Genomic DNA, 56,749 nt, shown 5'->3' with positions numbered 1-56,749 from the left:
CGGTGACCGCGGAGTTCCCGTGCAGCGCGGGCACGCAGAGCAGCACTCCGTCGCCGATCAGCGCCGCCGTCACGAGCACCGGGCCGTGCCCGAGGCGCCTCGGCAGCTGCCCGGCGAGCAGTGCGCCCACCAGCGCTCCCGGGCCGGTCGCGGCGAGGGCCAGGCCGACGACGGCACCGGAGAGGTGGAGTTCGCGGGGCAGGAACAGCAGGTAGGAGGTCATCAGCGCGGCGAACGACAACTGGAACGCCGCCGAGGCGAGACAGACCGCGCGCAACAGCGGGTCACCGGCGACGAAACGCAGGCCCTCCCGCATCCGCCGGGCGCCCTTGACCCGCCGCGGCAGCACCTCGCGGTGCCGGATGCGGGCGATGGCCAGGAACGAACCCACGAACAGCACCGCATTGGCGGCGATTGCCAGGGGCGCCACCAGCAGCGACATCATCGTCCCGGCCAGCGCGGGGCCGCCCATCTGAGCGGCGGACCGGCTCGCCTCGATCGCGCTGTTGCCCTGCAACAGCTGGTCGCGGCGCACCATGCGGACCAGCGAGGTCTGGTAGGCCACGTCGAAGAACACCGACATCGCGCCGACGGCGACGGCCACCGCCAGCAGCGCCGGCAGACCGAGCCCACCGATGGCCGCGACCACCGCGACCAGGCCCAGGGCCGTCGCCCGTCCGGCATCCGACAACACCATGACCGTACGGGTACGCCACCTGTCCACCCACACACCGGCGAGCAGCGCGAGCAGCAGCTGCGGGGCCTGTCCCACCGCGCGCAGGACGCCCAGCTCGTCGGCGCCGACGTGCAGGGTCAGGACGGCGGTCAGCGAGAGGACCACCAGACTCGTGTGTTCGCCCAGCTGGGAAGCGGTCTGACCGGACCAGAGGCGACGGAAGTCGGATTCGCGCCACAGGCTGGGCGCGGAGGAGGAAGCGGAGGGCACAGTGATCCCCTTGGGTTGCTGTGCCACACCTTCCGGGGCAGCACGCGATGACGGTCTACGGTGTCAGCGCGTGCTCGAGATACCGGGCATGTCCTCAACTCCTCCGGGGCCGACCCGACTCTACGCCGGCGGCAGGTCGTGGGCGCGGGCGTCGATCCGCTTGGCCTCGCCGGTGACCTGGTCACCGAGGGAGTGCAGGCGGCGGGCGGTCGCCTCGTCGGGGGACCGCTCGGCGCACTCGTGCAGGATCGCCTCGCTGCGTTCGATCTCCACGGCGGTGTCGTGCATCGTCTCGGCGGTGGCGCGCCGGCTCTTCCCGTAGATGGTCATCGCCGCGCACTACCAGCGCCGTGGCCCCCGTACACCCTGTTGATCGTGGGTCCGGGGTTTCGTCCGGTTCTGGTGGGGCATCGCGGTGTGCGTATCCGGAACCGATGACGAAGGAGTTTGCGATGAGGGTTGTGACATTGGCGGCGGGCCTCGCGGTCGGTTACGTGCTCGGCACCCGGGCCGGCCGGGAGAAGTACGAGCAGATCCGGGAGAGCGTCCGCAAGGCGGGCAACCAGCCGAGCGTGGTCCAGGCCCAGGCCAAGGCGAAGAGCCTGGTCAGCACCGGCACCGACAAGGCCACCGCGAAGCTGGCGTCGGTGCGGGCCGCGCGGGAGGACACCACGCCCCGGTCCACGCGGGAGGACACCACGCCGGCCGACACCAGCCTGGCCGACTCCACGGTGAACAACACCGCGCTGGACGACACCGCCGTGGACAGCACCACCCTGGGCAGCACCACCCTGGGCAGCACCGAGCCGGTGCGGACCGACCCCGTGGTGCCGCGGCCCGCGCGCCGCAAGCCGGTCCCCGTCTCCCCGGACGCGGTCACCGAGCCGCTGCTCTGAGTCATCGCCCCGCGTCATGATCCGGGGTTCGCCGGCCGGTGAACCCCGGATGCGTGTCAGATGCCCGGTTCGCCGAGGTCCTGCCAGCCGCCCTCGCCGACCTCGACGTCGAACGTCACCCGGTGCCGCGCCGGTCAAGCCCGCCCCGCGCGATCTCGGGCCCGCGCGATAATGGTGGTCATGAGCGGCCGCCGATCCCCGAGCGTGCTGCACGTCGACCTCGACGCGATGTTCGCGGCCGTCGAGCAGCGTGACAAGGTCTCGCTGCGGGGCCGCCCGGTGGTGGTCGGCGGGGTCGCCGGCCGGGGCGTGGTCTCGACCGCGTCGTACGAGGCCCGGGCCTACGGCGTGCACTCCGCGATGCCGATGGCGCAGGCCCGCCGCCGCAGCCCGGCCGGTACCGCGTACCTGGCACCCCGGTTCGCCGCGTACCGGCGGACCAGCGAGGTGGTGATGGCGCTGCTGGCCGAGGTGACCCCGGTGGTCGAGCAGGTGTCGATCGACGAGGCGTACCTCGATCTCGCCGCCGGCGGTCACGACCTGTCGGTGGCCGGGGTGACCGCGGTCGGGCGGCGGCTCAAGCGGGACATCGCCCGGGCCACCGGCGGGGTCACCGGCTCGGTCGGGGTCGCGACGTCGAAGCTGATGGCGAAGATCGGCTCCGAGCTGCGCAAACCGGACGGGCTCACGGTCATCGCGCCCGGCGACGAACTCAGCGTGCTGCACCCGCTGCCGGTCAACCGGCTCGGCGGGGTCGGCCCGGCCACCGAGCAACGGCTGCACCGCTCCGGCGTGCGTACCGTCGGCGATCTGGCGACGGTGGCCCTGGACGATCTGGTCGACTGGTTCGGTCAGGCGCACGGGGCCGGCCTGCACCGGCTGGCCCGGGCCGACGACACCCGGCCGGTCGTCAGCGAGCGCGAGGCCAAGTCGGTGTCGGCGGAGGAGACCTACGACGTCGACCTGAACGACACCGCCCGGATCGGCCGGGAGGTCGATCTGCTCGCCGCCCGGGTGGCCGGCCGGCTGCGCACCGGCGGGGTGTCCGGGCGGACGGTCAGCATCAAGGTGCGCCACCACGACTTCGCCACGATCACCCGCTCGGTCACCCGCGACCAGCCCACCGACGACCCGCGCCTGGTGGCCCAGCTGGCCCGCCGGTTGCTGACCGAGGTGGACACGTCCGGCGGCGTCCGGCTGCTCGGCGTCGCGGTCACCACGCTGACGGCCTTCGCCCAGGACGAGCTGTTCGCCCTCGGCCCCGCCGAGCAGCCGGTGGAGCCGGAGCCGCAGCCCGTGGCCGCACCCACCGGATGGCGTCCCGGCCAGGACGTCCACCACGACGGGTACGGCCCGGGCTGGGTGTGGGGCAGCGGCCTCGGCCGGGTCACCGTTCGCTTCGAGGGCCCGGGCACCGCCCCGGGTCCGGTCCGGACGTTCGCGGTCACCGATCCCGGCCTGCGCCCGGCCGAGCCGCCGGACTGGACCTGAGGCGTCCGCGTCCCCCACCGGAAACTGTGCTCATCGGACGCCGGGTGGAAGAGTGAAGCTCTTCTATGCCACGGGGGGTCGTTGTGCGCCTGGGAAGACTGTTCGCGACGGCTGTGCTGCTCGTCGCCGTCGCGCCGCTGCCGGCCGGGACGCTGCACCGTGCCGGTCACGGCCGGCCCCGGCGCGACGGTGACCGGTGCGTACTCCGTGGACGACGGCCGGACCTGGCGGCGCGCCCCGGTGACCGGCACCGGTGACCGCCGCGCCCTGCGGGTCGTCAACCCGGCCACCGGCTTCGTGTCGCTGCGGGTGACCGGCACGGGTGCCACCGGCGACACCGCCACGATCACCGTTCTGCGGGCGTACGAGGTGGGCTGACACGTTACGGTCGCACCTATGGCGCATCCGCTGATGTTCGACGACGCAGATCCGGTGCTCGCGCGCGTACGCGACCTCGCCCTGGCCCTCCCGGACGCGGCCGAGAAGGTCTCGCACGGGCGCCCGGCGTTCTTCACCGTGAAGGTGTTCGCCTACTACGGCGGCTCGGTCAAGGTCGACGGCGAGTATCAGCAGCACGAGAGCTCGGTGATGGTGCTGCTCGACGACGACGAGCGCGCGGCGCTGCTGGACGACGGGCGCTGCTACGTCCCGGCCTACCTCGGCCCCGCCGGCTGGCTCGGTGTCGACCTGGACGCCGGCACCGACTGGGCCGAGATCGCCGAGCTGCTCGACGCGAGCTACCGGCGCACCGCGGGCCCGCGCCGCGTCGCCCGGCTGGACGCCGCGACCCGGTGACGGGTGGCCTGCTGCGGGCGGGCCGGCCGGGGCGGCGTCAGCGGGCGGGCCGGCCGGTCTTGCGGGCGTACATGGCCTCGTCGGCCTGCCGCAGCATGTCCTCGGCGTCGGCGCCGGGTGGTGCGGTCACCACGCCCACGCTGGCGCCGATGATGATCTCGGCCCCGGCGACCGGGAACGGGCGCCGGATCTCCTCGACCAGCCGCCGGGCCACCACCGCGGCCACGGCGTCGGTGGTGTCCGGGAGGATGACCGCGAACTCGTCGCCGCCGAGGCGCGCGACCACGTCCCCGGCGCGCACCACGGACCGTAGCCGCGCCCCGGCCTGGATCAGGACCTCGTCGCCGGCCTGGTGGCCGTACCGGTCGTTGACCGGTTTGAAGTCGTCGAGGTCGACGTAGAGCAGGGCGGTGGGGGTGCCGGCGTGGCCCAGCTGCCGCTGCCAGCGGTCGTGGAACTGCCGCCGGTTCGCCAGCCCGGTCAGCTGGTCGTGGTTGGCCTGCTGCTCGGCGTGCCGCAGGGTCACGGTCAGCACCGTCACCACGCCGTGCAGGCGGGCGATGACCAGCAGGAACAGGGTGATGCTGCCGGCCACGACGATCGGTACGTCGAGCGGGACGCCGCGCAGCCACTGCACCGCCAGCACGCCCGGTGCCATGAGCCCGGCGGTGGACAGCGCGACGATCCGGGCGAGCCCGATGGTGCCGTCGTTCCCGCCGCGGCCGGGCCGGCCCACCGAGGTGACCGACGGGTGCAGCGCCGCCGCGCCCATCAGTGCGCACCCGCCCAGCCAGGACAGGTCGAGGTAGTCGCCCGCCGAGTAGGTGCCGGTCACCTGTTGCAGGGCGTACACGATGTCCCCGGCCATGGTGATCGCCATGCCGGTGACCATGAGCAGGAACGCGGGCGAGCGCTCACCGCGGCCCATGCCCAGCCGGATCAGCACCCCGATGACGACGAGGTCGGCCACCGGGTAAGCGACCGACACGCCCCGTGCGAACACGCTCATGTCGCCGTTGTGCAGGTTCGGCACGATCAGGTACACCCAGGCCAGCATCGCGGCACCGGTGGACAGGATGAGCGCGTCCAGCAGCCCGGCCCGGTCCTGCCCGGGCTGCCGGGCGCGGACCAGGCCGTACAACGCCGCCACCAGGGGCACGTAGAAGCCCAGGTAGAAGACGTCGGAGACGGAGGGGAACACGTCGTGGCCGAGCGTGAAACTCTGCCACCAGTACGCGACGTCACCCAGCGTGAACATGATCCGCGCGAGGGCCAGCAGGTACCACGGCCACATCGGGGTCGTCCGGCCCCGGACCCCGGCCACCGTGACGACCGCGCAGCTCAGCCCGAGCAGCGTGGTGAGCACCGCCTGTGCCCGCGGCCACGGGAACAGGCAGTAACCGGCCATGACCGACCCACTGAACCCGAGGAACCACTTCCAGGGCGGCACACCCTTCTGTTCGGCCGTCGTGGCGCCGGACGAAGCGTTTATCCCAGCTGGTCGCGGCGGCGGGTCAGGTAGGCGGTCTCGGCGGTGTTGCCGGCCAGCTCGATGGCCCGGTCGTAGGCCTCGCGCGCGGCCCGGCCGTGACCCAGCCGGCGCAGCAGCTCGGCCCGGGTCGCGTGGTAGGCGTGGTAGCCGGCCAGCGCCTCGCCGAGCCGGTCGGTCTCGGCGAGCGCCACCTGCGGGCCGTCGAGCTCGGCGACCGCGACGGCCCGGTTGAGCGCGGTGACCGGCGCGGGGTCGACCCGGACGAGCTGGTCGTACAGCGCGACGACCTGCGACCAGTCGGTGTCGCGGATGTCGCGGGCGCTGGTGTGCACCGCGTTGACCGCGGCGAGGATCTGGTAGCGGCCCGGCGCCTCCCCGGCGGCCAGGCGCTCGCGCACCAGCCGGTGCCCCTCGGCGATCAGGGCGGTGTCCCAGGCCCCGCGGTCCTGCTCGGCGAGCGTCACCAGTTCCCCGCCGGCCGAGACCCGGGCGGCGCGGCGGGCCTCGGTGAGCAGCATCAGCGCGAGCAGCCCGGTGACCTCACCGTCGTCCGGCAGCAGCTCGCGCAGCACCCGGGTGAGCCGGATCGCCTCGGCGGTCAGCTCGTGGCGGACCGGTTCGGTGCCGGGGCCGGTCGCCAGGTAGCCCTCGTTGCAGACGAGGAAGAGCACGGCGAGCACGCCGGACACGCGGGCCGGGAGATCCTCGGCGTCCGGTACCCGGTACGGGATCCGCGCCGCGTGGATCTTGGCCTTGGCCCGGGTGATCCGCTGTCCCATGGCGCTCTCCCGGACCAGGAAGGCGCGGGCGATCTCGGGCACGGTCAGCCCGCCGACCATCCGCAGGGTCAGCGCCACCCGGCTCTCCGGGGCGAGGGCCGGATGGCAACAGGTGAAGATCAGCCGGAGCCGCTCGTCGTCGATGACCCCGGCCGGCTCGGGCGCGCTGTCGGCGTACACCATCCGGGCCTCTCTGTGCTTGTCGTCCCGTTTGCCCTCGCGCCGGATCCGGTCGATGGCCCGGCGGGCGGCGGTGGTGGTCAGCCAGGCGCCCGGGTTCGGGGGCACGCCGTCGGCCGGCCACCGCTCGACGGCGATCGCGAACGCCTCGGCGGCGGCCTCCTCGGCGATGTCCAGGTCCCCGAAGCGCCGGGCCAGGCCGGCGACCACCCGGGCCCACTGCTCGCGGTGGGCCGCGGTGACCGCCGCGCCGGCGTCGGGCCCGCTCACAGGAACGGCCGGACCTCGACCCTGCGGTGACAGGCCAGGGACGCCGCGCCGGCGAGTTCGAGCGCCACGTCGAGGTCGGCGGCCTCGACGACCCAGAAGCCGGCCATGTGCTCCTTCGTCTCCACGAACGGCCCGTCGGTGATCAGCCCCCGGCCGTCGCGGTTGTCGACGACGGTGGCCGCGCCGGGTGACGCCAGCCCGCCGGCGAAGACCCAGTTCCCGTCCGTCCGCAGCCGCTCGTTGAACACGTCGATGGCGGCCTGCTCCTGCTCGGTGCCGGAGTTGGTCCGGTGGTCGATCACGGTGAACAGATACTGCATCTCGAGATCATCTCCTGCGGTGTGGGTGGACGTTCACCCTGGCAACGTACGTCGCTGCCCCGATCCGACACCCGGCCGCACATTTTTTCGGCGCGGGCCCGCTGATGGTGCCGGCGGGCCTTGAGCTTGTTGCCGCACGTCGCCATCGAGCACCACCGGCCGTTGCCGGCCTTGCTGCGGTCCAGCAGGAACAGCGCGCACTCGTCGTTGGCGCAGGGCCGCAGCCGGCCGGGGCGCGAGCGCCGCAGTTCGCTCCAGGCGGTGACGGCATCGAGAAGTACGGCCTGAGCGCCCCCGGCGTCCACCGTCCAGGTCAGCCCGTCGTCGCCGACCGACGGCCGTGAGACGACGCCGGCCAGCAGCGGGGTCAGCGCGTGGGCGCTCTCCCCGGCCACCACCTGCGTGCTCTTCAGCAGCGCTCGCCGCGCTGACCGCGGGTCTGCTCGGGCAGCTCGGCGTCGAGCGGTACGCCATCTACGTGCAGGACTACGGGGCCCCGATCGGCTGGCGGCTGGCCCTGCGTGAGCCCGCCGCGATCACCGCGATCGTCACGCAGAACGGCAACGGGTACGACGCGGGCTTCGTACCCGGCTTCTGGGACAGCGTGTGGGCGTTCCACCGGGAGTGGAACGCGCAGACCGAGGCCGGCATGCGCCAGGCCCTGTCCCTCGACGCGATCCGCTGGCAGTACCTCACCGGGGTGAGCGACGAGACGCTGATCGACCCCACGGTCTGGTGGCACGACTTCGCCCTGGTCTCACGCCCCGGCAACGACCTGGTGCAGCTGAAACTGTTCGCCGACTACGCGAGCAACCCACCGCTGTACCCCCGGCTGCACGAGTACTTCCGCACCTCGCGGGTGCCGCTGCTCGCGGTCTGGGGCCGCGGTGACGAGATCTTCGGCCCGGCCGGCGCCCGCGCCTTCGCCGCCGACCTGCCGGACGCCGAGATCCACCTGCTCGACGGGGGTCACTTCCTGCTCGAGACCGCGGCCGCCGAGGTGGCGGCCCTGATGCGCCGGTTCCTGCGGTCGATCTAGATCCAGCGGCTGCCGAGCCACATACGTGACGACCAGTCCTCGTACGGGATGAGCTGGCCCACGAAGACCGGGTGGAACCAGGCGAAGCAGAGGGCGACCAGCAGCACGTACGCGCCGGCGACGACCGTGCCGATCAGCTGCCGGTCGGTTCGCGCCGCGCCCTCGGCGATGCCCTCCGGCGGGGTCATGATCGCGCCGAGCACGTAGACGACGGCCAGCACCAGGAACGGCAGCGCGGGCAGCGCGTAGAACGCGAACATGGTGCGGCCGTCGGCGACGGCGTAGTAGAACCAGGGCAGCAGGCCCGCCGCCACGCCGGTGCCGATCGCGCCCGCCCGCCAGTCGCGCCGGGCGATGCCGAACCAGACCAGTGCGGCCAGGGCCGGCAGGAACGACCACCACAGCAGGGGAGTGCCCAGCAGCAGGATCTGGCGTACGCAGCTGGGCGCCCCGCAGCCGCTCGCGGCGGGCCAGTACAGGTTGACCGGGCGGCCCAGCAGCAGCCACTGCCACGGCCACGACTGGTACGGGTGCCTCGAGGTCAGGCCACTGTGGAACGAATAGGCCTCGTGGTGGTAGTGCATGAGGTTGAGCAGGGCGCCCAGCACCGGGGGTTCGCTCATCCCGTTGGCCTCGCGGTAGTGCCGGAAGTATCCGGTGCCGGTCATGAACCAGCCGGCCCACGTGGCCAGGTAGAAGACAAGGGTCAGGACGACGCTGAGCAGCCCCCAGCCCAGGTCGCGGGCGAGCCCGGCGAGCAGCGGGCGGGGGGTGCCGGCGGAGCGGCGCGCCTGCACCCGCCAGTCGATGCTCAGTGCCGCGAAGAACGGCAGGAAGAACAGCGCGCTCCACTTGACGCCGCAGGCCAGCCCGAGCACCGCGCCGGCGACGAGCAGCCACCACGGCACGATCCGGGGGGTGCGCCCCTGTTCCAGGCCGCGCAGCAGGCGGCGCCGGTAATGGTCGCGGTCGAGGAGCAGGGCGGCGAACGTCATGAGGACGAACAGGCCGAGGAAGATGTCGAGCAGCGAGGTCCGCGACAGCACGAGCTGGAAGCCGTCGAGCGTCAGCAGCATCCCGGCGGCGCCGGCCAGCACGATCGAGTGGAACAGCCGGTAGGCGACCCGGATCAGGATCAGGACCATCAGGATGCCGGCGATCGCGGTGGGGAAGCGCCAGCCGAGTTCGTTGTTGCCGAACGCCTTCTCGCCGAGAGCGATCAACCACTTACCCAACGGCGGATGGACCACGTACGCGGCCCCGTCGATCTTCTCGTCCCACTCGACGCCGTGCTGGAGCATGTCCCACGCGTCGGTCGGGTAGTACACCTCGTCGAAGACGTAGCCCTTGGCGCTGGTGAGCCCGTTGAGGCGCAGGATCGCGGCCATCGCGACGATCACCGCGGTCACCAGCCAGGAGTACGGGTCCAGCCAGTTCTCCAGCGTCGCCAGCCGCCGCCGGACGATCCCGGGCACCTCGGGCGGGTCGTCGGGCCCGGCCTGCGGTGGTTCCGGTGCGAGCTCGGTCTCGGCTGCCGCGGCCATAGTCACCCGCTGATAATAGGCGGGCCGGGGCGCCGGGTGTTTCGCGATGTTTCACCCACGATGACGCAATGTTTCCGTGATGAATGACATAGATCACATCACCATAAGTAGGGAGTGATCGGCATGAATGGGATTCGCGTTCGCGCCTGGCATTACCAGCTGTGATGGTGCCCGTGCGGCACACCGTAGCGGGGACCGGGTAGCCGTGTCCCCAGTGGACATCCGCAACCATCGGGTGACGGAAAGTACGGCAACCGGGCAAATCGGTCGATAGTTCCGGCCATCTTGTGTTAACCGGGATATAGAGGGTTGTTCGTCGTCAGTACCCTCTCTACTCTAGCTACGCCCACGAGCCCAGCCGTCCGCGTCATCTCCGGGGCGTGCGGGGGCAGCCGACTATCCAGGGGATCTTCGACGTGCCGTTCATGAATTTGTGGTCGACCAGGCGGTTCGCTGCGTGATCGCGTTGCGTGCTTACCGTCTGCTGCCGAAGGAATACCGTCTTCGGCTGGTCGAGATGCTTCCCCCGAACCGCCAGCTGTGGATGGTCCGCAAGCTCACCCGGCAGGGCACCCTCCCGGCGCCGTCCGAGCCCGGTGTGATGGTGACCGCCCGTGACGCCGGTCGCGAGATCCAGGCCGAGGTCGTGCCCGACATGACCCCCGCCTCGGCGTGGTTGCGCAACCTCGACGGCGTCACCGGCGTCCTCGACCGGGCCGGCATCGACTACTTCTGCGTCCGCCCGGTCGGCACCCTGCACAGCGCCGTCGCCGTGCACAAGAGCGACCGCGAGCGCACCCTGACCGCGCTGAACGCCGACGCGGCCCTCAAGGGTGCGCAGATCCACGTCGGGGACATCACCGACAAGGGCTTCGCGGCCGGCCGTGGCAAGACCGGCGCCCAGGTCTACTTCCCGGTCACCAGCGCGTACGCGACGACCGTGCTGGGCAGCGGCTCGGCGTGCGAGATCGAGTTCTGGCAGACGGTCAAGGGCGAGGACGGCGCACCGGACATGATCGCCGGCCCGCGCGCCAACTGGGTCGCGACGTCGCTGCCCGCCGAGGCGGAGTACGCCCTGGTGCCGCCGATCGCGCTGAGCCCGATGATGCCGCTCGCCGACGACCGCCCGCGCTACCGCACCCGCTCCGAGTTCGCCACGGTGCCGGCCGAGGACGTCCGCTTCCCGATCGACGTCGTGTACACCTGGGTGGACGGCGACGACCCCGACTGGGTGGAGCGCAAGAACGCCTCCCTGGCCGCCATGGGCCAGCAGCAGATCAACACGATCGCCACCAACGCGTCCCGGTTCGTCAGCCGCGACGAGCTCCGGTACTCGCTGCGCTCGATCGTGTCGTACGCCCCCTGGGTCCGGCGCATCTTCCTGGTGACCGACGACCAGGTCCCGGCCTGGCTCGACGACAGCGACCCGCGGATCACCGTGGTCAGCCACCGCGAGATCTTCGGGGACACCGGCGTGCTGCCGACGTTCAACTCGCACGCCATCGAGTCCCGGCTGCACCGCATCCCCGGCCTCGCCGAGCACTTCATCTACTTCAACGACGACATGTTCCTCGGTCGTCCGGTCACCCCCGACGCGTTCTTCCACGCCAACGGGATCGCCAAGTTCTTCCAGTCCCGCGCGCAGCTCGAGGCCGGTCCGGCGACGGTCTTCGACGCCCCGGTGACGGCGGCCGGCAAGAACAACCGGCGCCACGTCGCCGAGCGGTTCGGCCGTGGCATCACGCAGAAGATGCAGCACGTGCCGTACCCGCTGCAGAAGAGCGTGCTGCAGGAGATCGAGCAGGCGCTGCCGGCCGAGGTCCAGGCGACCTCCGAGCACCCGTTCCGGCACCCCGGGGACCTGTCGATCCCCTCGTCGCTGCAGCACTACTGGTCGTTCCTGACCAAGCGGGCGGTTCCGGGCACCATCAAGTACACGTACGCTGACCTGGCCCACCCGTCGACCCCGGTCCAGCTGACGTACCTGCTCGCCCGCCGGCACTGCGACGTGTTCTGCCTCAACGACACCGACTCCGCGGCGGTGGCGCTCAGCGAACAGGCCGCGATGATGGCCGACTTCCTCCCGCAGTACTTCCCGTTCCGTTCCCCGTTCGAGTACTCCGACGAGGTGGCCGCCGAGCGGGCCGGATTCAGCGCCACCAAGCTCGCGGCCATGGGGCGCTCCGCGGGGGTTTCCGTCCCCCGCCAGGCGACGGCCGCCGAGGATGCCTTCCCGGTGCGCGACAACGCCGTTTCCGGCTGACGGTTCGATCGGGTTCGACCAGAGAAGGGCAGTGCCATGGGCTCGGAGTCACTACCGGCCAAGGTGGGGAAAACCCTGCGTGCGGGGCCGGTGGAGACGCTCACGGCCGCACGCCGCAAGGTTCGTACGGCCATCCAGCCGCGGGCCCGGCGGACCTGGACCAAGATCACGGTGGGGATGGTCCGTTTCGGTACGGACAAGAACGTCGCGGCGGCCGAGTACTTCGCCGTGCTCGACGGTCACAGCCTCAACGTCCAGCTGATCCTGCCCGATCTCGAGGGCGCGGTGCCGGCCTCGGCGCAGCTCGCCTTCACGCACGGGCGGGCCGAGCACCGGGTCCCCGCCCGGCTCGGGCAGGACTACCTCGGCCGGTGGACCGCGGAGGCGCTCGCCCTGTTCGGTGAGCGCCCGGGCGGCCTCCCGCTGACGCCGGGCACCTGGGACCTCGCCCTGCTGGTAACCACGGAGTCCGGGGACCAGCGGCGGCTGACCGTGCGCCGGACGGAGCCCGAGCAGATCCGCAAGGCGAGCGTCACCGTCGCGGCCCCCCCGGACGCGGACACCGGCATGCGGTTCCGTCCGGCGGTCGGGGCGTTCGGCGTCTGCCACATCGACGTGCAGGCCGCCCAGCCGCGCGCCGAGATGGTCCGGTTCGTGGTCGACCTCGGCAAGGCCGAGGTCATCGGGCGCTTCGTGGCGGTCCCGGCCACCGCCGGCGCGGTGGCCGAGTTCCACTGCCGCGACGCCGGCACGGTGCACCAGTCGGCCGTGACCGTCGAGGGCGAGATCTTCCGGTTCGGGGTGCCGCTGGCCGCCATGGCCTCCGACCCCGGTGGCAAGCAGGTCTGGGACATCCGGATCCGCGTCGGGGGCAACCGCATCCGGGTCGGGCGGTTCCTGCACGACCTCAGCGACATCCGGACGGTCCTCAAGACCTACGAGCGCCGCCTGCTGATGCCCGGCGGTGCGGTGGTCCACCTCCGCCCGTACTACACGACCGCGGGCAGCTTCGCCCTGACCTGTACCAGCACCGAACCGGGAGCCCCGGAATGAAGATCACCTTCCTCCTCAACACCGCCGACGCGATGGGTGGCACCGAGCGCGCCATCTTCACGCAGGCGGAATACCTGGTCCGCGAGCACCAGGTGGAGGTGATCAGCGTCTTCCGTACCAGCACGGAACGCTTCTTCTCCGTCGACCCGCGGATCCGGATCCGCTACCTGGTGGACAACACCGGCTCCACCCCGCGCCCGGTACGCGACAACGACCTGTCCGCCGAGCAGTGCGCCGCCCTGGTCGCGGCGGAGAGCCGGATCGTGCAGCAGCGCTGGGAGAAGACCTTCCACCGGCTCGCCGACCTCGAGCTCGAGCGCGCCATGCGCGAGCTCGACACCGACGTCCTGGTGTCGTCCTCGCCGGCGCTGATGGCCGCGACCACCACGCTGAGCAAGCCGAACGTGGTCACCGTGCACCAGGAGCACCGGCCCTCGCAGCTGCGCGGCGCCACCGGCGACCCGCTGTTCCAGTTCATCCCCCGGCTCGACTCGCTGGTCCTGCTCACCGAGCGCACCCAGCAGTGGTTCGCCGACACCCTGCGCGACGCCGCCCCGGAGCTGCGCATCATCGGCAACGCGCTGCCGCCGGGCTTCCGCCCCAAGTCGACCCGGACCACCCGGGTGGTCACCATCGCCGGCCGGCTGCACGCCGAGAAGCGCGTCGACCACGCGGTCCGCGCGTTCGCGAAGATCGTCGAGACCCACCCGGACTGGGTGCTGCGCGTGCTCGGCTCCGGCGAGCAGTTCAACGCGGTCCGCCGGCTCGCCGAGAGCCTCGGGCTCAACGAGAACGTCCAGTTCCTCGGCTCGGTGCAGGGCATGGCCGAGGAATGGTCCAAGAGCAGCATCGCGCTGCTGACCTCCAAGGACGGCGAGGCACTCCCGCTCGTCCTGATCGAGGCGTTCACCGCCGGTGTCCCCGCCATCGCCTACGACGTGCAGACCGGCCCGGCCGAGATCATCACGCACGGCGTCGACGGCTTCATCATCGGTTCCGGCGACATCGACGGCCTCACCGAGGCGCTGCTGCGCCTCATCGAGGACGAGGAACTGCGGCACTCCTTCGGCGAGGCCGCCCTGCGCGCCTCCGAGGCGTACGCCCTCGACCGGATCATGGGCCAGTGGGTCGAGCACTTCCAGCAGCTGCTCGCCGAGCGCGACAACCCGGCCCGGCTCAACCGCAAGGCCGACCGGCTCTCCGCGTGGATCGCCGGCACCGGCGGTTCCGGGCTGGCCCCGGCCGCGCCGCCGCCGCAGCGCCCGCTGTTCCAGCTCACCGCCCGTGAGCTGGAGGCACAGCTCGCCGAGCAGGACCCGGCGTTGGTGCGCTCGGCCAGCCAGCTCGCGATCCAGTCCGACGAGATGACCCCGTTCGACGCCGCCGACCGCAACCTGCGGCTCACCGCCGACCTGCTCGAACGGCACGGCATCGCGTACACGATGATCCGTGACCACGGGGTCCGGGCCCGGCTCGCGGTGTCCGACCAGGACCGCGCCGCGACCATGGACGCCATGGCGCAGGACTGGGCCACCAAGGCCGTCTACACCGAGCTGATCAGCAACTCCGGCGCGGTCTCCGGCGTCACGCTGGCGGCCCTCGCGGCCACCTCCGACCTCGGCACCAGCGCGGGCGGCCTGCGCATCTTCCAGCCGGTGACGGCGTCCACCCGTACCCTGCGCTACGGTCCGGTCTACGGTTGTGACCTCGAGTTCTGGACCAGCGACGAGGAGACCGCGACCGTCAAGGCCCTGCGCCGCACCCTGATCGGCGACGCCATCCCGGTCGACGTCATGGCGCAGTCCACCACCCTGCGGGTCCGCGACCGCGACTACCCGACGGTCACCGCGTTCACCGAGACCCTGGTCACCGACGTCAACTTCCCGATCGACGTCGTCTACACCTGGGTCGACGGCGACGACCCGGCCTGGCGCGCCCGCAAGTCCGCCACGCTGGAGGGCCTCGGCCACCCGCCGGTCGACGCGGCCGGCGGCGACGCCCGGTTCCGCAGCCGCGACGAGCTGCGCTTCTCGCTGCGCTCCATCGCCATGTTCGCGCCCTGGGTCCGCAAGATCTGGCTCGTCACCGACGACCAGACCCCGGACTGGCTCGACGAGGAGCACCCCCGCGTCCAGGTGGTCAGCCACAAGGAGGTCTTCGGCGACCGCGGGCTGCTGCCGACCTTCAACTCGCACGCCATCGAGGCCCAGCTGCACCACATCGCGGGCCTCGCCGAGCACTTCCTGTACTTCAACGACGACTTCTTCATCGGGCGTCCGTTGCAACCGCAGTCGTTCTTCTCCGCCAACGGCACCGCCCTGTTCTTCCAGTCGCCGACCCCGGTGCCGCTCACCCCGATCGCCGAGGACGACGACTTCAACTTCACCGCGGGCAAGAACAACCGCGAGCTGATCAAGCGCACCTTCGGCCGGACGATCACCCACGCGTTCCTGCACGCCCCGTACCCGCTGCGGGTCAGCGTCCTCAAGGAGATCGACGCGACGTTCCCCGAGGAGATCGCGGCGACCTCCCAGGCCCGCCTGCGCTCGGCCGGCGACATCTCGGTCCCGTCGTCGCTGCACCACTACTACGGCTACCTGACCGGCCGCTCCACCCGCGGCTCCCTGCGCGTGTCCTACGTGGACCTCGGCGACGCGGCCCAGCACCCCCGCCTCACCCAGATCCTGACCCTGCGCGGCTACGACGTCTTCTGCCTCAACGACAGCCACCACGGCCTCGTCTCGGCCGAGGAACGCGCCCAGGTCGCCCAGGTCTTCCTGGAGAACTACTTCCCGATCGCCAGCGAGTTCGAACGAGGCAGCGCCCGCAACATCACCGCCACGTCCGAGCGCGCCACCACCGCCTGATCCTGGTCCCGTCCCCGCACACAGGTTCGTGGGGGGACGGGGTCAGTACGCGGACCAGCGTTCGATGTCGAGCCGGAGCCGTTCCAGGCCGTACGGGATGATGCCGTCGAGCCGGGTGACGTCCTGGAGCAGCTCGTGCATCAGCGCCGCGGCCTCACCGCGTTGTCCGAGCCGTCCGACCAGGTCGGCGAGGCCGTATCGCGACTCGAGAGTGTCGAGGTGGTCGCTTCCGAGGACGCGGTTCTGCGAGGCGAGGAGCCGGGTGTAGCGGTCCAGGGCCTGATCTCCCGCCCCGGTCGCCGCGAGCCGGTCGATGAGCGAGGTCTGCACCTCCCAGGTCCGTTCATGATCGGGTCCGAACGTCCTCAGGTAGTCGTCGAGCAGGGCGTTCAGGCCCCTCACGGCGTCCGCCGGTGCGGTCCGGCCGGTCAGGCCGACGAGCACCAGCCGGGTGTTGAGGGTGTCCTGGTGGTCCGGGCCGAGGACGCGCAGATAGTCGTCCACCAGCCCGGCGAGGACCGGGACGGCCTTCGCCGTCTCGCCCGCCGCGCTGAGCCACACGGCGACGCCGTGCGACGTGGCCAGGGTGTTCACCGCGTCGCGGCCCAGCACCCGCTGCCGGGTGCCGAGCAGCTCCAGCAGGTCGGCCGCCGCCCGGGCGGGGTCTCCGGCGCGCCCGTGGGACCAGGCGAGGTTGTTGCGGATCGACAGGGTGTCGCGATGTTCCGGACCGAGGCGTCGCTCCGCTTCGGTACGCAGACCGGTCCAGTAACCGATCGCCGTGGTGAACAGGCGGTCACGGCTGAGACTGTTGCCCGCCCGGAACAACGCCTGGTGCATGTCCCCGTCCCACAGCGCGTCCTCGCCGGCCCGTCGTGCGGCGCCGACGTTGTCCCGGAGCCGCTGGATGAGCGAACGGTCGTGCTCGTCCTCGGGCCAGATCGCCACGATGGCGTCCGCCGCCGCCCGTACCGCCACGGAACAGCGTGCGGGAGCTGACTCGCGCACCGCTCGCTGGAGCAGCTGGTGCACGCGGACGGTGCGGCGTGGTTCGTCCAGCCCGGCCAGGCTGAGTCGTTCCAGGCAGGACAGTCCGTCCAGCGCGTCGTCGGCCGTGGTCTCCCGCCCCCGCCGCTCGGCGACCAGGGCGCGGACCGGCGCACTGGTGAGGAGATCCACGGGAATGCCGTTGGCGTCCAGGACAGCGGCCACGTCGAGCAGGGGCTCGGCGACACCGGAGGGCTGGAGCTGGTCCGCGGTCCGTACGGACATCGTCCACAGCGTGGTGAGACCGGGCCGTGAGCGGTCGTCCGGGTCGAGTTCCTGGAGCCGCCGGGCGGCCAGCCGGTCGAGGAAGCGCCCGCAGTCCAGGTGCAGATCGATCATGTAGGCGGCCGCCAGCTCCAGGGCGAGCGGCAGGTGGCCCAGGGCGGCGGCGACCGGACCCGCCCCTGCGGCGGCCCCGGCGCCGAGCCTCTCGGTCAGGAAGCGCTGCGATTCGGTCGCGTCGAACAGATCCACCGGCACCACGATCCGGCGGTTCGCCCGCAGCGACGCGTCCTGGCGCCTCGTGGTCACCAGGACGTTGCCGTTCCCCGCCGGCGGCCAGAGCCGGTCGGCGTCGGCGGGATGCTGCAGGTCGTCGAGGACGATCAGCCACCGCGGCCCGCCGGGTTCGGCCAGCTTCGCCAGCACCCGCACGGGGCCGGCGCCCGGATCCACCCGCAGCGCCTCGGCCACCTCGGCGTAGGCGGTGACGATCGCGTCGCGGGAGGTGGCTGTCACCCACACCACGAGGTCCGCCGCCCGCTCGCGCCAGACCTGGTCGGCGACGTGGGCGGCGAGTTGCGTCTTGCCCACCCCGCCCGTCCCGTGCAGCACGTACGTCCGTCCGGTGTCACCGCTGACGTCGAGCGCGGCACCGGTCCGCCGGGGTTGGTACGGGTCGGCGGGCGCCACGATCGGCCCGATCCAGACCGGGGTGCGCTCACCCTGCTCCCGGACCCGGCTCACCTGTTCGTACTGCCGGCGCCAATCGTCGAGGTCGAGCTCCAGGCCCGGTTGCTTCGCCAGCCGGTGGATGGCGGTGACGACCTTCTCGATGAACTCCCAGTCGAGGCCGTGGCCGTCGGCGAGCCGGTCGTGCAGGGTCGAGCGCGGGATCCCGGTCAGTCGCTCGAGGTCTCGAAAGGATGGTTCACCGCATTGGAGCCGCCACAACCGCAACCGCGAGGCGTACGCTCCCCGTGGGTCGTCTCGACGAGGATTCATTCCTCTATGTAAGCGGCTGACTTCTCTCCGTGTCGACAGGTGGGTCGTCCGGATCCGTCCGGCCGACACCCGGACGCTTGCCGGTTCATCAATATGAATGAGTCTCGTTCATCGGGATTCATTCAGGTAGATGCCGACAAGGAGTGCCGATCATGTGGCTGCCCGATCCCGGCACCGCGATCCAGTTCGGTGCGGCTCTGCTCAGCGCCGTCGCGGCCGCGCTCTCCATCGTGGAGCGGGCCCGCTCGATCGCCCGGAGAGAACCGCCCGGCCGTGACGACGACGACAATCCGGGTGATGACAACGGCGTCCTCCCGTCGCCGCGGATTTAGCCGTTGCCTGCGGGCGCGTATTGTCCAGTTACGAGTGATATCGGACTTATCGTGACTCTGTGGTTATCCCGAGATTCTTGATCCTCGCCGCCGTGCTCACCTCCCCGCTGGCCGTCAGCGCACCCGCGACGGCCGCGCCTGCCCGGGCCGTCTCGGTCACGGAGTGGGGGCCGTTGACATCGACCGGGGCCGGGCTGCGGAAACAGACCGTCACCGTGGACGTGCCGGCCGGCTGGCGGCTCACGCTGGACGGCCGGGCGCCGGAGTACGTCGACACCGTGCTCGTGCCCGAGGGGTTCTACACCCAGGACTCCCGCAGGAAGGTCACGTTCACCCCGGCCGTCGGGTACCTCGGCACCGCCACGCCGGTCACGCTCCGGGTGACCGGGCCCGGCGGGCAGACCCGCACCAGCACGTACACCGCGACCGTCCGGCGTCCCCGGCCGCCGCACGCTCCGGACCTCACCTCGTCCGGGATGGCCCGGGCCCGGCAGGAGGTCGGGTTCCCGCTCCCGGTCGGCGGCAGTCACGGGTTCGTGGGCGCGACGAGCCGGCCGGCCGGTGAATTCTCGGCGGCCGCGATCTCGGGCCTCGCCACCGTGCCGGGCCGGCCGATGGATCCCACGCTCATCTCGGCCGCCGGCTCGTTGATCTTCGTGCCGGCCCGTGGCTTCACCGGGGTGGTCCCGGCGATCCGCTACCGGATCACCGACGCGTACGGCCAGACCTCCACCGGCCGCTGGACCCCGACCGTCACCGGTTACCGCTCCGGGCTCAGCTGATCTCGGCGAGGACGAACGACGTGACGGCCGGGGGATGCTCCTGCTGGGTCGTCGTGAACCGGTCGTCCTCGTCGTCCCAGTACATGTACCCGTACACGTCGTTGCTGAGCCAGTAGGACGGGCGTCCGCCGACGGTCGCTCCGGTGGGGGAGAGCCGGAAGAAGTATTCCGGCAGGAGCAGGCAGCTGCCGTTGGCGTCCACCCGGGTCTCGATGTCCGCGCCGGTGGTGCCGAGCACCGAGACCGTCAGGCAGTTGTTGGTGCCCAGGTCGTTCTCGGCGGCGGTGCGCACCATGTAGTTCGCCTCGTCGCCCAGGTTCATCAGCTGCACCGTCTCGTCGGCGGTGCGCTGGGAGGACAACGTCACCGGCTTGTCGAACGGCATCGACAGGTTCCGGTCCTGCTCGACGGCGTACAACACGATCGTGCGTCCCTCGCTGAGGACCGGATCGGCCGAGGCCGCCGCGGCGCTGATGGCACCCTGCCGGAACCGGAGCGTCGGGTCGTGCCGGTCGAGGATCAGATAGACCACCCCGGCGAGTACGCAGGCAACCGCGGCCAGGGCTCCGCCGATCACCCACCGCCGTTCCCGCTTCCGGTCGGGCCGCACCGGCGAAGCAACCGCCGGGGCGACGACCGTACCGTCGCTGACCAGCAGGTTCAGCAGTTCCTGGGAGCTGGGCCGCCGGGCCGGGTCCTTGTCCAGGGCACGGTCGACGAGGTGCCGCAACGGACCGTCCAGCCCGTCGAGGTCCGGCGGCTGGGTCAGGATCCGCATCGCCGTCGCGGTGGGGGAGTCGGCCTCGAACGGGGTCCGGCCGGTCGCCGCGTAGGCCACCAGCACACCCCAGGCGAACACGTCCGCCGCCGGCGAGACACCGGCCCCCTTCACCGCCTCGAAGCGTTCCGGCGCCATGTAGGAGACGGTGCCGACCATCTGATCGGTACGGGTGTGCGCACTCGTCAGCTCCACCGCCCGGGCGATCCCGAAGTCGATGACCTTGATCCCGCCCCGGGCGAACAGCACGTTGCCCGGTTTCAGATCCCGGTGGATGACCCCGGCACCATGGATCGCGGTCAGCGCGGTGGCCACCCCGACGGCGACGTTCACCAGGTCGTGCCCGGCGAACGGCCCCTGCTCCCGGACCACCTGGTTCAGCGGCGGCCCGTCGACGAACTCGAAGACGAGGTACGGGGTCTCGTGCTCGGGATCGGCGTCCAGCACCGCCGCGGTGCAGAACGCGGGCACCCCGCGCGCCCGCTTGACCTCACTGCGGAACCGGGCCCGGAACTCCTGGTCGTGCGCGAACTCCGGCCGGATGACCTTGACCGCGACCTGCCGCCCGTCCCCGTCCGCCCGTCCGAGGTAGACACTGCCCATCCCACCCTGACTGAGCCGCGCCTCCAACCGGTACCGGCCCAGCACGACAGGATCGCTCGGCAACAATGGCGAAGGCACGGGGGAGAAGATACACGGGCCGGCGGTCAGTCACGCCCGTCATGGTTGTCCGTCATGGTTGTCCGTCATGGTGATCCCCGTCTCCGAGGCCGCTCCGCGCGAAGAACACCACGGCGGTCACGGTGAGAAGGCCGAAGAGGGCAGCCAGCACCCAGGACCGTACGGTCATCGGTCACCGCCTCCGGGCTGAAGGAGGAGCCCGAGGCGCGGTGCCCGGGAGTCCGTCCCGTCGAGCAGCATGATCAGATCGGGGTGACCGGCACCGAGATCGAGCCGGATCAGGGCGAGCTGGTCCGCCATGTCGGCCCGGTCGAGTTCCGGGCGCTCCACCCGGGTGCTTGTCGTCACGGTGTTGCCGGTTCCGAACACCACCATCGCGGCTCCCGTGACGGTGAGCACGCCCGGCCAGCTCCGTACCCGCACGGAGGGCTCACCGGGGCCCGCTGCCCGCACCACCTCCCGATCGCTCATGCCCGCGATGGCGGACCCAAGCGTTCGGGCAAGTTCGTCGGTACGGGGTCCTGTCCCACCTTCCTGTGCGGCAGCTCGGACGGTGTCCGCGAGGTGCTCGCTGACCGGCACCACGTCATGGACCGCGATGTCGACCACATGGTCGTGGACGCGGGCGTCGACGGAGACGGCCGAGTGGTCCGCGAGGATGGTGCGGCCGGTATTCAGCGTGACATCCAGCCCGCTACGGGTGACAGGCCTCCGCAGCAGCTCGGTGGGCGGCGCATCAGCGTGCCCGAGCAACGCCGCGACCCGCTCCACCAGCATCGGAGGTGTCCGCACCTGGGTATCGCCGAGGTCGACCCGCACGGCATCGTATTCATAGGTGGCGCGGTGCTGGATGTCGCAACCGTCGCCGCTGACCACCTTCCGCACGTCGTCGGCGATGCGCACCGCGGGTGGAACGCCCAGGCCGGCGTCATGCTGTCGCAGCGAATGCGACAGCGGAACGATGATGTCAGCAGCGGTCTCGTGGACGTCCTCGGGGAACACGTCGGTCCCGCTCAACGAGGTGTCGATCCCGCTGAGATCCCGCGCAGCCTCGACGCCTCGACGGTTGCGGCGACCGGGCGCGATCAGCGCAGGATCTCGATGTAGCCGTCGGTGCCGTGGACGCGGATCCGCTGGCCGTCGCGGATCAGGCGGGTGGCGTCGTGGACGCCGACGACCGCGGGGAGGCCGTATTCGCGGGCGATGACCGCGCCGTGGGTCATCAGGCCGCCGACCTCGGTCACCAGGGCGGTGAGGCCGACGAACAGGGGTGACCAGCTGGGGTCGGTGTACGTGGTGACCAGGATGTCGCCCGGCTCGAGGTCGGCCCCGGCCAGGTCCAGGACGACCCGGGCCCGGCCCTCGACGGTCCCGGCGGACACCGGCAGGCCGACCAGGGCGCCGGCCGGTGCGTCGTCGCGCCGGTACGCGCCGTTCAGGGTCTCGCCGTCGGAGGTGAGCACGCGGGGCGGGGTGAGGGTCCGGTGCCACCGGTACGTGTCCTTGCGGTCCTGGATGAGGCGCTGGTCCACCCGGTCCGTGCGCACGACGTCGTGCAGCTCGGCGAACGTGAGGAAGAAGATGTCCTCCGCGTCGGTGAGGACACCCCGTGCGACGAGGCGCCCGGCCTCCGCGAGCATCGCCTGTTTGTAGACGAAGTAGCGGCTGATGATCCAGTACTTGGGGTATTCGCGGTAGCCGATGAACGTTCGTACCCGGTCGATCATTTTCTGGGTCTCGTCCGCTTTGTGTTCTCCGTCCGGCAGGGCCCGCAGGCGGGTCAGGATGTCCTGTTCCTTCGCCCGGGCGCGCTGCCGGCCCTGGTCGAAGCGCTCCGCGGCGGCGCCCGGCGGGAAGTTCCGGACGTTGTCGAGGATCATGGGCAGCAGCGTGGTGGGCTGTTCCCGCCAGCGGGGCCGGGTGATGTCGATCTCGCCGGCGCAGCGCATGCCGTATCTGTCGAGGTAGGCGTCGATGGCCTTGAGGGCCTCGGCGCCGCCTTCGAGCCCCGGCAGCTCCGTCAGCGGGCCGGCCTTCTGCAACAAGGTCACCACCTGCGGGTACGGCCGGATCGCATCAGCCACGTCGAGCAGCGCCAGTCCCATCTCCGAGGTGATGTTGCCGGGCGCGGACAGCGTGAGCGTGTCGGCCGCGTTCTTCTCGCCCAGCCAGTCCTGGAGCTTGTCGTTGAGCCACCAGGTGGCGTCCATGCCCGCCATGATCGCCTGGATGCTCAACGGGTCGGCGAGCTCCCGTTTGTGCTGCTCGAACGCCGCCAGCAGGACGTCGAACAGGTCCGGCCCGGTCCGGCCCCGGATGTCGCGGCGCAGGGTGTCGACCGACTCCTGGCTGCGTGCCACCAGCCCGGCGACGATGGCCGGGTCGGTCCCGATCGGGGTGGCCGCCCCGGCGCCGGGCGGGCGGGCGGGGCCGTCGGGGAGCGGCGTGACGACGTCGCCGCGGTCGAGCAGCGTCTCCAGCGCGTCCCGGACCAGCGGGTCGCCCCTGCCCATGACCTCCAGGAGCCCGGCGCGGCCCGCCGGTGCGGCCAGGGCCCGGGTGACGTCGACGAACAGCCGGCCACCGGCCTCGTGCATCGGGGCCATGGCGGTCAGCTGCCAGCAGGAGAACCCGAGCGGCTTCATCGCGTCGGTCATCATCTGCTGGTGGCCGACCGAGACGTACACGTGCTTCTCGTGGTCACCGGCGGCCGGGACCGGGAACAGCGTGGTGATCGGCCGGGTCTGCACGATCTGGAAGCCGTCGTCGTCCAGGCACCATTCGATGTCCTGCGGCCGGCCGGCGTGCGCCTCGATCCGCCGCCCGAGCCGGGTGAGCGCCAGGACCTGCGGGCCGGTCAGCGCCGCTGGGCCGGCGAGGGTCCGGGCGATGACCTGCGCGTCGCGCACGCGGTAGACGTCCGGGGTCACCAGGCCGGCGACCAGGGCGTCACCGAGGCCGGTCACGGCGTCCACGATGGACACCGTGCGGTCGCCGGTGAGCGGGTCGGCGGTGAACAGCACGCCGGACGCCCGCGCGGGGACCATCCGCTGCACGACAACGGCCATCCGGACCGTACGGTGATCGATGTCGTGGTGTGTGCGATAGGTGACGGCCCGTTCGGTGAACAGCGACGCCCAGCACCGGCGGACGTGCTCGAGGACCGCCGCCGGCCCGCTCACGTCCAGGAACGAGTCCTGCTGGCCGGCGAAGGACGCGGTCGGCAGGTCCTCCGCCGTCGCGCTGGACCGCACCGCGTAGGCGTCCTCGGTGACCGCGCCGGTGATCGCCGCCGCGACATCGGCGGGGACGGCGGCGTCCTCGATCGCCCGCCGGATCCCCGCGCTCAGGGTGCGGATCGCGTCCCGGTCGTCCGCGGCCAGGCGTGACAGCCGGTCGATCAGGTCGCCGATCTCCGGCGTGTCCGCCATGACCCGCCGGTACGCGTCGGTCGTCACGCAGAAGCCGGGCGGCACCCGGATGCCGTCGATCCGCGTCAGCTCGCCCAGCTGCGCGCCCTTGCCGCCGGCGAGCGCGACCCGGGTCGCGTCCACGTCGTGCAGATCCACCACGTACTGCTCGCTCATCGCGGCATGCCCCATTTCCGCAGATTACGGCCTCGGCGGACGATTCTGCGGCACCACCCGGGGCTTGCCGCAAGCCCCCTGACCCGCTATACGTTGGAGGAGGCGAGGAGTTCGGCCCGGATCACCGCTACGAACGCGTCGACGTCGGCCTCGGTGGTGTCGAACGCGGTCATCCAGCGCACCTCACCGGCCGCCCGGTCCCAGTCGTAGAACCGCACCTTCCGCCGGATCCGGTCCGCCACCTCGGCGGCCAGCACGGCGAAGACCGCGTTCACCTGGGTCGGCCGGCTGAACGTGAGGCCGGGCAGCGCGGCCTCCTCGAGCGTGGCGCGCAGCCGGGCCGCCATCGCGTTGGCGTGGGTGGCCGAGCGCAGGTACAGGTCGTCCTCGAACAGGGCGAGCAGCTGTGCGCTGACGAACCGCATCTTGGACGCGAGCTGCATGTTCAGCTTGCGCAGGTACACCAGCCCGGTGGCGGCCGCCGGGTTCAGGGCGAGCACCGCCTCGCCGTACAGGATGCCGTTCTTGGTCCCGCCGAAGCTGAGGATGTCGACCCCGGCGTCGGTGGTGAAGTCGCGCAGCGGCACCCCCAGCGCGGCGGCGGCGTTGGCGAGCCGGGCGCCGTCCATGTGCAGGGTCATGCCCCGGGCGTGGGCGTGGTCGGCGATCGCCCGGATCTCCCCGGCGGTGTACACCGTGCCGAGCTCGGTGCTCTGGGTGATGCTCACGGCCAGCGGCTGGGCCCGGTGCTCGTCGCCCCAGCCCCACGCCTGCCGGTCGATCAGCTCCGGCGTGAGTTTGCCGTCCGGGGTGTCGACGGTGAGCAGCTTCAGGCCGCTGATCCGTTCGGGGGCGCCGTTCTCGTCGGTGTGGATGTGCGCGTTGCTGGTCGTGACGACCGCGCCCCAGCGGGGCAGCAGGCTGGTCAGGGCGGTGACGTTCGCGCCGGTGCCGTTGAAGACCGGGTAGACCTCGGTCCGCTCGCCGAAGTGGGCGCGCAGCACCTCGGTCAGGCGCTCGGTGTACACGTCCGCGCCGTACGAGACCTGGTGTCCGCCGTTGGCGTCGGCGAGCGCGGCGAGCACCTCCGGGTGCGCGCCCGCGTAGTTGTCGCTGGCGAAGTCGCGGTGGTTCTGGTCATGTGCTCTCACCTGCTCAGGGTCGCAGGATGCCCAGTTCCTGGGTGCAGCGGGTGAGCGCCACGTACAGCCCGTTCCACCCACGCGGCTCGGCGCTGATGCCGTCCGGGTCGACGAGCAGCGTCGCGTCCCATTCCAGGCCCTTCGCCTCGGTGGCGCTCAGGACCGCGACGCCGGGCAGGGCGGTGCGCAGGGCCGGGACCCGGGCGGCGGGCGCGACCACGCCCACGCTGCCCCCGGACCAGCGCCCGGCCAGGTGGGCGACGATCTGCCGGGCGGTGCCGGCCAGGTCGGTGCCGGCCAGGTCGGTGGCGGCCAGGTCGGTGGCGCTCAGGTCGGTGGCGTTCAGCTCCCATGGGACGATGCCGGAGGACCGTACGGCGCGAGGTGGGCGGTGCTGACTGCCGGCCCGGGCGAGGACCGGCCCGGTGAGCTCCATGACCTCACTCGGGGTGCGGTAGCAGACGGTGAGCAGGCCCTGGGTCCAGCGGTCGCCCAGTGCCGCCGACACCGCCTGCGCCCAGGTGGTGTGGTGGTGCGGCGCCTCGGCCTGGTCGATGTCCCCGACCGCCGTGACCGACCGGCTGGGACAGCGGCGCAGGACCATCCGCCACTGCATCTCGGACAGTTCCTGCGCCTCGTCGATCACGACATGGCCGTACACCCAGTCCCGCTGCCGGCCGGCGCGTTCGGCGAGCGATGCACCGTACGGTTCGGCGGGCTCGGATTCGCCCAGCATCTCGGCCAGCGCGTCGAGCAGCGGGATGTCGCCCGAGGTCCAGCCGCCGGACCCGGTGCGGAGCAGGGCGATCTCCTCCGGCGTCAACCGGTCGCCGAGCCGATCCGGGTCGCCGAGCAGGCCGCGCAGCTCGGTCCCGGGGTCGCGGGTCGGCCACCAGGCGGTCACGAACCGGGCGATGGCCGGGTGCCCGGCGATCTGCTCGCGCAACTCGTCGAGCTCCTCCTCCGACAGCAGCCCGTCGACCTCACCGGCGGACGCCTGCCGCCGGGGCTCCGGCGCCACGATCCGGGCCAGGATGTCCTCGTAGCCCTCGTCCATCGCGTCGAGCATGGCTTCGCGCTCCTCGGCGACCGCGTCGGCGAGGATGTCGCAGAGCTGCCGGTGGAACGCCGCCCGGGCCGGGTGGTAGGCGCGGCCCGAGGTCGCCGCGGCCAGCGCGTGCGCGACCCGCCCGGCGTCGATGACGTAGCGCTCGCCCTGCCAGCGCAGCTCCAGCTCCCGGGCCCGGGGCAGCAGCGCGGCGACGTGCTCGTCGAGCACGGCCTGCCACAGGGCGCGGCCCTTGAGCTCGGCGACCTCGCGCGGCTCGGCCCGGGTGACGGTGACGCCGGGCAGCAGCGTGTCGCAGGTACGGGACACGACCGCGGTCTCGCCGAGCGCCGGCAGCACCTGGGCGATGTAGTCCAGGAAGCGCGGCGACGGCCCGAGGACCAGGACCGCCTGCTCGGCCATGTGCCGGTGGGTGAACAGCAGATAGGCGACCCGGTGCAGCGCGACGACGGTCTTGCCGGTGCCCGGGCCGCCCTGCACGATCAGCGGGCCGGTGGCGTCCGCCCGGACGATGTCGTCCTGTTCGCGTTGCAGGGTCGCGATGGCCGTACCCATCCGGCCGGTACGTCGCTGGTCCAGAGCGGCGAGCAGTGCACCCTGGCCGGCGAGCTCGCTGCCGGCGGAACCGTCCAGCGGTTCGTCGTCGACGCCGGTCACCGCGGCGCCCCGGGTGCGGATGTGCCGCCGCCGGGCCTGGCCCTGCGGGTCGACGGCGGTCGCGGTGTAGAAGGCCCGCGCGACCGGCGCCCGCCAGTCGACGACCAGCGGGTCGGCGTGCTCGTCGGCGTCCCGCAACCCGACCCGGCCGACGTGGCGCACGGTCCCGTCGAGGCCGTCGAGCCGTCCGAAGACGAGCCCCTCGCCGGCCTGCCGAAGCTCCTCGCGCTGGCGCAGCAGACCGCGGTGCCGGGCCCGCTCGGTGGCGTCGTCGACCGGCCCGGCCAGCTCGGCCGAGAGATGCTCGATCAGGTCGTCGCGGCGGGTGGTGGCCGCGTCGAGGAACCGTTGCTCCTCGTCGACCGCAGCGCGATCGGCCTCGGGCGCGGGCCGCCCCGCGGTCACGGGCAGGTCGGCCGGGCCGGACAGGTCATCGGGGGAAGAAATGCGTCGCAGCACGCGGCGATTCTATTCACGTGCGTTTCGGGAATGCAATTCACGAGATTATTTGACAATTGTTCGGTGATCTGATCTCGCCGATGCACAAAATGGTGTCCAGGAATGCCTAATGCCGGTTCCGGACGACCGTCCGAAGGGCGTGCCAGGCGACGGCGTACACGCCGAGGGCGACTCCCAGCGCCGTCCCGGCGTCCTGCACGAACGCGCGCAGCGCGACCTCCCGGCCCTCGTCCCCGTCGAGCGCGCCCCAGGAACCGGCCGCCACGGTGACCGCGAGAACGGCGCCGAGCACGGCGTTGCGGGGCCACCGCGCGAGAACCCGGTCGTCGTCCGGGATCGGCCGCAGCGGGTTGCGGCGCCGCCACCGCCACAGCCACACCAGGAGCACGACGCCGCCCACCACGTCACTGGCCAGGTTGAGCCGCGACTGCCAGCCGGTCCCGAACGCGTCGCACAGGTAGTCCCACGCCAGGTGGGTGGCGGCGCCCGCGACGACCGACAGCACGATCCACGCCAGCACGTCCGCGCCGCGCCACACGAACCGGTCCACCGCCGGCAGGACCCGCGGGAACAATGCGGCCAGGGGATTCTTGAACACCACGTGGAATGCGGTGAACAGCACCAGCCCGATCAGCGGGTCCAGCCACAGCAGGGACAGCGGGTCGTGGGTCAGGGTGAGATTGTAGTCGCCGCCGATCCACATCAGGGACACGAAGTACGGCAGGTCCGGCGCCATCGCCCCGAACACCAGCGCGCTGGACACAAATGGCGAACGCGTCAACGGCAGGATCGCGGCGGGGTGCACGAACGTGAACGGCATTCCCCAGACTATAGGGATCACCGCCCGGCCCCATTCCATAAGGCCGCCTTCAGTGCGGCCCGGCCGCGTGCGGTGCGCGGGGTGCGGTGCGCGGGGTGCGGGCCCGGCGGCGCGCGGACGGGCTCGGCGGCGGACGGGCTCGGCGGCGGGCGGCCAGGGTCGGCGGGCGGGCTCAGAGCCGGGCGGCGAGGCGGGTGATGATCTCGGCGGCCGGGTCGTCGGTGGCGTGCCGGAAGCCGGTGCCGGCCCACAGATGGACCCGGTCCACGTCGCCGGCCGCCGCGGCCGCCGCTCGCATCGCGCGCGTCAGGTGGTGCACCGCCGGGTAGCCGACCGGGGCGTACCCGGAATGACGCCGGGTGAACGCGTTGACCAGCGCCCGCGCCGGCCGGCCGGTGAAGGCCCGGGTGAGCACCGTGTCGTGGCGGCCCGGGTCGGCCAGCGCGGCCCGGTGCACCGCCCCGGTGCCGGCCTCCGGGCTGCGCAGCAGGGCCGTGCCGACGACCACCGCGTCCGCCCCGGCCCGCACGGCCGCGACCACGTCGGCGGCGTCGGCCACCCCGCCGGCGGCCGCGATCGGCAGGTCCGTCGCGTGCCGGATCCCGGCCACCAGCTCGGGCAGCGCGACCGCCGACGGCGCCCGCCAGGGGTCGAAGGCGGCGCTGTGCCCGCCCGCCGCGCCCGCCTGCACGACCAGCGCGTCCATGCCGGCCTCGGCGGCCGCGCGGGCCTCGCCGACAGTGGTCACCGACTGCCAGAGCCGCGCCCCGGAGCGCCGCAGCCGGTCGAGGCCGTCGCGGTCCGGCAGCCCGAACGTGAAGCTGACCACGGGCACCGGCATGGCGCACAGCACCTCGATCTTGGCGGCCCAGCCGTCGTCGTCCTCGACCGGTCCGCCGTCCGGCACGGCGCCGTGGTGCTCGAGGTCCCCGGCGATCCGGCTCGTGTACCGGGCGAAGTCGTCCGCGCCGATCGGCGTGGGCCGGGGTGCGAACAGGTTGACCCCGAACGGCACCGAAGCGTGGTGCATCTCAGCGATCTCGGCGGCCAGGGCGTCCGCGGATTTGTACCCGCCGGCGAGGAACCCGGTCGCTCCGGCCCGGCCCACCGCGGTCGCCAGCCGCACACCACCGGCACCCCCGGCCATCGGGGCACTGATCAACGGCACCTGGGATCCGGGAGGCAGCATCATCGCACCGTACCCATCCGGCGCCTCACCGCACGGCCCGGGCACCGGCACCGCGCGCGAGCTGCACCAGTGCGGCCACGCCGAGGGCGAGCAGCACGGTCGCGGTCCAGCCGAACGTGTCCGCGAACGCGTAGTCGCGGGCGAACGTGTCGTCGGTGGCGATCGCCGGTGGGGTGCCCCGGGTCAGTGCCTCGATCGGCAGGGCCAGCAGGTTCACCCCGATGAACGCGGTGATGATCGCGGCCGGCCAGGCCACCACGGACAGCACCAGGGTGGGCAGGACCCGTCCGGTGCGCAGACCGACGACCGCGGCGATCGCGATGAGCACGGCGGTGTGCGCGGTCATGTATCCGATGTGGTTCAGGTGCACGATCTCGAACAGTTCGTAGTAGTCGTTCGCGAGCACCGTGTACGGCGCGGTGATCAGCCGGTGCGTGACCGCGACGATGCCCGTGCAGCTCACCCCGGCGGCGAGGGCCCAGCCGAGCTTGACCAGCACCCACCGTCCCCGGGTGAGCGACTGCGTCAGAACGAACGCCACGGTGTCCTCCTCCCGCTCACGGGCGAACAGCGCCACGCCCAGCACCAGGCCGATCAGCGGCGGCACCAGCGCCGCGACCAGCTGGATCCCGAGAATCGCGGTCATTGCCCCGTCCCGCGGCCAGCACAGGTTCGGGTCGCGGCAGTCCGGCAGGCCGGCGGCGTCCAGCTGCCGCTGCACCGTCTGGGCCGCGAGGACCAGATATCCGGTCGCGGCCGCGGTGACCAGGCCCGCCACCATCAGGTACGGCCGGAGCAGCCGCAGAGTCAGCCAGGTCACGCCGTCCCCCTCAGATCCCGCAGGTAACCGACCAGGAGTTCGTCCCACGTCGGCTCGTGCCACACCACCGCGCCGTCCGGCAGCTCCCCGGGATCGCGCACGAGGGCGGTGAACCCGTGGTCGTCATGGCGCAGGTCGACCACGTCCAGGTCGTCCAGCACCGCGAGGTCGCCGGGCGCGCCGACGGCCAGCCGGTGCCCGGCCAGCGCGGCCTCGACCGGTCCCGACAGCCGGATCCGCCCCGCCCCGAGCACCGCGACGTGGTCGCAGACGTCCTGGATGTCGGCGATCGAGTGCGACGAGATCAGCACCGTCATGCCCCGCTCGGCGACCTCGGCCATGAGCGCGCCCACCACCTCGGCCCGGGCCACCGGGTCGAGCCCGGCGAGCGGTTCGTCGAGGATCAGCAGGTCCGGCTGTTTGCCGAGCGCGCACGCCAGCGCCAGCCGGGTCCGCTGCCCGGTCGCGAGCGCCCCCACCCGGCCGCGGGGTGGCAGGGTGCCGGCGAGGTCCTGGGCCCGGACGGCGTCCCAGCGGGGGTTGAGGCGGGCGCCGAGCCGCAGCGTCTGGGCCACGGTCAGGGCCCGGTACAGCGGGGCGTGCTGCCCGACGTACCCGAGCCGGGGAAGGGTCTGCGGCCCGTGCGGTCCGCCGAGGATCCGCACGTCGCCGGTGTCCGGGCGCAGCAGCCCGGCGATCACCCGCAGCAGCGTGCTCTTCCCGGCGCCGTTGCGGCCGAGCAGCCCCACGACCGCGCCGGCCGTGATCTCCAGCGTGCAGTCGTCGAGCACGGGCTGCACGTCGTACCGATGGCTCACCGCCTCCAGGACGACGGCGGGACTCTCCTCAGGCATGCCGGCTCATCTCCTCGGTTTCCTTGAAAGCGCCGGTGAGCGCGTCGTTCGCGAGCGCCAGGGCGGTCGGCAGGTCGATCCCGGCGGCGTGGGCGCGGGCGGCCCACCCGGTCACCTCGTCGCGCAGCGCGGTCACGTCCACGCCGGGCGCGACGGCGGACACGAATGTCCCGGCGCCCTGGCGCACCTCGACCACCCCGGCCGTCTCCAGGTCCCGGTAGGCGCGCAGCACGGTGTTCGGGTTGACGCCGTGCCGCTCGGCGACCTCCCGGGCGGTCGGCAGCCGGTCGCCCTCGACGAGACGGCCGGTCCGGACCGCCTGGCGCACCTGGTCGCCGAGCTGCGCGTACACCGCGGTCCCGGACCGGCGGTCGATCCGGAAGGCGATCACCGCGTCAAGTCAACTAGTCCGTTAGTTGTTTGCATGTCTGGGAGTATGCCGGAACCGGTCAAGCGGTGCGTCGGCTCACACCCTCGCCGTTACGTGGGCGCGCCCCACCGCCGATCCACTAAAATCCGCCGCGGGAGGCGAATTCCACTGGGCACCATGCCGATTGATCCGTTGACGACACTGCACGCGGTCCCGGCCGGCCGGCGTCGCCGGGCGCGCGAGTTCTGGCACCTGAAACCCAAGGAAAAAGCCGGACTGATCCACCTGACCGGTCAGGTGGACCGCCTCGAGCTCAAGGTCGTCGTCCCCGTGGACGCCCACGCCTCGACGTGCAAAGGACTGGGCGTCGACATCTCCCGGGCCACCTCCCGCCGGGTCTACTTCCTCGACACCGCCGACCTCGCCCTCGAACGCCACGGTGTGGTCGTGCGCGCCCGCAGCACCGACGGCAGCCCCAGCGACTCGGTCATCAAGCTGCGCCCGATGGTCCCGGGCGAGCTGCCGGCCCGGCTGCGCCGCTCACCGAACTTCGTGGTCGAGATCGACGCGATGCCCGGCAACTACGTGTGCAGCGGGGCGATGCGCCGCCGCCTCGACCCGGACGAGGTCGACCGGACCATGCGCAAGGGCCGCCCGGTGCGCGGGCTGTTCTCCGCGGAGCAGCGCGAGCTGTTCACCGCGTATGCCCCGGCCGGTGTCGCCCTCGACGACCTCATCGTGCACGGCCCGGTCACCGTGCGCCGCGGCAAGGTCCGCCCCTCCGGCTGGAACCGCCCGCTGACCATCGAGCAGTGGACCTATCCCGACGGGTCACGCCTGCTCGAGCTGTCCACCCGCTGCGCGGCCGGCAAGGCCGAACGCGTCGTGGCGGATTTCGCCGCCGTGCTGCGCCGCTGCCACGTCGACATCGAGCTGCCGCAGCGCACGAAGACCCGGGCGACGCTCGCCTACTTCACCTACCGGCGGGCCCGGCGCCCCGCGGCCTGAGCGCAGATGATCCACTGTGGGCATGATGCCGAACCCTCTCGACGACGCGCCACGCTGCCAGGCCCGCAACTCGGCCGCGTTCTGGGCCGCCACCGCCCGCTCCCGCGGCCACGAACTGATCCACCGCCCCGGATTCCTCGCCGCCGTGGGTGACGAACGAGCCGGCCTGCGCATCCTGATCCAGGAACCCGGCCTCGACGCCGCCGAGCTGGCCGAGATCGATGACCTGGTACGCGGCGCGAAGGGCCCGGTCAACGCCGAGGACCCGTACAGTGCGACCGATCTTGATCATCTTGGTCTGCGCAGCTGGCAGATGCCGGTGATGGTGCGCGAACCCGGTCCGGTCGCCGGCCCGGCCCTGCCGGTCACCGGGGTGCATGACGACGAGGAACTGGGCGCGGCGGAGCGTACGGTGATCGCGGGTTTCAGCCTTGTCCGGTTCGAGCCCTACCGGCGCGGCGAGATGTTCCCGACGGCCCTGCTCGATCAGCCGGGTGTGGCGGTGTTCCTCGCCCGCCTCGAGGGCGAGGTCGCCGGAGCGTGCGTCACGGTCGAGGACAACGGCCTGGCCAGCCACTACTGGGTCGCCACGCCGGAGGCCTTCCGGTCCCGGGGCGTCGGCCGCGCGATCATGCTCGGCTCGCTCGCCCCGCTGGCCGGCCTGCCGGTCACCCTGACGGCGTCGAAGCTGGGCCGCCCGCTGTACGAATCCCTCGGCTTCCGCGCCACGACCGACGCCACGTGGTGGGCCTCCCGGTAACCGCTGACTGATCCTGATCCGTCGAAAAGGGGTCTCGGAGAGCGCTCCCACGCGCGTACAGTCCTCGATATGTCGCAGAAGAAACCGACGCTCAGCGACGTGGCCACAGCCGCCAGGGCGTCGAAATCCGCTGTTTCCCGCGTGCTCAACGACGAGCCCGGCGTGGCCCCGCAGACCCGCGAACGGGTGCGCAAGGTCATCGCCGCGCTGGGATACCGGCCCGATCCGGTGGCCCGGGCGCTCGCGTCCGGGCGCAACGACGTGCTCGACCTCGTGGTCGTCGGCTGTGCCGGTTCGTTCGGGGACAACTCCTACTTCAACCGGGTCACCGCGGGCGTCGTGCAGGAGACCGCCGACACCGACGCCCACCTGCGCGTCCACGTGATCGAGGACGACGAGGCACCGGCCCTGCTGGAGCGGATCGCCGACTCCGCCAGCCTCGGTGCGCTGCTGGTCAACGTCGCGCCGGCGCTCGTGGGGGAGCTGTATGCCCGCTACGACCGCGTGGTGGTGCTGGGCCGCTCCGCGGAGGGCGTGCCGTCGGTCGACCCGGAGAACACCGAGGGCGCCTACGCCGCGGTCCGCCACCTGCAGCAGACCGGCCGGCGCCGCATCGCCGCGATCCACGGCCCGGTGCGCAGCAACACCGACGCCGCCGCCCGCCGCGACGGCTATCAGCGCGCGATGCGCGAGGCCGGCCTGCCGGAGGTCACCGCCGAGGGCACCTACAAACGCGAGCAGGCGTACGACCAGACGGTGCGCCTGCTGGCCGAACACCCCGACCTGGACGCGTTCTTCGTCGCCAGCGACCTGATGGCCACCGGCGTCATGCAGGCCCTGGCCGACCTCGGCCGCCGGGTCCCCCAGGACGTCGCGGTCGTCGGTTTCGACGACAGCCTGATCGCGGCCTGCACCAGCCCACCGCTGTCCTCGGTGCACCAGCCGGTCGAGCAGATGGCCGCCGCCGCGACCCGGGCCCTGCTCGACGGCCGCACCGCGCCCTACTGGCGTTGTGTCTTCCCGACCACCCTGCACGTCCGCGGCAGCTCAGCGGCGCTCACCATGGCGTGAGCATCCGCACCGCCTCGTCGGCGCGTCCCTGCCGGATCAGCACCGTGGCCAGCAGCTCGCCCGGCGGCAGCACCGCCTCGGCCTCGTCCAGCCGCCCGGCCTGGGCGAGGAGATCGCCGAGGATCGTGGCCGCGTAGGGCTCGCCGCCCTCGGAATGGGCCCGTAGCTCCACGATCGCCTGCTCGGTGCGACCGGTCGTCCCGAGCACCCGGCTGCGTTCGACGAAGAGCTCCAGCGACATCCCACCCTCGGCGGCGGCCACCTCGTCGATGAACGCGAGCGCCTCGTCGGCGCGGCCCTGGCCGATCATGGTCTCCGACAGCCGGCCGATGATCCAGTCACGGTCCCCGGTCATCGTCCGGATGAACGGCATCAGCATCGCGATCGCCTCGCCGGCCCGCCCATGCCGGGCCAGGAGTCCGGCCAGGTGGTACGCGGCGTTCGGTGAACCGTCCTCGAGGGCCGGCTGCCACAGCACGACGGCCTCGTCCATCCGCCCCAGCTCGGCCAGCATCTCGGCCAGCCGCGTCACGGCGTGCTCACCGCCCGCGCCGGCGGCGAACTCCCGGAGCTGCTCCTCCCGCCCGTCACGAGCCAGCAGATCCGCCAGCACCCGCACCTGATCGACGTGGGGAACCTGGCCCCGCACCAGCTCGAGCGCCTCGTCGTACCGTCCCAGCCCGGCCAGCCGGTACGCCAGCATCCGTACCGGACCCCATGCACCGCCCGCCGCGTGCCCGCGGAGGAGCTCCAGCGTCCCGGCGGCCGGCCACCACCCTGTGCCGGCGAACGGGCGCAGGAGCTGGGGCGCCTCCGCCGGCCGTTTCCGGGCGAGTTCGTCGGCGCAGTGCCAGTCGCCGTTCTCGGCGAGCCGGCGCACGAGGTCCGTGTGCCCGTGTTCCAGGAGGGCCCCCACTACCGTTCTGGGGATGCTGTGAGGATTCATCGCGCGTGACGGTAACTGAGCGACACCCGCAGCGACCTCTCCAGGGAGGCCTGGTCGCCGGCGCCGAGCGTGGCGCGCACGTCGCCGAGGATGCGTTCGCCCAGGGCCAGTGCCTTCTCCGGGTCCCGGGCGTCCTCGGTGTACCGGGCGACCAGTCTGACCTGGGCGTGCAGAGTGCGCGGATCGGCCGGTCCCAGCAGCCGGTCGTGGTCGGTGGCCAGCTGTGCCATGAGCGCCACCTCGCCGGCGGTGTCACCGGTCCACCGGTGCGCGGCCGCGTGCTGCTCACGGGCCTCGACCGTCGCCGGGTGGACCGGCCCCAGGCGCCGCAGGCGGGCCGCTGCGAGCCGGCCCCAGGACGCGGTCACCCGGGCGCGGACGGCCCGCTCGTCGGACGTACGGGCCTGTCTCGCGTACGCGCCGGCGAGCTGGACCCGGGCCTCCTGCGTGCCGGGTTCGTCGGGACCGATCCGCTGTTCCCGCATCGCCACCTGCCGTTCCCAGCCGGCGGTGATCCGGTCGTGCAGGGCCTCGGCGCGGTCCTGCTGGTGGACCTGTTCGTGGAAGGAGGCCAGGGCGGTCCAGCTCGCCAGCGTGTCCGGGTGGGCCGGGCCCAGCACCCGGGCCCGTCCCGCAGCGGCGGTCTCCATCGCGTCGATGGCCTCCGGCAGGCCGTACCCGCCGCCGTTGTAGCCGATGTGCAGGTAGGCCAGGGCCAGTTCGTGCCGGGCCGTGAGGGTGTCCGGGTGGCGGGGCCCGAGGGTGCGCCCCCGGGCCTCGGCCACGTGTTCCAGAGCGGTGCGGGCGTCGTCGTCGCGTCCGTCCGCGAGGTGCTCGAGGGCGAGCCGCAGCCGGGTCCCGAGCAGGACGGGGTGGTCGGTGCCGAGGAGCCGCTCGCCCGCCGTGATCATGGCCGCGAGATCGGCGCTGCGATCCTGCCTCATGATCAGAGCTTGTTGTACCGGTGCCGGGCCCACAAGTAGCCCGTCAGGGCGATCCCGGCGCACCAGGCGACGGTGGTGATCAGGTGCCCGCCGGGGGAGGTGCCGGCGAGCAGGGCCCGGACGGTCTCCATGAACGGCGTGAACGGCTGGAACTCGGCGAACTGGCGCAGGCCGGCCGGCATCGTGTCGGTGGGGACGAAACCGCTGCCGAGGAACGGCAGCAGGGTCAGCGGCATCGGGGTGTTGCTGGCCTCCTCGACGGTCTTCGCGACCAGGCCCAGGGCCACCGCGAGCCAGGTCAGTGCGAACGACACCATGCCCAGTACGGCCGCGACGCCGAGCCACGCGGCCGGGTTCGCGGTCGGGCGGTAGCCGATCGCCACGGCGACGCCCAGCACGAGCGACAGGACCACGAACGTCTGGATGAGGCTGCCGAGCACGTGCCCGGTGAGGATCGAGACCCGGGCGATGGCCATGGTGCGGAACCGGGCGACGATGCCCTCGGTCATGTCGGAGGCGACGGAGATGGCGGTGCCGGTGGTGGCGCTGCCGATGGTCAGCAGCAGGACGCCGGGCACCACGAACGTCAGGTAGTCGCCGCGGTCGCCGCCGAGGCCCGCGCCCAGGGTGGCGCCGAAGACGAACACGAACAGCAGCATGAAGATGATCGGTAGGCCGGCGAGCATGAACGTCAGTGACGGATACCGCAGCATGTGCCGCAGATTGCGACGCAGCATCGTGTTCGAGTCGCGCAGGGCGAACGTCAAGGTCGTCACGGGGTGGGCTCCTTCGTCAGGGCCAGGAACACGTCGTCGAGGTCGGGGGTGTGCACGATGAGCCCGTCGATCTCGACCCCGGTTCCATCCAATGTGGACAGTAAGGTCCGCAGGAAGCGCACGCTGCCGTCACCGGAAACATCCAGGGTGAGCCGGTCGGCCTGGTCGTGCGGGGCGTGCGGGGCGGGCAGGTTCAGGGCGCGGGCCGCCGCGTTCAGGTCGGCGGGGGCGGTGAAGGTGAGCGTGACGTGGCCACCGGGGACGAGCCGCTTGAGCTCGGCCGGAGTGCCCTCGGCGACGATCCGGCCGCCGTTGAGCACCGCGATCCGGTCGGCGAGCTGATCGGCCTCCTCCAGGTACTGCGTGGTGAGCAAGATCGTCACACCCCGCCCGGCCAGGTCACGGACGGTGTCCCACACGGCCCGGCGCCCCCGCGGGTCGAGCCCGGTGGTCGGCTCGTCGAGGAACACCACCCGCGGCGTCGCGACCAGGCCCATCGCGATGTCCAGGCGGCGCCGCATCCCACCGGAGTACGTGGCCGCCGGGCGGCGGGCCGCCCCGGTCAGGTCGAACAGGTCGAGCAGCTCCGCGGCCCGGACCCGGCCGGGACGGCGCCCGAGGTGGTGCAGGTCGGCCATGAGGATCAGGTTCTCCGCACCGGTCAGCAGCCCGTCGACCGCGGCGGCCTGCCCGGTCACCCCGATCGCGGCCCGTACCGCGTCGGGATCGGTGCGTGGATCCGCGCCGGCGACCCGGACCTCGCCGGCGTCCGCGCGTACCAGGGTGGTCAGGATGTTGACCGTCGTGGTCTTGCCCGCCCCGTTCGGGCCGAGCAGGGCGAGGATCGACCCCGCGGGCACGTCCAGGTCGAGACCGTCCAGCACGGTGGTCTTCCCGTACGCCTTACGCACGCCGGCCGCGGTGATCATGCCGCCACCGGGGCCCGGACCACGTCGATGTCACCGAACGACGTGCGGGCCTTGATCTCGACGCGGCGTTCGTCCTGCCCCGGTGCGTCGCCCGCGGCCAGCTCGCTGCGTACCTTGCCGAACGTGGTGTTCAGGTCGAGGTAGGCGGCCGAGCCGGTGGCGACACCGACCCGCAGCGACCCGGAGGCGGTCTTCACCGAGACGCTGCCGTGGCTGACCTCGTCGACCCGGATGCTGCCGCTGGCGGTCGACGCGCTGACGTCACCACCCGCGGAACCGAGCAGGATGTCACCGTTGGCGTTGCTCACCTTCGCGTTGCCGGTGACCCGGCCGACCCGGCTGTGCCCGTCGCTGTTCTTGAGCACCAGGTTGCCGTCGACCACGGCCACGTCGGTGGCGCCGGTGGCGGTGGTGATCCGGGTTTCCCCGGCGGCATGGTCGACGACGACCGCACCGGCCGAGGAGTGGATCTCCAGCGTGCCGGTGCGCTCCAGGCGCACGTCCCCGGTAGCCGTCTTGATGTAGACCGGGCCGAGCGTGCCGGTGCCGTGGAAGGCGCTGAGCGCGGCGGTGGCGTGCAACCGCGAACCGGACGGCAGGGCCACCTCGACGTCGACCGACCCGGGCTTGCCGAACACGCCCAGCCCGCGCGGCCTCGGGGCGCGCACCAGCAGCTTGTCCCCGCTGAACTCGACGACGGTCGCCTCGGCGGCCTGCACGTCACGCTCGAGGCCGGGGTTGCTGGGACGCACGTCGACGACGGTGTCGGTGCGGTCGCTCGCGGCGATCCGGACGTCGCCGACCTGCAGCTCGAGGATCGCGTGGATGGGGGCGGGGGACTCGAAGACGGGCACGGTAGTTCCTTTCGGGGCAGGTTTCGTGGCGGGTGCGGAGGGCGGGTTCATCGGGCCCAGCCGGTGTAGCGCTGACCGGTGAGCGGGGCGCGGCCGGTCGGCGGCCGGTCGGTGGTGGACGACGAGGGCCGGCCGCTCTGCTGGACGGCGGCCGAGGCTGCCCGTACGAGCCAGGCGTTGACCGACAGGCCCTCGCGGGCCGCGGCCTCCTCGATGCGCGTTTTGAGCTGCTCGGAGAGGCGGAAGTTGATCCGGGAGACGGCCCCCTCGTCCGGCTCCGGCATCGATGGCGCCACCGTGGTGTCATCCGGCATCACCGTGGCATCGTTGCCGTGTGCGTGGGCGTAGGCGGTCATGTCGACGACGAACGTGGGGTCGCCGCTGCGCCATTGCACGTCGACGCGCCCCGGCGCCAGGTCGCGGGTGATCTCGTCGGCGGCGCTGCCTAGGGCATCCAGCATGGTCAGCCGGAAAGCGGACTCCAAGGGTGAGGTGAGCCGGTCGGCCAGAGCCCGGGCGTCCGGCCCGCCGAGCTCCGCGGCGTTCGCCAGCTCCTCCCGGAGCCGGGCTACATACGTGGTCAGGTCCATGGCGCCACTATGGCATCACCATGGCGCTACGCGCAACCCGTTCAGCCGAAGGCGTCGGGAACGACATGCCGGGCGACGCTCGGCGGGTGTTCGGCAGCCACCGACACGATCGACCGCATCACCGCCCTGGCCCCGGAGACGATCGTGGTGGACCTCGCCGCTGTCACGTTCGCCGGTTCGATGCTCGCCGGCTTCGTAGCAGGACTCCACCCTGCCGTACCCGCCGCGGCGGCATCGGTGTTCTGCCGGCCCGTCGGCGGTACAAGGATGCGATGCAGCCGTACGTGAACGTGGAGCCCCGGCGGTCTGATGAGCGCATCGCAGCCGATCGTGCGTCGCCGGGGCGGTGCCTGAGCGGGTCGGACCCGCACGTGACGCCACCGGATCGACGAGAGCCGACGATCAGGGCTGACGACGACCCGAACAGTCGGACATGCCGGGAGCGGGGATGCGGGTCCGCGTCCGGGTTTGCGGTCTTACCCTGGCTGCTGGGTGTCATCCTGTCGGTTGGCGCCCGTCGCGTTGATGCCGGCGTTCGAGCTGCCGTTCGCGGGTGTGTCCGCGGTGGGTGCCTCATCGGTGGTGAAGGTGCCGCTCTCCGCGGCACCGGAGACGTGCTGGTCGGTGCTGCTGCCCGCGCCGGCGATGACCTCGTCCTCGTTCGCATCGGTGTCACTCGTGGTTCCCGTGACCGGGTTTCTCGCCGGCACGGTGCGGCGGTCCGGGCTCTCCGGCTCGCCCTCGCCGGTCTCCTTTCGCGTGACCTCGGTCAGCTCGTGCTCCTCGGCGAAGTCGCCGGTGTCGTCGTCAGGATCACCGATGGATTGCATACTCACTCCGCTCCGGGATGGGGCTGCTGAGGCTGCGGACCGTGCCGCCGGTCGCGGCTACCCGCCCGGTGGGGCGGTAAACCCCCGGTAGGCGCGTCGGTTTGTCACCGGCCCTCACCGGCACCGGTCCGGTGCTGGGACAGGTACCGACGGTCGACGGTGAACTGCGCGACGGTGAGGAAGGAGGGATTGGCCGCTTGTGGTTGGCGCAGCACCTTCAGGTCCGCCAGGGTGGCGTCGGCCCGGATCGTCCGGCGGCTCATCCAGGCGGTGGGCGGGGCGATGGTCAGGTCCAGGGGCGCCTTCCAGCGGTGGTCGTCCGGGTCCTGCCGGGCCGGGGCGGTCAGAACGCCGAGACCCCAGATTCCGTACGCCAGGTCGTTTCGCCGGCTGCCGCTGGCCCAGAACACGACCGGCTGGCCGGCCCGCCTGAGCCACATGCGATAACCAGAGTGGACGCACCAATGGCTCACATGGGGATCGGCGGCGAACCGTCCGGCCTGGTCGGCGTTGCCCTTGAGCACCCACGCCCCGAGGTCTGCGGTCGTCACCCGGGGCGCGATCCCGGGTTTCACCGGCCCGCCTCCGGCAGCGTACGCAGCGGAAGGTCGATGGTGTGGCCGTGCTCGATCGGCTGCGGAGGTGGCTTCTCCGACGCGGTCGTGCACCTGTCGTCAGCCTCTGGCTGTGGCGCACAAGGGTTCGTGTCGGCAATGAACGTGGCCGAGCCGGTGGATCGGCCCGCCCAGCGGGTATGGGTCGGGTACGGCACCACCGACGAGCACAAGGAGAACAATGAGTTCCGCAATCCCGACCATCTCGCTCAACGACGGCCGGACCATCCCGCAACTGGGCTTCGGTGTCTTCCAGGTTCCGCCGGAAGAAACCCGCGCGGCGGTCGAGACGGCCATCGAGATCGGCTACCGGCACATCGACACCGCCCAGATGTACGGCAACGAGGCCGGCGTGGGCGAGGCCGTCAGCACATCCGGCCTGGACCGCAGCGAGTTCTTCATCACCAGCAAGCTCAACAACGGCTTCCACGAGCCCGACGACGCCCGCAGCGCGTTCGACGACACCCTCAAGGCACTCGGCACCGACTACGTCGACCTGTTCCTGATCCACTGGCCGATGCCGGCCAGCTACGGCGGTGACTTCGTGCAGACCTGGAACACCCTCGAGGAGTTCTACCGCGAGGGCCGGGCCCGCTCGATCGGCGTCTCGAACTTCACGCCGCACCATCTGGGCCGGCTGCGCGCCGAGACCCAGGTCCGGCCGGCGGTCAATCAGATCGAAGTGCACCCGTACCTGACGAACGACGCCCTGCGTGCCTACAACACCGACAACGAGATCGCGACGGAGGCGTACTCCCCGATTGCTCAGGGCGAGGTCCTCACCGACCCGGTGATCACCCAGATCGCTCGTGAGGTGGGCAAAAGCCCCGCACAGGTCGTCCTGCGCTGGCACATCCAGCGCGGCGACATCATCTTCCCGAAGTCGAAGACGGCCGAACGGGTCCGCGAGAACTTCGAGATCTTCGATTTCGAGCTCGACGGCGGCGCGATGGGCAGCATCACCGCCCTCGACCGCGGCGACAAAGGGCGCACGGGGGCCAACCCGGACACCATGAACCAGGGGGCCAAAAGCTGACCACTGCCCGTCCCGACGCAACCGACCTCGACGGTCGCCCGAGGGTGTTCCTCCATCCGCCGACCGGCAGATTCACTCATCGATCATCGACGAGGTCCGCGGAGGCCACCCGGGGGTTACAGGATCGACGGGATATCCCCGGTCATCGTCTTCTGGAGTTCGAGGGCGAGCGTGGCTAGCCGGCGAGAGCGTATGTCTCGTCCCGGCGGCGGGGGCGGCGGATCAGGCGGGCCGCCAGGGGGACCGCGCCGAGGCAGGTGGCGCCGATCGCGGTGAGGACCAGGCCGGGGCCACCGGTGCTGCTGCCGCCGGTGAGGGCGCCGACCCCGGCGAACGCGCTGACCCACAGGGTGGTGCCCAGCGCGGACCAGAGGGTGAAACGGCCGAGCGGCATGCGGGAGACGCCGGCGGCGATCGGCACCACCGAGTGCACGAACGCGACGAAGCGCACCAGCACCAGGGCCGGCGCGCCACGGTCGCGCAGGTAGTTCTCGGCGCGGTCGAAGCGGGCGGCGCCGATGCGGTTGCCGAGCCAGGTGCCGCGCAGCCGCGTACCGAAGGCCCGGCCGGCGGCGTAGGCAACGAGCTGGCCGCACAGGGCTCCGGCGGTGGCCGCGACGATGACGGCGGCGAAGCCGGCCGGCCCGTCCTGCAGCCCGCCGGCCAGCATGACCACCGACTCGCCCGGCACCAGCAGTCCGAGCAGGAACGTCATCTCGATCGCGGAGCAGGCGAACGCGACGAGCAGGACGAGCCGCGGGTCGAGAGTGGACAGGTAGTCCACGAAGGCGGTGGTGGCGTTCGTCAGATCGGTGAGCACGGGTTCAGCCTGCCGGGCAGGTACCCGGGAGGCCATCGGGTCATACCCCGAGAAATCCCTGAGAGGGCTCAGTAGCCGACGCTGAACGTGGCGTCCTGTTTGTCGGCGGCGGCGGACGAACTCGTGACGGGATCGATCCGCAGCACGTAGTTGGCGTGGCGCAGGTAGCGGTCCGGATAGTTGTAGGACCGGAACGACGTCCAGCTGGAGTCCGCGAATCCGGGGACCCGGGTGAAGGTGGCGTCGGCGTTGAAGGAAGCGGTGCCGTCGTTCGCGGCGAGCACCATGGCGTAATTCGAGTGCCGCAGGTACATCGCCGGGAAATTCACCGATCGGAACGACACCCCGGCCGGATCGGCCAGGCCGGGGACCAGGGTCCAGAGCTGATCCTGGTACGGGTCGAACGGGTACGCGTCGATCCGCCCGACATTGCTCGCGTGGCGGATGTAGCGGTCGGGGAAGTTGTACGACTTGACCCTGTTCCAGGCCGGCGTGCCCCACGTGCTCTGCATCCCGGACAGTTCCGCGGCGGTGATCGCGGTGATGCCCAGGTGCTTGGAATTCAACGGCTGGGTGTACGCGCGGTCGTTGAGCAGTGTCCACGAACCGCCGGCCGGATTGCTGGTCTGCCAGCAGAAGAACCGGCCGTTCGGGCTCCACGTGTCGCCCCACATGTACCAGACATCCGACGTGTTCGACTTGGTGATCTGCGGCGCCTCCACGCCCCGGCCCGGCGTGATCGCGCCGGTGAAGATGCTGAAACTGCCCGGGTTCAGGGTGCTCGACCGGGTGCCGAGCAACGTGCTGTTCGTATTGTTCTTGAAGTACATGTAGTTGACGCCGCCGACGGTGAGGAAACTGCCGTCGATCGCGTCGTACCCGGGGTCGAAGAACGTCTGGGGGGTCGTCGCGGTGACGAAGTCGGTGGTGTAGTTCGACAGGAGGACGTTGTGGCCCCCGACGACGGCGGAATAGACGATCAGGTACTGACTGCGGGCGGCGTCCCACACGGCTTCCGGTGCCCAGGCGTGGGTGGCCAGGGAATGGACTTTCAGCAGCCGGTAATTGCGGAACGTGCGCAGGTCGGCGGAGTCCCAGACGTGCAGGTACTGGCTCTGGTACGCCCAGTCGGTGCCGTAGAGGTCGGTGGCCAGCACGACGAACGTGCCGTCCTGTTTGCGCAGGATGAACGGGTCACGCAGTCCTTTGCTGCCCAGCGTCGGGGTGGCGACCGGGTTGTTCTGGTTGAGCGGGGTCCAGCGCAGCCCGTCGGCGCTGACCGCCAGGTGCAGGCCGTAATTGGCGGCGCTCATGGTCGGCGACTCGGTGAAATACGCCATGGCGTAACCGGAATAGGTCGCCGCGCGGGCCGCCTCCGGCAGCAGCAACGCTCCCGCGGTGGCACCACCGACCGTGGTCAGGAATCCCCGGCGCTTCATTTCGCGATCGCCGTCCCGTGCCGGCAGCCGGCGCAGGTGACCGCGCTGAGCCCGGTCCACGTGTTCAGATCCGAACTCGTCGCGGTCCACACCCCGCCGTTGGTGTACTTGTCGACGTAGATGCGCCAGCTGCCGTTGTCGAGCCGGACCAGCGACGGCCCTTCGTACCCGGAGGTCCACAGGTTTCCGCGGTTGACCCAGCCCTCGGTCAGGTTCGCGGTCGTGGTCCAGTGCTCGATGTATTTCGTGGTCTCGTTCTTGGTGAACGCGTGCCACGTGCTGCCGGATTTCACGACGAAGGTGTCGATGTGGTTGGTGCCCAGACCCCACATCTGCGCGGGGCCGCTCCAGGACGTCAGCGCGCTGTTCTGGGCGGTGTAGACGTACGGCCGGAAGCACGCCGAACACGTGCTCGCCGCGACGCTCGTGATGAGCCGGACGGTGCTGCCCTCGACGTAGAATTCCGGTGCCCAGGTGTATTTCGTGTTCGCGATCCCGGAATTCACGCTCGCGATGTTCGTCCAGGTCACCAGGTCGGCGCTCGACGCAATGTTGAAATACGTCGAGTTCGTCGTCCACGACTGCACGGTGTAGGCCGCGTAATAGCGCCCGTTGTACTTCAGGATGCTCGGATCGCGCAGCACCCCGGTCGGGCCGCGGAAGTTCGTATCGGTCAGCACGTTGTAACTCGTGCCACCATTGGTCGACTGATAGACCCACAATTCCTCGTCGGCGGCGGCATCACCCTTGAACGTCGCGTAGACGAGGGTGGTCGCAGCCGAGGCGGGCGAGGGCAGGACCAGCCCGCCCAGCAGCAGCCCGATCAGGGCCGTGAACAGCACAAACGGTCGTCGCATGCCGCCTCCAGCGCTACCTGTTGCATCGAAGTTTCTAAATGATTGCGTTCACAATTCACGCTGTCAAGGACGCGCGAACGACGGCTGGCAGGATGGGGTGGTGAACGTTCACACGCTCGGTGACGCCTTCTTCGACCGGCTCAACCGCCACGACCCGCTGGGCGCGAGCCTGGTCGGGCTCACCGCCTACGACGCCCTGCTCCCGGATCCGCGCGCCGCCGCGGACGAGGCGGCGGCCGCGTCGTTCCAGGAGACCGTGCTGGCGTTCACGCCCACCGATGGTGACGCCGTTGCTCGTGCGTTTGTGGCCGGTGGGGGTGACGCCGTTGCTCGTGCGTTTGTGGCCGGTGGGGGTGACGCCGTTGCTCGTACGTTTGTGGCCGGCGGCGGTGACACCCGTGCCCGTTCGCTCACGCCCGCCGGCGGTGACGCTCATGCGCTTGTGGCCGGCGACGGCTTACTCCCGGGCGGGGTTGCCGACGGCTTCCTCCCGGGCGGGGCTGCCGATGGCGACGACATCGATCGGGACGTCCTGCGCTGGATGGCCGGTACCGCCGCCGAGGAGGCCACCCATTGCCTGTGGGAGGCGAATGCGTCGGCCACCGCGTACGCGTCGCCGCAGGCCCTGTTCTTCATGGCCGGAAGTGCTCAGCGGCTGCACGGCGCCGCGGCGTTCTTCGACGGGCTCGCCGATCGCTACCGGGAGGCTTCCGGGCGCGGACGGCCCAGCACGCGCGCCGGGATCGCGCAGGCGGTCACGCAACTGGACGAACAGCATGCACGTTTCGACGGCAACGTGCGCGCGGCGATGCAACGCCTCGTCGAAACGCTCAGAGGCGAACTCTCCGCGGTCGCCCGCGACGATGAGCACGTCGGCATTCTGCACGTGCGTGGCGGCGAGGACGGCTACCGGGCGGCGGTCGCGGCGCACACCACCACGGACCTCACGCCGCGGGAGGTCCACGACCTCGGGCTGCGGTTGCTGGCCGATCTGGAGGCGGAGTGGTCGCGGCTGGGACAGCAGGTCTTCGGCGTCGGCGACCCGGCCGCGGTGCGGGCGCGGCTGCGCGACGACCCGGCGCTGCGGTTCACCACCGGCGACGAGATCGTCACGGCGGTGGCGGCCGCACTCGACCGGGCCCATGCCGCGTTCCCGGGCACCGCGCGCTGCCTCGTCGAACCGGTCGACGACCCCGCCGCACCGCCCGCGTACTACCTGCCACCGGCCGCGGACGGCAGCCGGGCCGGGACGGTCTGCGTCGTGACCACCGACCCGGGCCAGCGCTCCACCTTCGGCTCCGAGGCGCTCGCCTTCCACGAGGGCGTACCCGGCCACCACCTGCAGGCCGTCGCGTCCCAGGCGCTCATGGCGCTGCCCGACTACCGGCGTTACGTCGACACCCGGCTCGGTGCCTACGTGGAGGGCTGGGCGCTCTACGCCGAGCAGGTCGCCGAGGACCTCGATCTCTACTCGTCGCCGCTGGCCCGCCTCGGCCGGGTGTCGTTCGCCGCGGTGCGGGCCGGCCGGCTGGTCGCGGACACCGGGATGCACGCGTACGGCTGGTCACGTGAACAAGCCCGCGTGTTCGTTCGCGCACATACGGCCTTGTCCGCGGCGGGGGTGGCGCAGGAGGTGGACCGCTACATCGGCTGGCCGGGTCAGGCCCTCGCCTACAGCGTCGGGGCCGGCGAGATCCTGCGGCTGCGCACCCTGTCCCAGGCGGCGCTCGGCCCACGCTTCCGCCTCGAGGACTTCCACCAGCGCGTACTCGGCTCCGGTGCCGTACCGATCGGCGCGCTCGCCACGATCATCGACCGGTGGGTGCGGTCGTGAGGGTCCGGCACACCTCGTTCGTCGATGTCGCGGCGCGGGTCACCCGGCCGGACCACATGATCGAATGGCGTGGCGACGAGATCGTCGGTGTCGGACCGGACGACGGCGGCGCGCTGATCGACGGCGACATCGAGGGTGCCGGACTGTACGCACTGCCCGGCCTCATCGACTGCCACGTGCACGTCACCTCGATCAGCGCCGACGAATGGGCCGACTCCGGGCACCCGGCCAGCTACGTGGCCGCGCACGCCACCCGGACACTCGCCGCGACCCTGCGCCGCGGGTTCACGACGGTCCGCGACGCGGGCGGGGCGGACCCGGGACTCGCCCGGGCGCTCGGCGAAGGGGTCATCACCGGGCCCCGGCTCTTCACGTGCGGCAAGGCCCTGTCGCAGACCGGCGGCCACGGCGACCTGCGGCCCCGGGGGCGCGAACTCTGGGATCCGCACCCGGACGTACCCGGCATCGGCCGGATCACCGACGGGCCCGACGCGATCGTCCGGGCGGTCCGCGAACAGGTCCGGCGCGGTGCCACGTTCGTGAAACTCATGCTGTCCGGCGGGGTGACGAGCCCGGCCGACCGGATGGACGGTGTGCAGTTCTCCGACGACGAAGTGCGCGCGGCGGTGTCCGAGGCTGCACGCTTGGGCGTCTATTGCGCCGGGCACGCGTACACGCCTGAGGCTGTTCATCGCGCGATCGAGCTCGGCGTCCGTACGATCGAGCACGGCAACCTGATCACCGCGGCGTCGGCGGCCCTGCTGGCCGCCCGCGGGGTGTTCCTCGTCCCGACCATGGCCACCTACGAGGTGCTGGGGACCCGCGGGCCCGAGCTGGGCCTGTCACCGCAGAGCGTGCAGAAGCTGACAGCCGTCGGCGGCCATGCGGTCGAGGCGCTGCGGCTGGCCCAGGAGGCCGGGGTCCGGATCGCTTTCGGTACGGACCTGCTCGGCGACATGTCCACCGCCCAGAACCTGGAGTTCGCGCTCCGGGCCCAGGTTCAGCCGTCCTGGGACGTCCTGGCGAGCGCGACCCTCGTCGGCGCCGACCTGCTCGGCGAGACCGGCCGCCTCGGCGTGCTGGCCCCGGGTGCCGCCGCCGACCTGCTGCTGTGCCGCGCCGACCCCGGCCAGGACGTCCGCGTTCTCGCCGACCCGCAGAAAGCCCTGGCCACGGTCGTCTCCCGCGGCCTCGTTCACCGCGTCTGAGCCGGCTTCGTGCTGGGCGGCTTTGTTCACCGCGTCTGAGCCGGCTTCGTGCTGGGCGGCTTTGTTCACCGCGTCTGAGCCGGCGCGGTGCTGCGCAGCGTTGTTCACCGCGCCTGAGCCGGTTCCGCGCTGGGTGGCTTTGTTCACCGCGTCTGAGCCGGCGCGGTGCTGCGCAGCGTCGCTCGCCACGCCTCAGCCGGTTCCGCGCTGGGCGGCGTCGTTTACCGCGCCTGAGCCGGCGCTGTGCTGCGTGGCGTCGCTCACTGTGCCTGAATCTGCTCCGTGCTGCCCGCGACGACCACCTCGGTGCCGGTGCGGCGGATCGCGTCGATGCCGGCCTGGTCGGCGCTCGTGTCCGTGACCAGCGTCGCGACGTCCGTGATGGCGCAGATGCCCGCGAGGCAGACCTTGCCGACCTTGGAACCGTCCGCGACCACGATCACCCGGTCCGCCCGGCGGATCATCTGCGCGTTCGTGTTCGCCTCGATCTCGTCGTGCGTGGTCAGACCGCCCCGCGCACTGATGCCGTCAACACCGACGACCGCGACCTCCATGTTGAGACCGGCGAGCGCCTGGTCCGCGATCGGCCCGACCAGCTCGTACGACTGGGTGCGCGACACCCCACCGGTCATGATCAACTTGAGCCGGGGCCGCAGCGCCAGCTCCGCCGCGATGTTGAGCGCGTTGGTGACCACGGTCAGGTCGACCCGTTCGGCCAGCAGCCGGGACAGCAGGTGCGTGGTCGTCCCGCCGGTCAGCCCTAGGGTCAGCGGACCGTAGGGCAGCAGTTGCGCCACCCGCTGCGCCACCAGAGCCTTCTCCTCGCGGTGCTGACCTGTCCGATACCGGACAGGCAGTTCATACGCGACGTCGATGGCCACCGCGCCACCATGGGTGCGGGCGAGAAGTCGCTGATCCTCGAGCACCTGAAGATCACGCCGGATCGTGGCGGGCGAGACGAAGAACTCCTCCGCTAGGTGGCCGGCGTCCACCGACCCGTACTTGCTGACCCGTTCCAGGATCTCCGACACCCGGTCGGCGCGACGTAGCGAACTCTGGGTCATGGCTCCTTCTCTCCGCCCTGTTTGATCAAACGCGCAGTCACTTTAGTTCGTTTCCAAGCGAATCTCCAAGATTCCTTGCGCGCTTGTGGATAACCGCCAACAATCCCGCCATGACAGTGATCGCCTTCCTCGGCGCCGGCAGCGTGGTCTTCACCCGCGAACTGCTCGCCGACATCCTCACCTTCGACGAGTTGCGCGGGGTCACCCTGGCCCTGCACGACATCGACGCGGAACGTCTCGAGACCGCCGAGGCGATCGCCCGGCGTACCGCGGACCAGCTCGGCGCCAAGCCGGAGATCACCACCAGCCTGGACCGCCGCCGGGTCCTCGACGGCGCCGACTTCGTCATCAACGCCATCCAGGTCGGCATGCACGAGGCCACGGTCCGCGACTTCGAGATCCCCGCGAGGTACGGCCTGCGCCAGACCATCGCCGACACGCTCGGCATCGGCGGCATCTTCCGGGCGCTACGCACGTTCCCGGTGCTGAGCGACATCGCCGCGGACATGCGCGAACTGTGCCCCGACGCCTGGCTGCTCAACTATACGAACCCGATGGCCATGAACATCGGCTACCTCGCAGCGGTCGCCCCGGACCTCAAGGCGGTCGGCCTGTGCCACTCGGTCTTCTGGACCGTCCACGACCTCTGCGACCTCGTCGGCGTCCCGATCGACGAGGTCGAGTACCGCGCGGCCGGCGTCAACCACCAGTCCTGGCTGCTGCGCTGGGAACACCGCGGCGAGAGCCTGTACCCCAGACTGGACGAGCTCCTCGCCGCCGACCCGGACCTGCGCCGCCGCGTCCGGATGGACATGTACAGCCGGCTCGGTTACTTCCCGACGGAAACGAGCGAACATTCGAGCGAATACGTCCCGTGGTACCTGCACCACGACGACGAGATCGCCCGTTTGCGTATCCCCGTGAGCGACTACCTGCGCATCAGCGCGGACAACGTGACCGAATACCACGAGACCCGCCGCGCCGTGCTCGCGGGAGAACCCCTCGACGTCAGCCGCGACGCCACCGAATACGCGCCGCAGGTCATCCACAGCATCACCACCGGCACGGTCCGCCGCATCCACGCGAACGTCGCCAACACCGGCCTCATCACCAACCTCCCCCAGGGGTACGCCGTGGAGGTCCCCTGCGTCGTCGACGCGCTGGGCGTCCGCCCCGAACACGTGGGCGACCTACCGTTGCAGTGCGCGGCGCTCAACCGCTCATTCGTGAACGTCGGCGAACTGACCGTCCGAGCAGCCCTGACCGCCGACAAACGCATGATCCGCCAAGCGGCCATGTCCGACCCGAACACCGCGGCGACCCTGACGGTCGACCAGATCTGGTCCCTCTGCGACGACCTGACGGCAGCCCACGGCAACCTCATCCCCGAAGCCTTGCGCTGACACCCCCACCACCACATCACGCAGTCCACCACGCTTCCCGCGTTGGTCCAGTCCGCGACGGCGTGTTCCTTTGCGGGGCCGGCCCGCGGGTCCGGTCATCGCGCGTGGTGCCGCCGCCTCCGGAGTCGCCTGCTGCTGTTCTGCGGGGCCGGGACGTGCCTGGGCCCAGGCAGGCCCCGGGCCCTGGGGTCATGGCTGCCTGGTCGTGTCCGTCTGCCTAAGGCGCTGTAGCTGCCCATGTCGTGCCGCCGGGTTCATCTCCCGGCGGCACGTTCAGTTCGTCGGGGCGGACGCGCGTTTGCGGGTGATACGCGGTACACCCGGCCCGCTTGCCGTCGATCGAGCGTTGGGTGACGGTCACAATGACCACCGGCCTCGATGACCGCGGCTGGACGGCTGACGGCTGACGGCTGGACGGCTGACGGCTGACGGCTGACGGCTGACGGCTGACGGCTGACGGCTGACGGCTGACGGCTGACGGCTGACAGCTGGACGGCTGACAGCTGGATTGCTGACGGCTGGACGATGCGGGCACGGCCCCAAACGTGCATGCAGCCGGTTGCGTGCGTGCAGATCCGATCCCGATGTCGGCGGTCGGCGACCGCAAGTTCGATGATCGAAATGTCATATATATCGCTCCGCGACAGGTCTTGAGCAGGCCGTTGGTCTTGTCGCAAGGTGCGCTAACGGCGACCGGAGAGCCCGGAAACGCGCAGTGCAAGGTGCTCGTTTCATGTTCACATCTTGTGAAGCGAATACAAACGAGCATAATCCTCGACCATGAACGACACGTCCGAGGAAATCGCCAGTCAGCCTGCGGTCTGGGCCCAGGCCCTTGCGCTCACCGACGTCGCGCGGCGGGAACTCGCCGCTCCGGGGGAGCGGGTGCTGCTGTTGGGGTGCGGCACGAGCTGGTTCGTCGCGCAGAGCATCGCCGAGCTGCGGGAAGGTGCCGGGCTCGGCGAGACCGATGCGGTCTGTGCCTCGGAGTACCGCCCGCGCCGCCACTACGACCGGGTCGTCGCGATCTCCCGGTCCGGCACCTCGACCGAGGTCCTGGACGCACTGCGACAGGTGCCGGCGGGCACCCATCGGGTAGCGATCACCGCGGTCGACGGGATGCCCATCGACTCGCTCGCCGAGGCGCGGATCCTGCTCGATTTCGCCGATGAGCGCAGCGTCGTGCAGACCCGGTTCCCGACGACCGTCCTGGCACTGGCCCGCGCCGCGTTCGGCGAGGACCTGACGCACCTCGTCGACGACGGTAAAGCTGCGCTCGTTTCGTCGCTTCCCGCCGATCCGGCCACGATCGAACATCTTGTGTTCCTCGGAACCGGATGGACGGTGGGGCTCGCTCATGAGGCGGCGCTCAAGGTTCGGGAGGCGGCACAGGCGTACTCGGAGTCGTACCCGGCAATGGATTTCCGGCATGGACCGGTCGCTGTCGCCGGCGCCCACAGTCTGGTGTTCTCGTTCGGTGACGTGCCCGTCTCGCTCGATGAGGTCGGCCGGTCCGCCGGCGCGACCACCTATCGCGACCAGCGTGATCCGCTGGCGCAGCTCGTCCTCGCCCAGCGGTTCGCGATCGCGCTGGCCGCGCACCGTGGTTTTGACCCTGACAATCCCCGACTGCTGACCCGCTCGGTGGTTCTGACCGACGCGGCCTGAAAACTCCCTCTTCCTTAAGAGATCGAGGTTCGCAGTGATGACATCCTGGACCGGCCGGCCGGGCCGATTGCTGGCCGTGGCGAGCACAATGCTGCTACTGGCGGCGTGCTCCGGTGGCACGAGTGACGACGGCAAGGACGCGGCGGAAGGGTACGACCCGGCCGCCGCCGTCACTATCACCTGGTGGACCGGGCAGACCACGGAGGCCGAGAAGGTCGCCGAGCAGCTCGCCGCCGACTATCACACCGCGCACCCGAACGTCACGATCAAGACCTCGGCCGGTGCCGCGACCACTGACGACCTGCTCACCAAGCTGTCCGCCGGCTTCGCGGGCGGGACCTACCCCGACGTCTCGTACGCGTTCGGGAGCTGGGCCGGCGAGCTCGGCGCCAGTGGCCGTACCCAGGATCTCACCGCATTTGTCAACGATCCGTCGTTCGCCTGGGACGAGATGCCCGCGGCGGCGCGCACGACGGCCACCGCGGACGGCAAAGTGATCGGCGTACCGGCGCTCGTGGACAACCTCGCGCTCATTTACAACAAGAAGTTGTTCGAATCCAAGGGCGTTGCGACACCGACGGACGACTGGTCGTGGGAGGACTTCCGCGCGGCCGCGCAGAAACTGACAGACACGAGCACCAATACGTACGGCACGGCCTACTCGGTGTCGGGCAGCGAGGACACCACCTGGCACCTGTGGCCGCTCCTGTGGCAGAACGGCGGCCAGATCCTCGACGGCACGAAACCCGCGTTCAACTCCGACGCCGGGGTCAAAGCCCTCGAGACGCTGCGGGCGATGGCGGTCGACGACAAGTCGATGTACCTGGACCAGACCGACGAGAAGTACGTGCCACTGTTCGCCAGCGGCCACATCGGCATGATCATCAACGGGCCGTGGTCGTTGCTGGACCTCAAGAACGCCAAGATCGATTACGGCGTGGCGGCGCTGCCCGGTGTCAACGGTGATCACCAAACTGTCTCCGGGCCCGACCTGTGGGTACTTTTCGATCACGAGGACGCCAACCGCGCCGGGGCCAGCCGCGACTTCGTCAAGTGGCTGACCAGCGCGCAGACCGACGCGAAGTGGAACCTCGCGGTCGGCAACCTGCCACTGCGCACGACCGAGAAGGACACCCCCGAGTTCGCCGCGTACGTCAAGGAGTACCCGGGCGGGCAGAAGTTCTTCGACAACCTGGCCAACGCGAAGCAGGCCCGCCCGACCGTCGCCGGGTACGAGTCGATGAGCCGGGCCGTCGGTGACGCCGTCGCCGAGGTGCTGCAAGGCGCCAAGCAGCCGAAAGAGGCGCTGGACGAGGCGGCGAAGAAGTCCGCCGGGGTCTTGGAGGACTGATGGCTCTCACGTTCGCGGCGACCCCGCGTACGCAGCACGGCGCGCCACCCCGGCCACGCGGCAGGCGTGGCCGGGCCCTGCGCCGCAACCTCACCGGGTGGGGTTTCGCGGGACCCGCGACGCTGCTGGTCATCGGCCTGTCGATCTTCCCGGCGGTGTGGGCGTTCTTCATCTCCCGCACGAAGTGGAACGGCATCGCCCCGGCGACCGGCATCGGCTGGCGCAACTATGAGCGCATCGTGCAGGATCCGGACGCCGGCGCCGCCGCACAGCACACGCTGACGTTGACGGTTCTGTTCGTTCCGGGCTCGATCCTGCTCGGCATCCTCATCGCGGTGGCGCTCAACCAGAAGATCCGGCTGATCGGTTTCTATCGAACGTGCATCTTCGTACCGTATGTGGCGTCCGCAGCGGCCACCGGCATCCTGGCCAGCTTCGTGTTCAATCCGCAGTTCGGCGCTGCGAACGAGGTGCTGCGCCGGCTCGGGCTGCCGGCACAGGGATTCTTGGAGAGTTCTGGTCAGGCACTGCTCGTCATCTGTCTGATCGCGCTGTGGGGAGAGGTCGGTTTCTGCGCGGTTGTGTACCTCGCGGCACTACAGGACATCCCCAAGGAACTGGTCGAGGCGGCGACGGTCGACGGAGCCAGCCGGTTCCGCGTGTTCCTGCACATCACGCTGCCGGAACTACGCCCGGTCACCGTTTTCACGGCGATCTGGCAGACCATCACCGCGATGCAACTGTTCGACCTGATCTACACCACCACCCGCGGCGGGCCGATGAACAGCACCCAGACCGTCGTCTACTACATCTACGAACTGGCATTCCAGACCCAGAGACTGGGGTACGGGGCAGCGCTCGCCTATCTCTTGTTCGCCGTGACCATGCTGCTCACACTCCTGGTGTTCTGGTACAACCGGCGTAACGGAACGGAGGCGTTCTGATGAGGTGGCGCCTGCCGTTCAGCCCCTGGCACCTGCTGCTCATGCCGCTCGCGCTGATCTTCGTCATCCCGCTGGTGCAGATGGTCCTGACGTCGTTCATGACCTCCGCCGAGATCAACCAGTTCCCCCCGAAGATCATCCCGAGCAGCCTCCACCTGGAGGGGTACCGCACGCTTCTGAGCGAATCGCACATCGTGCGCTGGTTCGCGAACACCGTCCTGGTGTCCACGATCGCCGTGGTTGCACACTTGGTGCTCTGTTCGCTCGCCGGCTACGGATTCGCGCGCCTCAAATTCGCGGGCCGGGGGATCGCGTTCCTCGCGATCGTCGCCACGGTCATGGTGCCGATGCAGCTCCTGATGATCCCCACCTACCTGATGTTTGCCCGGGCCGGCATCGTGGACACTCTCGCCGCTGCGTTCGTACCGTGGCTGGCCTCGGCTTTCGGCATTTTCCTCATGCGCCAGTTCTTCCTGGGCCTGCCGGTGGAACTCGAGGAGGCGGCCAGGCTGGACGGCTGCAGCACGCTGCGGACGTTCATCAGCGTCGTGCTGCCCCTGGCCAGACCGGCGATGGCGACGCTCGCGGTGTTCACGTTGTTGTCCAGTTGGAACGATCTGCTCTGGCCGTTGGTCGCCATCTCCGACGACACCAAATTCACCCTGCAGGTCGGCCTGGCGAGCTTCCAGGGCACCCGGCGTACGGAATGGTCGCAGCTCATGGCCGGGAACGTGATCGCGACCCTGCCCCTGATCGTGGCATTCCTCGTGGCTCAGCGCCGCTTCGTCGCGACGATGACGTTCACCGGGTTGAAGGGCTGAGCCGGGCGAATGTCACCTGTGTCAGGTAGCGCTTGCTGATCCGGCCCTGATGGTCGCGGTCGATGAGCGTTTGCAGGCATGCGAACAGGGCATTGCGCGCCTTGCGCTCAAGCGCGCGATGACCTGAATACGTCATGAGCAGATCCAGGTAGGCGCTCGTCGGGTAGACCTGCTCCCACTCGTAGCGCCGGAACACCGCAGCATCGAACCGGCCTGAGCGGTCGATCTCGCTCGCCTCCCGGGGGATGTCGGCGGCGGGCTTCAACCGCAAACCCGGTGTCGTCTTCGGATCGAAACGCTCATAACAGGACTGCGCGTCCACGAAGAAGCGCTCAGTCCCACCGGCCACATGTTCAGAATGAACAACCGCGAGAGCGCCACCCGGGCGAAGGACCTCAGCCGCCTTACGCACGCGGACCGCCGGGTCGACCCAATGGAAGGCGGTCGCGGCAAGGACAAGATCGAAAGGCGCCACGGGTGGCGTCCAGTCCTCGAACGCGCCGATCTCGACGGTGACACCGGGGAAGCCCGCAAGATTGCGCCGGGCAACGGCTGCCATGGCGGAACTCAGCTCAACGCCGACCACGGTGCATCCCAGCAGCGCCAGCGCCCGGGTGGCCTGCCCGGTCCCGCACCCGATCTCCAGAACGCGCGAATGTGCGGTCAACCCGGCCAGCTCGGCCAGGTCGGCGAACATCCGCTCGGGGTACCCGGGGCGCGAACGGTCATAGAGCTCGGCATCCTGCCCGAAGACGGCACGCAGGAACTCGCGGTCGGTGTCGTCGTCGCTCACAATCGGACACTACTGCCCGGCAACAGCTCATCAGCGCGCGCAGAGGAAGTCACCTGCTGCCGCCGCCGAGCCGGCCCTGCTCCTACCCCGGCGCCGCCTCGCTCTGGCGGGTGCGTGCGCCTGGCTTGGCGGGGTGCGTGTGCCTGGCTTGGCGGGGTGCGTGTGCCTGGCTTGATCGGGTGCGTGCGCCTGGCTTGACCGGGTCCGTGCACCTGGTTTGACCGGGTCCGTGCACCTGGTTTGCCGGGTCCGTGCACCTGGCTTGGCTGGGTCTGTCCATTTGGCCTGGCCGCGGCCGTCCTCGTGCATATAGGCAAGGCCCAGTGTTGCCGCCTGCGAGGCGGCGGCGCGTGGCGCCCCGACGCAGGATTCCGTTGACGACGCGGTGCTCACCGTCGGCGCGACCTGTTCCGATTACTTGACCTTTATTCGATGTCGGCGCA

The 56,749-nt window shown here is 71.1% G+C and carries 53 protein-coding genes (1 of these 53 only partly in view); 22 read left to right on the top strand and 31 right to left on the bottom strand.

The window, feature by feature from the left end; genetic code table 11:
- Positions 1-946: the 5' portion of an MFS transporter gene (locus tag ACIA6A_RS21030; RefSeq protein ID WP_396099414.1), read on the bottom strand. The gene continues 311 nt to the left of window position 1, outside the view; 946 of the gene's 1,257 nt are visible here — the first part of the coding sequence; it begins with the start codon at positions 944-946; the stop codon falls past the left edge of the window.
- Between the two features lie 120 nt (positions 947-1,066).
- The gene (locus ACIA6A_RS21025) at positions 1,067-1,276 is read right to left on the bottom strand and encodes a hypothetical protein (protein WP_396099413.1); all 210 of its coding nucleotides are present in this window, start codon (positions 1,274-1,276) and stop codon (positions 1,067-1,069) included.
- A gap of 122 nt (positions 1,277-1,398) precedes the next feature.
- Here ACIA6A_RS21025 and ACIA6A_RS21020 point away from each other — a divergent pair, with 122 nt between their 5' ends.
- The 4 genes from ACIA6A_RS21020 (at position 1,399) to ACIA6A_RS21005 (ending at position 4,128) form a co-directional block, all read left to right on the top strand.
- A complete protein-coding gene (locus tag ACIA6A_RS21020) occupies positions 1,399-1,842 on the top strand; it encodes a hypothetical protein (protein ID WP_396099412.1) in 444 nt (147 codons plus the stop codon).
- 180 nt (positions 1,843-2,022) lie between these two features.
- Positions 2,023-3,333 carry a DNA polymerase IV gene (locus ACIA6A_RS21015; protein WP_396099411.1) on the top strand — a complete coding sequence of 437 codons (1,311 nt, stop codon included), beginning with the start codon at positions 2,023-2,025 and terminating at the stop codon, positions 3,331-3,333.
- Positions 3,334-3,492: 159 nt separating this feature from the next.
- Positions 3,493-3,711 carry a hypothetical protein gene (locus ACIA6A_RS21010; RefSeq protein ID WP_396099410.1) on the top strand — a complete coding sequence of 73 codons (219 nt, stop codon included), beginning with the start codon at positions 3,493-3,495 and terminating at the stop codon, positions 3,709-3,711.
- 18 nt (positions 3,712-3,729) lie between these two features.
- Positions 3,730-4,128: an MmcQ/YjbR family DNA-binding protein gene (locus ACIA6A_RS21005; protein WP_396099409.1), complete on the top strand. Its 399-nt coding sequence runs from the start codon at positions 3,730-3,732 to the stop codon at positions 4,126-4,128.
- A 37-nt stretch (positions 4,129-4,165) separates the two neighbouring features.
- On the opposite strand, the gene ACIA6A_RS21000 is transcribed toward ACIA6A_RS21005, so the two are convergent.
- The 4 genes from ACIA6A_RS21000 to ACIA6A_RS20985 are packed head-to-tail and all read right to left on the bottom strand — an operon-like array spanning position 4,166 to position 7,567.
- Positions 4,166-5,578 (bottom strand): diguanylate cyclase domain-containing protein, encoded by a 1,413-nt coding sequence (locus ACIA6A_RS21000; RefSeq protein WP_396099408.1) that lies wholly within the window; start codon positions 5,576-5,578, stop codon positions 4,166-4,168.
- Positions 5,579-5,616: 38 nt separating this feature from the next.
- On the bottom strand, positions 5,617-6,849 hold the full coding sequence (locus ACIA6A_RS20995) for an RNA polymerase sigma factor (RefSeq protein ID WP_396099407.1): 1,233 nt from the start codon (positions 6,847-6,849) through the stop codon (positions 5,617-5,619).
- The gene (locus ACIA6A_RS20990) at positions 6,846-7,169 is read right to left on the bottom strand and encodes a YciI family protein (protein WP_396099406.1); all 324 of its coding nucleotides are present in this window, start codon (positions 7,167-7,169) and stop codon (positions 6,846-6,848) included. The genes ACIA6A_RS20995 and ACIA6A_RS20990 overlap by 4 nt, the downstream gene beginning before the upstream one ends.
- Positions 7,148-7,567 (bottom strand): CGNR zinc finger domain-containing protein, encoded by a 420-nt coding sequence (locus ACIA6A_RS20985; protein WP_396099405.1) that lies wholly within the window; start codon positions 7,565-7,567, stop codon positions 7,148-7,150. The genes ACIA6A_RS20990 and ACIA6A_RS20985 overlap by 22 nt, the downstream gene beginning before the upstream one ends.
- On the opposite strand from ACIA6A_RS20985, the gene ACIA6A_RS20980 reads away from it, so the two are divergent.
- Complete coding sequence (locus tag ACIA6A_RS20980) at positions 7,510-8,208, top strand: alpha/beta fold hydrolase (protein ID WP_396099404.1); 699 nt, start codon at positions 7,510-7,512, stop codon at positions 8,206-8,208. The genes ACIA6A_RS20985 and ACIA6A_RS20980 overlap by 58 nt on opposite strands.
- On the opposite strand, the gene ACIA6A_RS20975 is transcribed toward ACIA6A_RS20980, so the two are convergent.
- The gene (locus ACIA6A_RS20975) at positions 8,205-9,752 is read right to left on the bottom strand and encodes a dolichyl-phosphate-mannose--protein mannosyltransferase (protein WP_396099555.1); all 1,548 of its coding nucleotides are present in this window, start codon (positions 9,750-9,752) and stop codon (positions 8,205-8,207) included. The genes ACIA6A_RS20980 and ACIA6A_RS20975 overlap by 4 nt on opposite strands.
- Before the next feature lie 457 nt (positions 9,753-10,209).
- Here ACIA6A_RS20975 and ACIA6A_RS20970 point away from each other — a divergent pair, with 457 nt between their 5' ends.
- The 3 genes from ACIA6A_RS20970 (at position 10,210) to ACIA6A_RS20960 (ending at position 15,935) form a co-directional block, all read left to right on the top strand.
- Positions 10,210-12,015 carry a stealth family protein gene (locus ACIA6A_RS20970; protein ID WP_396099403.1) on the top strand — a complete coding sequence of 602 codons (1,806 nt, stop codon included), beginning with the start codon at positions 10,210-10,212 and terminating at the stop codon, positions 12,013-12,015.
- A 90-nt stretch (positions 12,016-12,105) separates the two neighbouring features.
- Complete coding sequence (locus tag ACIA6A_RS20965; protein ID WP_396099402.1) at positions 12,106-13,068, top strand: hypothetical protein; 963 nt, start codon at positions 12,106-12,108, stop codon at positions 13,066-13,068.
- A complete protein-coding gene (locus tag ACIA6A_RS20960) occupies positions 13,065-15,935 on the top strand; it encodes a stealth conserved region 3 domain-containing protein (RefSeq protein ID WP_396099401.1) in 2,871 nt (956 codons plus the stop codon). Before ACIA6A_RS20965 ends, ACIA6A_RS20960 begins: the two co-directional genes overlap by 4 nt.
- A 42-nt stretch (positions 15,936-15,977) precedes the next feature.
- Here the strand turns inward: ACIA6A_RS20960 and ACIA6A_RS20955 are convergent, their stop codons facing one another.
- Positions 15,978-18,206 (bottom strand): tetratricopeptide repeat protein, encoded by a 2,229-nt coding sequence (locus ACIA6A_RS20955; RefSeq protein WP_396099400.1) that lies wholly within the window; start codon positions 18,204-18,206, stop codon positions 15,978-15,980.
- 152 nt (positions 18,207-18,358) lie between these two features.
- On the opposite strand from ACIA6A_RS20955, the gene ACIA6A_RS20950 reads away from it, so the two are divergent.
- Entirely contained in the window at positions 18,359-18,538 is a 180-nt protein-coding gene (locus ACIA6A_RS20950) for a hypothetical protein (RefSeq protein WP_396099399.1), read from the top strand.
- 59 nt (positions 18,539-18,597) lie between these two features.
- Positions 18,598-19,320 carry a hypothetical protein gene (locus ACIA6A_RS20945; RefSeq protein WP_396099398.1) on the top strand — a complete coding sequence of 241 codons (723 nt, stop codon included), beginning with the start codon at positions 18,598-18,600 and terminating at the stop codon, positions 19,318-19,320.
- On the opposite strand, the gene ACIA6A_RS20940 is transcribed toward ACIA6A_RS20945, so the two are convergent.
- The 10 genes from ACIA6A_RS20940 to ACIA6A_RS20895 form a co-directional block, all read right to left on the bottom strand.
- A complete protein-coding gene (locus tag ACIA6A_RS20940) occupies positions 19,313-20,779 on the bottom strand; it encodes a serine/threonine protein kinase (protein ID WP_396099397.1) in 1,467 nt (488 codons plus the stop codon). The two genes, ACIA6A_RS20945 and ACIA6A_RS20940, sit on opposite strands and share 8 nt — an antisense overlap.
- 165 nt (positions 20,780-20,944) lie before the next feature.
- On the bottom strand, positions 20,945-21,781 hold the full coding sequence (locus tag ACIA6A_RS20935) for a hypothetical protein (RefSeq protein ID WP_396099396.1): 837 nt from the start codon (positions 21,779-21,781) through the stop codon (positions 20,945-20,947).
- 83 nt (positions 21,782-21,864) lie between these two features.
- Positions 21,865-24,381 carry a rifamycin-inactivating phosphotransferase gene (rph, locus tag ACIA6A_RS20930; RefSeq protein ID WP_396099395.1) on the bottom strand — a complete coding sequence of 839 codons (2,517 nt, stop codon included), beginning with the start codon at positions 24,379-24,381 and terminating at the stop codon, positions 21,865-21,867.
- 71 nt (positions 24,382-24,452) lie between these two features.
- Positions 24,453-25,517 (bottom strand): threonine aldolase family protein, encoded by a 1,065-nt coding sequence (locus ACIA6A_RS20925; RefSeq protein WP_396099394.1) that lies wholly within the window; start codon positions 25,515-25,517, stop codon positions 24,453-24,455.
- Between the two features lie 4 nt (positions 25,518-25,521).
- Positions 25,522-27,693 (bottom strand): HelD family protein, encoded by a 2,172-nt coding sequence (locus ACIA6A_RS20920; protein WP_396099393.1) that lies wholly within the window; start codon positions 27,691-27,693, stop codon positions 25,522-25,524.
- Between the two features lie 106 nt (positions 27,694-27,799).
- Positions 27,800-28,513 carry a DUF4184 family protein gene (locus tag ACIA6A_RS20915; protein ID WP_396099392.1) on the bottom strand — a complete coding sequence of 238 codons (714 nt, stop codon included), beginning with the start codon at positions 28,511-28,513 and terminating at the stop codon, positions 27,800-27,802.
- Between the two features lie 172 nt (positions 28,514-28,685).
- A complete protein-coding gene (locus ACIA6A_RS20910) occupies positions 28,686-29,702 on the bottom strand; it encodes a nitronate monooxygenase (RefSeq protein WP_396099391.1) in 1,017 nt (338 codons plus the stop codon).
- A gap of 25 nt (positions 29,703-29,727) precedes the next feature.
- The gene (locus ACIA6A_RS20905) at positions 29,728-30,522 is read right to left on the bottom strand and encodes a hypothetical protein (protein WP_396099390.1); all 795 of its coding nucleotides are present in this window, start codon (positions 30,520-30,522) and stop codon (positions 29,728-29,730) included.
- Positions 30,519-31,376 carry an ABC transporter ATP-binding protein gene (locus tag ACIA6A_RS20900; RefSeq protein WP_396099389.1) on the bottom strand — a complete coding sequence of 286 codons (858 nt, stop codon included), beginning with the start codon at positions 31,374-31,376 and terminating at the stop codon, positions 30,519-30,521. Before ACIA6A_RS20900 ends, ACIA6A_RS20905 begins: the two co-directional genes overlap by 4 nt.
- The gene (locus tag ACIA6A_RS20895; RefSeq protein WP_396099388.1) at positions 31,369-31,767 is read right to left on the bottom strand and encodes a GntR family transcriptional regulator; all 399 of its coding nucleotides are present in this window, start codon (positions 31,765-31,767) and stop codon (positions 31,369-31,371) included. The genes ACIA6A_RS20900 and ACIA6A_RS20895 overlap by 8 nt, the downstream gene beginning before the upstream one ends.
- A 156-nt stretch (positions 31,768-31,923) precedes the next feature.
- Here ACIA6A_RS20895 and ACIA6A_RS20890 point away from each other — a divergent pair, with 156 nt between their 5' ends.
- From ACIA6A_RS20890 to ACIA6A_RS20880, 3 genes are all read left to right on the top strand, one after another.
- Positions 31,924-32,754, top strand: a complete 831-nt coding sequence (locus ACIA6A_RS20890) for a hypothetical protein (protein WP_396099387.1) — start codon at positions 31,924-31,926, stop codon at positions 32,752-32,754.
- Between the two features lie 22 nt (positions 32,755-32,776).
- The gene (locus ACIA6A_RS20885; protein WP_396099386.1) at positions 32,777-33,514 is read left to right on the top strand and encodes a GNAT family N-acetyltransferase; all 738 of its coding nucleotides are present in this window, start codon (positions 32,777-32,779) and stop codon (positions 33,512-33,514) included.
- Positions 33,515-33,583: 69 nt separating this feature from the next.
- Positions 33,584-34,585: a LacI family DNA-binding transcriptional regulator gene (locus tag ACIA6A_RS20880; protein ID WP_396099385.1), complete on the top strand. Its 1,002-nt coding sequence runs from the start codon at positions 33,584-33,586 to the stop codon at positions 34,583-34,585.
- Here the strand turns inward: ACIA6A_RS20880 and ACIA6A_RS20875 are convergent.
- From ACIA6A_RS20875 to ACIA6A_RS20850, 6 genes are read right to left on the bottom strand one after another with little or no spacing between them, the layout of a single operon-like run.
- Positions 34,572-35,531, bottom strand: a complete 960-nt coding sequence (locus ACIA6A_RS20875; protein ID WP_396099384.1) for a hypothetical protein — start codon at positions 35,529-35,531, stop codon at positions 34,572-34,574. The two genes, ACIA6A_RS20880 and ACIA6A_RS20875, sit on opposite strands and share 14 nt — an antisense overlap.
- Positions 35,528-36,475, bottom strand: coding sequence for a tetratricopeptide repeat protein (locus tag ACIA6A_RS20870; RefSeq protein WP_396099383.1), 948 nt, complete (start codon positions 36,473-36,475; stop codon positions 35,528-35,530). Before ACIA6A_RS20870 ends, ACIA6A_RS20875 begins: the two co-directional genes overlap by 4 nt.
- A gap of 2 nt (positions 36,476-36,477) precedes the next feature.
- Positions 36,478-37,251 carry an ABC transporter permease gene (locus tag ACIA6A_RS20865; RefSeq protein ID WP_396099382.1) on the bottom strand — a complete coding sequence of 258 codons (774 nt, stop codon included), beginning with the start codon at positions 37,249-37,251 and terminating at the stop codon, positions 36,478-36,480.
- Positions 37,248-38,180, bottom strand: a complete 933-nt coding sequence (locus ACIA6A_RS20860; RefSeq protein ID WP_396099381.1) for an ATP-binding cassette domain-containing protein — start codon at positions 38,178-38,180, stop codon at positions 37,248-37,250. Before ACIA6A_RS20860 ends, ACIA6A_RS20865 begins: the two co-directional genes overlap by 4 nt.
- Positions 38,177-39,034, bottom strand: a complete 858-nt coding sequence (locus tag ACIA6A_RS20855; protein WP_396099379.1) for a DUF4097 family beta strand repeat-containing protein — start codon at positions 39,032-39,034, stop codon at positions 38,177-38,179. Before ACIA6A_RS20855 ends, ACIA6A_RS20860 begins: the two co-directional genes overlap by 4 nt.
- Positions 39,035-39,081: 47 nt before the next feature.
- Positions 39,082-39,624 carry a toxin-antitoxin system HicB family antitoxin gene (locus ACIA6A_RS20850; RefSeq protein WP_396099378.1) on the bottom strand — a complete coding sequence of 181 codons (543 nt, stop codon included), beginning with the start codon at positions 39,622-39,624 and terminating at the stop codon, positions 39,082-39,084.
- A gap of 9 nt (positions 39,625-39,633) precedes the next feature.
- On the opposite strand from ACIA6A_RS20850, the gene ACIA6A_RS20845 reads away from it, so the two are divergent.
- Complete coding sequence (locus ACIA6A_RS20845) at positions 39,634-39,912, top strand: hypothetical protein (protein WP_396099377.1); 279 nt, start codon at positions 39,634-39,636, stop codon at positions 39,910-39,912.
- A 188-nt stretch (positions 39,913-40,100) separates the two neighbouring features.
- Here ACIA6A_RS20845 and ACIA6A_RS20840 read toward each other — a convergent pair whose 3' ends face one another.
- On the bottom strand, positions 40,101-40,454 hold the full coding sequence (locus ACIA6A_RS20840; RefSeq protein ID WP_396099376.1) for a hypothetical protein: 354 nt from the start codon (positions 40,452-40,454) through the stop codon (positions 40,101-40,103).
- A gap of 104 nt (positions 40,455-40,558) precedes the next feature.
- On the bottom strand, positions 40,559-41,005 hold the full coding sequence (locus ACIA6A_RS20835; RefSeq protein ID WP_396099375.1) for a hypothetical protein: 447 nt from the start codon (positions 41,003-41,005) through the stop codon (positions 40,559-40,561).
- A gap of 244 nt (positions 41,006-41,249) precedes the next feature.
- On the opposite strand from ACIA6A_RS20835, the gene ACIA6A_RS20830 reads away from it, so the two are divergent.
- Positions 41,250-42,104, top strand: coding sequence for an aldo/keto reductase (locus ACIA6A_RS20830; protein WP_396099374.1), 855 nt, complete (start codon positions 41,250-41,252; stop codon positions 42,102-42,104).
- Between the two features lie 175 nt (positions 42,105-42,279).
- Here ACIA6A_RS20830 and ACIA6A_RS20825 read toward each other — a convergent pair whose 3' ends face one another.
- From ACIA6A_RS20825 to ACIA6A_RS20815, 3 genes are all read right to left on the bottom strand, one after another.
- Entirely contained in the window at positions 42,280-42,924 is a 645-nt protein-coding gene (locus ACIA6A_RS20825; protein ID WP_396099373.1) for a DedA family protein, read from the bottom strand.
- A gap of 68 nt (positions 42,925-42,992) precedes the next feature.
- On the bottom strand, positions 42,993-44,363 hold the full coding sequence (locus tag ACIA6A_RS20820; RefSeq protein WP_396099372.1) for a glycoside hydrolase family 43 protein: 1,371 nt from the start codon (positions 44,361-44,363) through the stop codon (positions 42,993-42,995).
- Complete coding sequence (locus ACIA6A_RS20815; protein ID WP_396099371.1) at positions 44,360-45,220, bottom strand: family 43 glycosylhydrolase; 861 nt, start codon at positions 45,218-45,220, stop codon at positions 44,360-44,362. Before ACIA6A_RS20815 ends, ACIA6A_RS20820 begins: the two co-directional genes overlap by 4 nt.
- Before the next feature lie 100 nt (positions 45,221-45,320).
- On the opposite strand from ACIA6A_RS20815, the gene ACIA6A_RS20810 reads away from it, so the two are divergent.
- Complete coding sequence (locus ACIA6A_RS20810) at positions 45,321-47,054, top strand: DUF885 domain-containing protein (RefSeq protein WP_396099370.1); 1,734 nt, start codon at positions 45,321-45,323, stop codon at positions 47,052-47,054.
- On the top strand, positions 47,039-48,262 hold the full coding sequence (locus ACIA6A_RS20805; RefSeq protein ID WP_396099369.1) for an amidohydrolase family protein: 1,224 nt from the start codon (positions 47,039-47,041) through the stop codon (positions 48,260-48,262). The genes ACIA6A_RS20810 and ACIA6A_RS20805 overlap by 16 nt, the downstream gene beginning before the upstream one ends.
- 260 nt (positions 48,263-48,522) lie before the next feature.
- On the opposite strand, the gene ACIA6A_RS20800 is transcribed toward ACIA6A_RS20805, so the two are convergent.
- Positions 48,523-49,326 (bottom strand): DeoR/GlpR family DNA-binding transcription regulator, encoded by an 804-nt coding sequence (locus ACIA6A_RS20800; protein ID WP_396099368.1) that lies wholly within the window; start codon positions 49,324-49,326, stop codon positions 48,523-48,525.
- Positions 49,327-49,436: 110 nt separating this feature from the next.
- Here ACIA6A_RS20800 and ACIA6A_RS20795 point away from each other — a divergent pair, with 110 nt between their 5' ends.
- The 5 genes from ACIA6A_RS20795 (at position 49,437) to ACIA6A_RS20775 (ending at position 55,513) form a co-directional block, all read left to right on the top strand.
- Positions 49,437-50,729 (top strand): alpha-glucosidase/alpha-galactosidase, encoded by a 1,293-nt coding sequence (locus ACIA6A_RS20795; protein ID WP_396099367.1) that lies wholly within the window; start codon positions 49,437-49,439, stop codon positions 50,727-50,729.
- Positions 50,730-51,509: 780 nt separating this feature from the next.
- Positions 51,510-52,397: an SIS domain-containing protein gene (locus ACIA6A_RS20790; protein WP_396099366.1), complete on the top strand. Its 888-nt coding sequence runs from the start codon at positions 51,510-51,512 to the stop codon at positions 52,395-52,397.
- 37 nt (positions 52,398-52,434) lie between these two features.
- Positions 52,435-53,748 (top strand): ABC transporter substrate-binding protein, encoded by a 1,314-nt coding sequence (locus tag ACIA6A_RS20785; protein WP_396099365.1) that lies wholly within the window; start codon positions 52,435-52,437, stop codon positions 53,746-53,748.
- Entirely contained in the window at positions 53,748-54,692 is a 945-nt protein-coding gene (locus tag ACIA6A_RS20780; RefSeq protein ID WP_396099364.1) for a carbohydrate ABC transporter permease, read from the top strand. Before ACIA6A_RS20785 ends, ACIA6A_RS20780 begins: the two co-directional genes overlap by 1 nt.
- Entirely contained in the window at positions 54,692-55,513 is an 822-nt protein-coding gene (locus ACIA6A_RS20775; protein ID WP_396099363.1) for a carbohydrate ABC transporter permease, read from the top strand. The genes ACIA6A_RS20780 and ACIA6A_RS20775 overlap by 1 nt, the downstream gene beginning before the upstream one ends.
- Here the strand turns inward: ACIA6A_RS20775 and ACIA6A_RS20770 are convergent.
- A complete protein-coding gene (locus ACIA6A_RS20770) occupies positions 55,494-56,306 on the bottom strand; it encodes a class I SAM-dependent methyltransferase (RefSeq protein WP_396099362.1) in 813 nt (270 codons plus the stop codon). The two genes, ACIA6A_RS20775 and ACIA6A_RS20770, sit on opposite strands and share 20 nt — an antisense overlap.
- Between the last annotated feature and the right edge of the window lie 443 nt (positions 56,307-56,749).

Source organism: Actinoplanes sp. NPDC051494, from assembly GCF_044454705.1.
Classification (GTDB): domain Bacteria; phylum Actinomycetota; class Actinomycetes; order Mycobacteriales; family Micromonosporaceae; genus Actinoplanes.
The sequence above is the reverse complement of the archived record's forward strand: the minus strand, read 5'-3'. Positions and strand labels throughout refer to the sequence as shown.

What these genes read in the sequence shown, in the direction of transcription:
- ACIA6A_RS20860 (WP_396099381.1), bottom strand. Translation starts at nt 38,180, where the DNA reads ATGATCACCGCGGCCGGCGTGCGTAAGGCGTACGGGAAGACCACCGTG.
- ACIA6A_RS20955 (WP_396099400.1), bottom strand. Translation starts at nt 18,206, where the DNA reads ATGAATCCTCGTCGAGACGACCCACGGGGAGCGTACGCCTCGCGGTTG.
- ACIA6A_RS20850 (WP_396099378.1), bottom strand. Translation starts at nt 39,624, where the DNA reads ATGGACCTGACCACGTATGTAGCCCGGCTCCGGGAGGAGCTGGCGAAC.
- ACIA6A_RS21025 (WP_396099413.1), bottom strand. Translation starts at nt 1,276, where the DNA reads ATGACCATCTACGGGAAGAGCCGGCGCGCCACCGCCGAGACGATGCAC.
- rph (WP_396099395.1), bottom strand. Translation starts at nt 24,381, where the DNA reads ATGGGGCATGCCGCGATGAGCGAGCAGTACGTGGTGGATCTGCACGAC.
- ACIA6A_RS20795 (WP_396099367.1), top strand. Translation starts at nt 49,437, where the DNA reads ATGACAGTGATCGCCTTCCTCGGCGCCGGCAGCGTGGTCTTCACCCGC.
- ACIA6A_RS20990 (WP_396099406.1), bottom strand. Translation starts at nt 7,169, where the DNA reads ATGCAGTATCTGTTCACCGTGATCGACCACCGGACCAACTCCGGCACC.
- ACIA6A_RS21020 (WP_396099412.1), top strand. Translation starts at nt 1,399, where the DNA reads ATGAGGGTTGTGACATTGGCGGCGGGCCTCGCGGTCGGTTACGTGCTC.
- ACIA6A_RS20840 (WP_396099376.1), bottom strand. Translation starts at nt 40,454, where the DNA reads ATGCAATCCATCGGTGATCCTGACGACGACACCGGCGACTTCGCCGAG.
- ACIA6A_RS20960 (WP_396099401.1), top strand. Translation starts at nt 13,065, where the DNA reads ATGAAGATCACCTTCCTCCTCAACACCGCCGACGCGATGGGTGGCACC.
- ACIA6A_RS20910 (WP_396099391.1), bottom strand. Translation starts at nt 29,702, where the DNA reads ATGCTGCCTCCCGGATCCCAGGTGCCGTTGATCAGTGCCCCGATGGCC.
- ACIA6A_RS20775 (WP_396099363.1), top strand. Translation starts at nt 54,692, where the DNA reads ATGAGGTGGCGCCTGCCGTTCAGCCCCTGGCACCTGCTGCTCATGCCG.
- ACIA6A_RS20830 (WP_396099374.1), top strand. Translation starts at nt 41,250, where the DNA reads ATGAGTTCCGCAATCCCGACCATCTCGCTCAACGACGGCCGGACCATC.
- ACIA6A_RS20900 (WP_396099389.1), bottom strand. Translation starts at nt 31,376, where the DNA reads ATGCCTGAGGAGAGTCCCGCCGTCGTCCTGGAGGCGGTGAGCCATCGG.
- ACIA6A_RS20800 (WP_396099368.1), bottom strand. Translation starts at nt 49,326, where the DNA reads ATGACCCAGAGTTCGCTACGTCGCGCCGACCGGGTGTCGGAGATCCTG.
- ACIA6A_RS20780 (WP_396099364.1), top strand. Translation starts at nt 53,748, where the DNA reads ATGGCTCTCACGTTCGCGGCGACCCCGCGTACGCAGCACGGCGCGCCA.
- ACIA6A_RS20885 (WP_396099386.1), top strand. Translation starts at nt 32,777, where the DNA reads ATGATGCCGAACCCTCTCGACGACGCGCCACGCTGCCAGGCCCGCAAC.
- ACIA6A_RS20975 (WP_396099555.1), bottom strand. Translation starts at nt 9,752, where the DNA reads ATGGCCGCGGCAGCCGAGACCGAGCTCGCACCGGAACCACCGCAGGCC.
- ACIA6A_RS20815 (WP_396099371.1), bottom strand. Translation starts at nt 45,220, where the DNA reads ATGCGACGACCGTTTGTGCTGTTCACGGCCCTGATCGGGCTGCTGCTG.
- ACIA6A_RS21005 (WP_396099409.1), top strand. Translation starts at nt 3,730, where the DNA reads ATGGCGCATCCGCTGATGTTCGACGACGCAGATCCGGTGCTCGCGCGC.
- ACIA6A_RS20785 (WP_396099365.1), top strand. Translation starts at nt 52,435, where the DNA reads ATGACATCCTGGACCGGCCGGCCGGGCCGATTGCTGGCCGTGGCGAGC.
- ACIA6A_RS20950 (WP_396099399.1), top strand. Translation starts at nt 18,359, where the DNA reads ATGTGGCTGCCCGATCCCGGCACCGCGATCCAGTTCGGTGCGGCTCTG.
- ACIA6A_RS20915 (WP_396099392.1), bottom strand. Translation starts at nt 28,513, where the DNA reads ATGCCGTTCACGTTCGTGCACCCCGCCGCGATCCTGCCGTTGACGCGT.
- ACIA6A_RS20790 (WP_396099366.1), top strand. Translation starts at nt 51,510, where the DNA reads ATGAACGACACGTCCGAGGAAATCGCCAGTCAGCCTGCGGTCTGGGCC.
- ACIA6A_RS20875 (WP_396099384.1), bottom strand. Translation starts at nt 35,531, where the DNA reads ATGAATCCTCACAGCATCCCCAGAACGGTAGTGGGGGCCCTCCTGGAA.
- ACIA6A_RS20870 (WP_396099383.1), bottom strand. Translation starts at nt 36,475, where the DNA reads ATGAGGCAGGATCGCAGCGCCGATCTCGCGGCCATGATCACGGCGGGC.
- ACIA6A_RS20845 (WP_396099377.1), top strand. Translation starts at nt 39,634, where the DNA reads ATGGCATCACCATGGCGCTACGCGCAACCCGTTCAGCCGAAGGCGTCG.
- ACIA6A_RS20880 (WP_396099385.1), top strand. Translation starts at nt 33,584, where the DNA reads ATGTCGCAGAAGAAACCGACGCTCAGCGACGTGGCCACAGCCGCCAGG.
- ACIA6A_RS21015 (WP_396099411.1), top strand. Translation starts at nt 2,023, where the DNA reads ATGAGCGGCCGCCGATCCCCGAGCGTGCTGCACGTCGACCTCGACGCG.
- ACIA6A_RS20890 (WP_396099387.1), top strand. Translation starts at nt 31,924, where the DNA reads ATGCCGATTGATCCGTTGACGACACTGCACGCGGTCCCGGCCGGCCGG.
- ACIA6A_RS20820 (WP_396099372.1), bottom strand. Translation starts at nt 44,363, where the DNA reads ATGAAGCGCCGGGGATTCCTGACCACGGTCGGTGGTGCCACCGCGGGA.